The 56997-nt window shown below is 55.5% G+C and carries 54 protein-coding genes, 2 tRNA genes and 1 other RNA gene; 33 read left to right on the top strand and 24 right to left on the bottom strand.

Annotation, left to right across the window (positions count from 1 at the left end; translation table 11 throughout):
• Window positions 1-12 precede the first annotated feature (12 nt).
• Together FOY93_RS19850 and cgtA are read left to right on the top strand one after the other, a co-directional pair.
• A complete protein-coding gene (locus FOY93_RS19850) occupies window positions 13-978 on the top strand; it encodes a DMT family transporter (protein WP_111964967.1) in 966 nt (321 codons plus the stop codon).
• 15 nt (window positions 979-993) lie between these two features.
• Window positions 994-2169, top strand: a complete 1176-nt coding sequence (gene cgtA, locus FOY93_RS19845; protein ID WP_115876351.1) for an Obg family GTPase CgtA — start codon at window positions 994-996, stop codon at window positions 2167-2169.
• Window positions 2170-2202: 33 nt separating this feature from the next.
• Here cgtA and pmrB read toward each other — a convergent pair whose 3' ends face one another.
• From pmrB to dacB, 3 genes are read right to left on the bottom strand one after another with little or no spacing between them, the layout of a single operon-like run.
• Window positions 2203-3246, bottom strand: coding sequence for a two-component system sensor histidine kinase PmrB (gene pmrB / locus FOY93_RS19840; RefSeq protein WP_133295207.1), 1044 nt, complete (start codon window positions 3244-3246; stop codon window positions 2203-2205).
• Window positions 3243-3905 carry a two-component system response regulator PmrA gene (pmrA, locus tag FOY93_RS19835; protein ID WP_115876349.1) on the bottom strand — a complete coding sequence of 221 codons (663 nt, stop codon included), beginning with the start codon at window positions 3903-3905 and terminating at the stop codon, window positions 3243-3245. Before pmrA ends, pmrB begins: the two co-directional genes overlap by 4 nt.
• A 2-nt stretch (window positions 3906-3907) precedes the next feature.
• On the bottom strand, window positions 3908-5341 hold the full coding sequence (gene dacB, locus FOY93_RS19830; RefSeq protein ID WP_133295206.1) for a serine-type D-Ala-D-Ala carboxypeptidase: 1434 nt from the start codon (window positions 5339-5341) through the stop codon (window positions 3908-3910).
• 228 nt (window positions 5342-5569) lie between these two features.
• On the opposite strand from dacB, the gene greA reads away from it, so the two are divergent.
• Complete coding sequence (gene greA / locus FOY93_RS19825) at window positions 5570-6046, top strand: transcription elongation factor GreA (protein WP_014171793.1); 477 nt, start codon at window positions 5570-5572, stop codon at window positions 6044-6046.
• Window positions 6047-6197: 151 nt separating this feature from the next.
• On the opposite strand, the gene yhbY is transcribed toward greA, so the two are convergent.
• Window positions 6198-6491, bottom strand: a complete 294-nt coding sequence (gene yhbY / locus FOY93_RS19820; protein ID WP_003861814.1) for a ribosome assembly RNA-binding protein YhbY — start codon at window positions 6489-6491, stop codon at window positions 6198-6200.
• Between the two features lie 127 nt (window positions 6492-6618).
• Between yhbY and rlmE the strand changes: the two genes are divergently transcribed.
• From rlmE to FOY93_RS19790, 6 genes are all read left to right on the top strand, one after another.
• Complete coding sequence (rlmE, locus tag FOY93_RS19815; protein WP_003861812.1) at window positions 6619-7245, top strand: 23S rRNA (uridine(2552)-2'-O)-methyltransferase RlmE; 627 nt, start codon at window positions 6619-6621, stop codon at window positions 7243-7245.
• A 102-nt stretch (window positions 7246-7347) separates the two neighbouring features.
• Window positions 7348-9282, top strand: coding sequence for an ATP-dependent zinc metalloprotease FtsH (gene ftsH, locus FOY93_RS19810; RefSeq protein WP_029739626.1), 1935 nt, complete (start codon window positions 7348-7350; stop codon window positions 9280-9282).
• Window positions 9283-9380: 98 nt separating this feature from the next.
• Complete coding sequence (folP, locus tag FOY93_RS19805; protein ID WP_133295205.1) at window positions 9381-10229, top strand: dihydropteroate synthase; 849 nt, start codon at window positions 9381-9383, stop codon at window positions 10227-10229.
• A complete protein-coding gene (gene glmM, locus FOY93_RS19800; RefSeq protein WP_023309339.1) occupies window positions 10222-11559 on the top strand; it encodes a phosphoglucosamine mutase in 1338 nt (445 codons plus the stop codon). Before folP ends, glmM begins: the two co-directional genes overlap by 8 nt.
• Window positions 11560-11782: 223 nt before the next feature.
• Complete coding sequence (gene secG / locus FOY93_RS19795) at window positions 11783-12115, top strand: preprotein translocase subunit SecG (protein WP_023309338.1); 333 nt, start codon at window positions 11783-11785, stop codon at window positions 12113-12115.
• 9 nt (window positions 12116-12124) lie between these two features.
• A tRNA-Leu gene (locus FOY93_RS19790) sits at window positions 12125-12211 on the top strand.
• Between the two features lie 188 nt (window positions 12212-12399).
• Here the strand turns inward: FOY93_RS19790 and argG are convergent.
• Window positions 12400-13746 (bottom strand): argininosuccinate synthase, encoded by a 1347-nt coding sequence (gene argG / locus FOY93_RS19785; RefSeq protein WP_023294661.1) that lies wholly within the window; start codon window positions 13744-13746, stop codon window positions 12400-12402.
• Window positions 13747-14033: 287 nt separating this feature from the next.
• Between argG and FOY93_RS19780 the strand changes: the two genes are divergently transcribed.
• From FOY93_RS19780 to mtr, 12 genes are all read left to right on the top strand, one after another.
• Window positions 14034-14110 (top strand) — tRNA-Met (locus FOY93_RS19780).
• 207 nt (window positions 14111-14317) lie between these two features.
• Window positions 14318-14770: a ribosome maturation factor RimP gene (rimP, locus tag FOY93_RS19775; protein ID WP_014833432.1), complete on the top strand. Its 453-nt coding sequence runs from the start codon at window positions 14318-14320 to the stop codon at window positions 14768-14770.
• A 28-nt stretch (window positions 14771-14798) separates the two neighbouring features.
• Window positions 14799-16301: a transcription termination factor NusA gene (gene nusA / locus FOY93_RS19770; RefSeq protein WP_136195032.1), complete on the top strand. Its 1503-nt coding sequence runs from the start codon at window positions 14799-14801 to the stop codon at window positions 16299-16301.
• A gap of 24 nt (window positions 16302-16325) precedes the next feature.
• Window positions 16326-19013, top strand: coding sequence for a translation initiation factor IF-2 (gene infB / locus FOY93_RS19765; RefSeq protein ID WP_008501472.1), 2688 nt, complete (start codon window positions 16326-16328; stop codon window positions 19011-19013).
• A gap of 89 nt (window positions 19014-19102) precedes the next feature.
• Window positions 19103-19507 (top strand): 30S ribosome-binding factor RbfA, encoded by a 405-nt coding sequence (gene rbfA / locus FOY93_RS19760; RefSeq protein ID WP_136195033.1) that lies wholly within the window; start codon window positions 19103-19105, stop codon window positions 19505-19507.
• On the top strand, window positions 19507-20457 hold the full coding sequence (gene truB, locus FOY93_RS19755; RefSeq protein WP_133295202.1) for a tRNA pseudouridine(55) synthase TruB: 951 nt from the start codon (window positions 19507-19509) through the stop codon (window positions 20455-20457). The genes rbfA and truB overlap by 1 nt, the downstream gene beginning before the upstream one ends.
• 154 nt (window positions 20458-20611) lie before the next feature.
• Window positions 20612-20881, top strand: coding sequence for a 30S ribosomal protein S15 (gene rpsO, locus FOY93_RS19750; RefSeq protein WP_003861789.1), 270 nt, complete (start codon window positions 20612-20614; stop codon window positions 20879-20881).
• Between the two features lie 242 nt (window positions 20882-21123).
• On the top strand, window positions 21124-23262 hold the full coding sequence (gene pnp, locus FOY93_RS19745; protein WP_008501475.1) for a polyribonucleotide nucleotidyltransferase: 2139 nt from the start codon (window positions 21124-21126) through the stop codon (window positions 23260-23262).
• A gap of 108 nt (window positions 23263-23370) precedes the next feature.
• Window positions 23371-24255 (top strand): lipoprotein NlpI, encoded by an 885-nt coding sequence (gene nlpI / locus FOY93_RS19740; RefSeq protein ID WP_032642338.1) that lies wholly within the window; start codon window positions 23371-23373, stop codon window positions 24253-24255.
• A gap of 107 nt (window positions 24256-24362) precedes the next feature.
• On the top strand, window positions 24363-24443 hold the full coding sequence (gene yrbN / locus FOY93_RS24130; RefSeq protein ID WP_100122156.1) for a protein YrbN: 81 nt from the start codon (window positions 24363-24365) through the stop codon (window positions 24441-24443).
• Window positions 24436-26331, top strand: coding sequence for a DEAD/DEAH family ATP-dependent RNA helicase (locus tag FOY93_RS19730; protein WP_133295200.1), 1896 nt, complete (start codon window positions 24436-24438; stop codon window positions 26329-26331). The genes yrbN and FOY93_RS19730 overlap by 8 nt, the downstream gene beginning before the upstream one ends.
• Window positions 26332-26473: 142 nt before the next feature.
• Window positions 26474-27718: a tryptophan permease gene (gene mtr / locus FOY93_RS19725; RefSeq protein ID WP_115876390.1), complete on the top strand. Its 1245-nt coding sequence runs from the start codon at window positions 26474-26476 to the stop codon at window positions 27716-27718.
• Window positions 27719-27802: 84 nt separating this feature from the next.
• Here the strand turns inward: mtr and FOY93_RS19720 are convergent, their stop codons facing one another.
• The 3 genes from FOY93_RS19720 to ubiU form a co-directional block, all read right to left on the bottom strand.
• Complete coding sequence (locus tag FOY93_RS19720; RefSeq protein ID WP_143345582.1) at window positions 27803-28810, bottom strand: luciferase-like monooxygenase; 1008 nt, start codon at window positions 28808-28810, stop codon at window positions 27803-27805.
• A 78-nt stretch (window positions 28811-28888) separates the two neighbouring features.
• Window positions 28889-29767: a U32 family peptidase gene (locus FOY93_RS19715; RefSeq protein ID WP_111964957.1), complete on the bottom strand. Its 879-nt coding sequence runs from the start codon at window positions 29765-29767 to the stop codon at window positions 28889-28891.
• Window positions 29768-29774: 7 nt separating this feature from the next.
• Window positions 29775-30770: a ubiquinone anaerobic biosynthesis protein UbiU gene (ubiU, locus tag FOY93_RS19710; RefSeq protein ID WP_021242249.1), complete on the bottom strand. Its 996-nt coding sequence runs from the start codon at window positions 30768-30770 to the stop codon at window positions 29775-29777.
• Between the two features lie 211 nt (window positions 30771-30981).
• Here ubiU and ubiT point away from each other — a divergent pair, with 211 nt between their 5' ends.
• Together ubiT and FOY93_RS19700 are read left to right on the top strand one after the other, a co-directional pair.
• On the top strand, window positions 30982-31506 hold the full coding sequence (gene ubiT / locus FOY93_RS19705) for a ubiquinone anaerobic biosynthesis accessory factor UbiT (protein ID WP_024906374.1): 525 nt from the start codon (window positions 30982-30984) through the stop codon (window positions 31504-31506).
• Window positions 31500-32003 (top strand): GNAT family N-acetyltransferase, encoded by a 504-nt coding sequence (locus FOY93_RS19700; RefSeq protein WP_136195037.1) that lies wholly within the window; start codon window positions 31500-31502, stop codon window positions 32001-32003. The genes ubiT and FOY93_RS19700 overlap by 7 nt, the downstream gene beginning before the upstream one ends.
• Here FOY93_RS19700 and FOY93_RS19695 read toward each other — a convergent pair.
• On the bottom strand, window positions 31990-32319 hold the full coding sequence (locus FOY93_RS19695) for a GIY-YIG nuclease family protein (RefSeq protein ID WP_115876341.1): 330 nt from the start codon (window positions 32317-32319) through the stop codon (window positions 31990-31992). The two genes, FOY93_RS19700 and FOY93_RS19695, sit on opposite strands and share 14 nt — an antisense overlap.
• Window positions 32320-32333: 14 nt before the next feature.
• On the opposite strand from FOY93_RS19695, the gene FOY93_RS19690 reads away from it, so the two are divergent.
• Window positions 32334-32768: a YhbP family protein gene (locus tag FOY93_RS19690; protein WP_008501485.1), complete on the top strand. Its 435-nt coding sequence runs from the start codon at window positions 32334-32336 to the stop codon at window positions 32766-32768.
• On the opposite strand, the gene FOY93_RS19685 is transcribed toward FOY93_RS19690, so the two are convergent.
• Window positions 32748-33266: a type 1 glutamine amidotransferase domain-containing protein gene (locus tag FOY93_RS19685; protein WP_115876340.1), complete on the bottom strand. Its 519-nt coding sequence runs from the start codon at window positions 33264-33266 to the stop codon at window positions 32748-32750. The genes FOY93_RS19690 and FOY93_RS19685 overlap by 21 nt on opposite strands.
• 128 nt (window positions 33267-33394) lie before the next feature.
• On the opposite strand from FOY93_RS19685, the gene FOY93_RS19680 reads away from it, so the two are divergent.
• Together FOY93_RS19680 and FOY93_RS19675 are read left to right on the top strand one after the other, a co-directional pair.
• A complete protein-coding gene (locus tag FOY93_RS19680; protein ID WP_143345581.1) occupies window positions 33395-34039 on the top strand; it encodes an NAD(P)H-binding protein in 645 nt (214 codons plus the stop codon).
• A gap of 39 nt (window positions 34040-34078) precedes the next feature.
• The gene (locus FOY93_RS19675; protein ID WP_143345580.1) at window positions 34079-35116 is read left to right on the top strand and encodes a permease; all 1038 of its coding nucleotides are present in this window, start codon (window positions 34079-34081) and stop codon (window positions 35114-35116) included.
• A gap of 50 nt (window positions 35117-35166) precedes the next feature.
• Here FOY93_RS19675 and dolP read toward each other — a convergent pair whose 3' ends face one another.
• From dolP to FOY93_RS19655, 4 genes are read right to left on the bottom strand one after another with little or no spacing between them, the layout of a single operon-like run.
• The gene (gene dolP, locus FOY93_RS19670; RefSeq protein ID WP_111964950.1) at window positions 35167-35742 is read right to left on the bottom strand and encodes a division/outer membrane stress-associated lipid-binding lipoprotein; all 576 of its coding nucleotides are present in this window, start codon (window positions 35740-35742) and stop codon (window positions 35167-35169) included.
• 9 nt (window positions 35743-35751) lie between these two features.
• Window positions 35752-36342 (bottom strand): DnaA initiator-associating protein DiaA, encoded by a 591-nt coding sequence (diaA, locus tag FOY93_RS19665; protein ID WP_003861754.1) that lies wholly within the window; start codon window positions 36340-36342, stop codon window positions 35752-35754.
• 21 nt (window positions 36343-36363) lie between these two features.
• On the bottom strand, window positions 36364-36759 hold the full coding sequence (locus FOY93_RS19660; RefSeq protein WP_111964949.1) for a YraN family protein: 396 nt from the start codon (window positions 36757-36759) through the stop codon (window positions 36364-36366).
• Window positions 36717-38894: a penicillin-binding protein activator gene (locus FOY93_RS19655; RefSeq protein WP_136195039.1), complete on the bottom strand. Its 2178-nt coding sequence runs from the start codon at window positions 38892-38894 to the stop codon at window positions 36717-36719. Before FOY93_RS19655 ends, FOY93_RS19660 begins: the two co-directional genes overlap by 43 nt.
• Before the next feature lie 62 nt (window positions 38895-38956).
• Between FOY93_RS19655 and rsmI the strand changes: the two genes are divergently transcribed.
• A complete protein-coding gene (rsmI, locus tag FOY93_RS19645; protein ID WP_143345579.1) occupies window positions 38957-39820 on the top strand; it encodes a 16S rRNA (cytidine(1402)-2'-O)-methyltransferase in 864 nt (287 codons plus the stop codon).
• Between the two features lie 67 nt (window positions 39821-39887).
• Here the strand turns inward: rsmI and FOY93_RS19640 are convergent, their stop codons facing one another.
• The 9 genes from FOY93_RS19640 to kbaZ form a co-directional block, all read right to left on the bottom strand.
• On the bottom strand, window positions 39888-41777 hold the full coding sequence (locus tag FOY93_RS19640; RefSeq protein WP_143345578.1) for an alpha-galactosidase: 1890 nt from the start codon (window positions 41775-41777) through the stop codon (window positions 39888-39890).
• A 20-nt stretch (window positions 41778-41797) separates the two neighbouring features.
• Entirely contained in the window at window positions 41798-42670 is an 873-nt protein-coding gene (kbaY, locus tag FOY93_RS19635; protein ID WP_023309313.1) for a tagatose-bisphosphate aldolase subunit KbaY, read from the bottom strand.
• Window positions 42671-42682: 12 nt separating this feature from the next.
• Complete coding sequence (locus FOY93_RS19630; RefSeq protein WP_133295189.1) at window positions 42683-43831, bottom strand: SIS domain-containing protein; 1149 nt, start codon at window positions 43829-43831, stop codon at window positions 42683-42685.
• 246 nt (window positions 43832-44077) lie between these two features.
• Window positions 44078-45211, bottom strand: a complete 1134-nt coding sequence (gene nagA, locus FOY93_RS19625; RefSeq protein WP_133295188.1) for an N-acetylglucosamine-6-phosphate deacetylase — start codon at window positions 45209-45211, stop codon at window positions 44078-44080.
• A complete protein-coding gene (gene agaF / locus FOY93_RS19620; protein WP_045355421.1) occupies window positions 45208-45642 on the bottom strand; it encodes a PTS galactosamine/N-acetylgalactosamine transporter subunit IIA in 435 nt (144 codons plus the stop codon). The genes nagA and agaF overlap by 4 nt, the downstream gene beginning before the upstream one ends.
• Window positions 45643-45658: 16 nt before the next feature.
• Complete coding sequence (agaE, locus tag FOY93_RS19615) at window positions 45659-46537, bottom strand: PTS N-acetylgalactosamine transporter subunit IID (protein WP_045355422.1); 879 nt, start codon at window positions 46535-46537, stop codon at window positions 45659-45661.
• Window positions 46527-47306: a PTS N-acetylgalactosamine transporter subunit IIC gene (agaW, locus tag FOY93_RS19610; RefSeq protein ID WP_136195041.1), complete on the bottom strand. Its 780-nt coding sequence runs from the start codon at window positions 47304-47306 to the stop codon at window positions 46527-46529. The genes agaE and agaW overlap by 11 nt, the downstream gene beginning before the upstream one ends.
• Window positions 47307-47316: 10 nt before the next feature.
• Complete coding sequence (gene agaV, locus FOY93_RS19605) at window positions 47317-47790, bottom strand: PTS N-acetylgalactosamine transporter subunit IIB (protein ID WP_023309307.1); 474 nt, start codon at window positions 47788-47790, stop codon at window positions 47317-47319.
• Between the two features lie 20 nt (window positions 47791-47810).
• Window positions 47811-49106: a tagatose-bisphosphate aldolase subunit KbaZ gene (kbaZ, locus tag FOY93_RS19600; RefSeq protein WP_172621925.1), complete on the bottom strand. Its 1296-nt coding sequence runs from the start codon at window positions 49104-49106 to the stop codon at window positions 47811-47813.
• A 251-nt stretch (window positions 49107-49357) separates the two neighbouring features.
• Between kbaZ and FOY93_RS19595 the strand changes: the two genes are divergently transcribed.
• Window positions 49358-50161: a DeoR family transcriptional regulator gene (locus tag FOY93_RS19595; protein WP_133295187.1), complete on the top strand. Its 804-nt coding sequence runs from the start codon at window positions 49358-49360 to the stop codon at window positions 50159-50161.
• A gap of 72 nt (window positions 50162-50233) precedes the next feature.
• On the opposite strand, the gene garD is transcribed toward FOY93_RS19595, so the two are convergent.
• Window positions 50234-51805, bottom strand: a complete 1572-nt coding sequence (gene garD / locus FOY93_RS19590) for a galactarate dehydratase (RefSeq protein ID WP_143345577.1) — start codon at window positions 51803-51805, stop codon at window positions 50234-50236.
• 374 nt (window positions 51806-52179) lie between these two features.
• On the opposite strand from garD, the gene garL reads away from it, so the two are divergent.
• The 5 genes from garL (at window position 52180) to tdcB (ending at window position 56997) form a co-directional block, all read left to right on the top strand.
• Window positions 52180-52950, top strand: a complete 771-nt coding sequence (gene garL, locus FOY93_RS19585) for a 2-dehydro-3-deoxyglucarate aldolase (protein ID WP_136195043.1) — start codon at window positions 52180-52182, stop codon at window positions 52948-52950.
• Window positions 52951-52971: 21 nt separating this feature from the next.
• Window positions 52972-53862 carry a 2-hydroxy-3-oxopropionate reductase gene (gene garR, locus FOY93_RS19580; RefSeq protein ID WP_136195044.1) on the top strand — a complete coding sequence of 297 codons (891 nt, stop codon included), beginning with the start codon at window positions 52972-52974 and terminating at the stop codon, window positions 53860-53862.
• 59 nt (window positions 53863-53921) lie between these two features.
• Window positions 53922-54298, top strand: an RNA gene (gene rnpB, locus FOY93_RS19575) — RNase P RNA component class A.
• Between the two features lie 687 nt (window positions 54299-54985).
• Complete coding sequence (gene tdcA, locus FOY93_RS19570) at window positions 54986-55906, top strand: transcriptional regulator TdcA (RefSeq protein ID WP_008501504.1); 921 nt, start codon at window positions 54986-54988, stop codon at window positions 55904-55906.
• Between the two features lie 101 nt (window positions 55907-56007).
• Window positions 56008-56997 (top strand): bifunctional threonine ammonia-lyase/L-serine ammonia-lyase TdcB, encoded by a 990-nt coding sequence (tdcB, locus tag FOY93_RS19565; protein ID WP_133295183.1) that lies wholly within the window; start codon window positions 56008-56010, stop codon window positions 56995-56997.

The raw sequence follows: 56997 nt of genomic DNA, 5'->3' as shown, positions 1-56997 counted from the left end.
GGGAAAACGGGCATGAAGCAGCAGGCCGGCATTGGTATTCTTTTGGCGCTCACTACCGCAATGTGCTGGGGTGCGCTGCCAATTGCAATGAAGCAGGTACTGGAAGTGATGGAGCCGCCTACGGTGGTTTTTTATCGCTTTCTGATGGCAAGCATCGGCCTCGGGGCTATTCTGGCTATCAAAGGTAAGCTTCCACCCTTGCGGCTCTTCCGTAAACCGCGCTGGCTGGTATTGCTGGCTATCGCGACGGGCGGTCTGTTCGGTAACTTCATCCTGTTCAGCTCTTCCCTGCAATATCTCAGCCCCACGGCGTCGCAGGTGATAGGTCAGCTTTCACCGGTTGGCATGATGATCGCCAGCGTCTTTATCCTCAAGGAAAAGATGCGTGGTACGCAGATTATCGGGGCGAGCATGCTGCTATGCGGTCTGGTGATGTTCTTCAACACCAGTCTGATTGAGATTTTCACTCGCCTGACGGATTACACATGGGGTGTAATTTTCGGTGTGGGGGCAGCAACGGTCTGGGTGAGCTATGGCGTCGCACAAAAGGTGTTATTGCGTCGTCTTGCCTCACAGCAGATCCTCTTTTTGCTGTACACTTTGTGTACAATAGCGTTGCTGCCATTAGCAAAGCCGGGAGTGATTTCTCAGCTTAGCGACTGGCAACTGGCGTGCCTCATTTTTTGTGGGCTGAACACGCTGGTCGGCTATGGCGCGCTGGCCGAAGCGATGGCGCGCTGGCAGGCAGCACAGGTGAGCGCGTTAATTACGCTTACTCCGCTGTTTACGCTGTTATTTTCAGATTTGTTATCAATGGCCTGGCCCGATGTCTTCGTCAGACCGATGCTCAACCTGTTGGGTTATCTCGGTGCGTTTGTCGTGGTTGCGGGCGCGATGTATTCCGCCATTGGTCATCGTCTTTGGGGACGTTGGCGCAAAAATGAAGCGGTTGTAGTAGTCCCCCGCTCAGGCGAATGAGTTACGGAGAGTAAAATGAAGTTTGTTGATGAAGCGACGATCCTGGTCGTGGCTGGTGATGGCGGCAACGGTTGCGTGAGCTTCCGCCGTGAAAAGTATATCCCACGTGGCGGTCCTGACGGCGGCGACGGCGGGGATGGTGGTGACGTGTGGCTGGAGGCGGATGAGAACCTCAACACGCTGATCGACTACCGTTTCGAAAAATCCTTCCGCGCTGAACGTGGCCAAAACGGCCAGAGCCGTGACTGTACCGGGAAACGCGGTAAAGACGTCACCATTAAAGTTCCGGTCGGTACGCGCGTGATTGACCAGGGGACCGGTGAAACCATGGGTGACATGACCAAACACGGTCAGCGCCTGATGGTGGCGAAAGGCGGCTGGCACGGTCTGGGTAACAGCCGTTTCAAATCTTCCGTTAACCGTACGCCGCGTCAGAAAACGATGGGTACGCCGGGCGATAAGCGCGACCTGCAGCTGGAGCTGATGCTTCTGGCTGACGTGGGCATGCTGGGTATGCCAAACGCCGGTAAATCGACGTTCATTCGCGCCGTCTCTGCGGCCAAGCCAAAAGTGGCAGACTATCCGTTTACCACGCTGGTACCAAGCCTGGGTGTTGTCCGTATGGATAACGAGAAGAGCTTCGTGGTTGCCGATATCCCGGGTCTGATTGAAGGCGCCGCGGAAGGGGCCGGTCTGGGGATTCGCTTCCTGAAGCACCTTGAGCGCTGCCGCGTACTGCTGCACCTTATCGATATCGATCCTATCGACGGTTCCGATCCGGTTGAAAACGCCCGTATCATCGTGGGCGAGCTGGAAAAATACAGCGAAAAACTGGCGAATAAACCACGCTGGCTGGTCTTCAACAAGATCGACCTGATGGACAAAACCGAAGCGGAAGCAAAAGCGAAAGCCATTGCTGAAGCGATGGGTTGGGAAGATAAGTACTACCTGATCTCTGCGGCAAGCCAGGTTGGCGTGAAAGATCTATGCTGGGATGTGATGACATTCATCATTGAGAACCCAATTGTTCAGGCGGAAGAAGTCAAACAGCCTGAAAAAGTCGAATTCATGTGGGATGACTACCACCGTCAGCAGCTCGAAGAGCTGGAAGCGGAAGAAGACGATGAAGACTGGGACGATGACTGGGATGAAGACGACGAAGAAGGCGTCGAGTTCATCTACAAGCACTAATATCTGTTCAAAGCCCCCATTATGGGGGCTTTTTTATTGAAGCGTTGTGGGCAGCCAGCAGCTGGCGATTAAACCGCCTTCAGCGCCATTTTCAAGGGTCAGCCTGCCGTGGTGTAGCTGGACGATGCGCTGCACGATACTCAGGCCCAGACCGCTCCCTCCGTAGCGCTGGTCAAGACGGCGGAATGGCTCGGTGATTGACACTCGGTGCGCTTCATCAATCCCTGGACCCTGATCGATAACGCTGATCTGCGTCCCCCCGTCGACCTCGGTTAATGTCACTATAATCGTTGTCCCCGGCGGGCTGTAGCGCCCTGCATTCTCCAGCAGGTTGCGCAGCATCAGGCGCAGGAGCACGGCATCTCCCTGAACCGTGAGCGCGCTTTTAGCGGGCCAAATCACCGTATGCTCTTTGGCTTCATGCCCCAGGCCGAGAGGTTCAATGATATTTTCCGTCCAGTTCACGGTTTCGTAGTGCCCGCTCGCCATTGCCTGTCCGGCACGGGCCAGCATTAGCAGCTGTTCGACGGTATGCATGAGCTGATCGATACGGCTAATTAACGTCGCGGCCTGTGGCGCGCCTGACTGCGCCATGAGCTCAAGATGGAGCCGGATGCCGGCCAGAGGCGTTCTCAGCTCGTGTGCGGCGTCTGCGGTGAAGAGACGCTCCTGCTGAATGGTGCTATCCAGTCGTGCCAATAGCTGGTTCAGGGAGGTCGTCACCGCGCCAATTTCTTCCATGTCGGAATACATAGGAAGCGGGGTTAAGTTATCGGCCGAACGGTTAGCGAGACTGTCGCGGAGTTTATTCAGCGGTCGGGTTATCCAGGTGACAGCCCAGAAGGAGAAGAGCAGGGTAAAGCCGACCATCACCAGGGAAGGAACCAGCAGCGAGGCAATCGCTTCACGGATCTCTTTCTCAACGTGATTATTGCGCGCTTTTGCTGACAGCGTTTCGTTGACCAGAAAACCAATCTGTTCACGGCTTTCATGCCATAGCCAGATAACGCTTATCAGCTGGAAAAACAGGAGAATCACCGCCAGCAGCACCATCAAACGCCGACGCATGCTGTTCATTTCTGGCTCTCCAGACGATAGCCGACGCCGCGAACGGTTTTGATCCTGTCTTTGCCGAGTTTACGCCGCAGGTTATGGATGTGGACCTCAAGGGTATTTGAGCCGGGATCGTCCTGCCAGGAGTAAATATCCTGCTGGAGCGTTTCTCTGTGTACCGTTTGCCCGCTCCGCATGATCAGACGCGTAAGCAAGGCGAACTCTTTTGGCGTCACCTCTACGGCCTGATCCTGGCGTAGCACCTGCTGGGTTTGCAGATTCAGCGTAATATCGCCGTCGGTCAGTAAGTTATCACTATGGCCCTGATAGCGGCGAATCAACGCTCGCACCCGAGCCTGCAGCTCCGCGAGCGCAAAAGGCTTCACCAGGTAATCATCAGCGCCTGCATCGAGGCCAGCGATACGGTCTTCAAGGGCATCTCGTGCCGTCAGGATCAATACCGGGTTGGCGATGCCGCGACGTCGCCACTGGCCGAGCAGCGTGGCGCCGTCTTTATCAGGCAAGCCCAAATCGAGGATCACCAGACTGTATTCGCCGCTCTGAATCAGAGAGTCCGCCTCCGCTGCGGTGCCAGCACAGTCGAGGGCGTACCCTTCATTGGCCAGACCTAGCGCCAGCCCCTCCTGCAATAACAGATCGTCTTCAACTATGAGTAGTTTCATCGCTAGTTATTCTGATAGATGTCCTTATAAAGCCTGCTTTCGAAGCGAACAAGCGGAATACGACGATTGCGCTGGTCGGTCGGTTCGACGGCATAGCCGGAAAGATACTGCACGAATGCCATGCGTTGTCCGCTGGCGGTAGTGATGAAGCCTGCAAGGTTGTAAACCCCCTGCAGTGAGCCTGTTTTCGCGGAGACTTTACCATCCACACCGGCAGCGTGAAGCCCGGCACGGTACTGCAGAGAACCGTCATGCCCGGCCAGCGGCAGCATTGAAATAAAGTTTAGCTCAGTGTCGTGCTGTGCAATGTACTGAAGCACCTGCATCATCGTGGCCGGAGAGATCAAATTATGACGCGATAGTCCGGAGCCATCCACGGCGATGGTATTACCCAGATCGATCCCGGCCTGCTGGCGCAGGATCTGCCGAACCGCGTCTGAACCCGCGCGCCAGGTTCCCGGCACGCCGAAACGCGCGTGACCAATCATGCGAAACACCGTATCGGCAATCATGTTGTCCGACTTTTTCAGCATGATTCGCAGTAAATCGTGCAGCGGAGGAGACTGTTTGCTGGCGATGACCGTGCCGGGCTGGTTGACCTGTGTCTGACGAAGCAGCGTGCCGGTATAAGTTATGCCCGCTTGCTTCAGTTCATCTTTCAGAATGGCACCCGCATAGCTTGCCCCATCCTGTACCGCAAAGGCCAGGGGCAGTGGGTCGGCGCGCTGCGTCAGGCAGCCGGTAAGGGTGAAGCGGTTAAGATCGCCAGGCACGACGTCCAGCTCACAATATTGCGCATCCGGGGAACCTTTCGCCAGCGTGCGAACCTGGCTAAACATGGTGACCGGGTAGTAGGATGCTATGCGGATAAATGCTAAATCATCTGGCTTTGGCGCGCTGTAAAGTGAAACCGAGAAGCAGTTACGATCAACAATCGCGGCGGCGGGTGGGGCGCTAAAGCACTGGGTCATGTCGTTCCACGGCCAGCCAGGGGCTTTATCGTGGCTGGCAAAGATGGACGTGTCAATCAGCACATTGCCATCAATTTTCTGCACGCCAGATTTTTTCAGTACCGCAACCATATTGCGGATATCCTGGCGCTTAAAGGTCGGATCGCCGCCAAAACGGGCGATAAGATCGCCTTTCAGTTCGCCACCCTCGACGTTACCTTTGGTCTCGAGTGTGGTTGTAAAACGGAAGTCAGGACCGAGCTGGAGCAAGGCGGCGAGGGCAGTGATCACCTTTTGGGTACTGGCAGGCAGCGCCATCTGTTGACTGTGATAGTCAATCTCGGGAGCCTGTGCGCCAACCTTCTGCACCATCAGGGCAAGGTTCGCGCCTGCGGGGAGCTGATTAATGTACTCATCAACATTCGCGGCCTGGGCAGTGAACGTTAAACTGGTAGTCAATCCGATGATAAATCTGGAAAATCGCATAATCTCGCGCTAACAACCCGAAAACAAACCGTCATACTACGGTGCATAGCACTGCAAAGTAAACGATGACCCATAGTGAACTTCGCGGTAAAATGCATATCAAATTGAAAAATTGCTGCTGACCTGGGGCATTGCTCCCGGGTCGGTTTTCTTTTTGCTTCTTGCCCGCTTAGGTGGGCAGGAGCAGGGAACACTGCTCCCAACAGGAATGTTTAAGAGGTATAACAAATGCAAGCTATTCCGATGACCTTACGTGGTGCCGAAAAACTGCGCGAAGAGCTGGATTTCCTGAAATCCGTGCGTCGTCCTGAAATCATCGCCGCTATCGCGGATGCGCGCGAGCATGGCGACCTGAAAGAGAACGCTGAATACCACGCCGCGCGTGAGCAGCAGGGCTTCTGTGAAGGGCGTATTAAAGATATCGAAGCAAAACTGTCCAATGCACAGGTTATCGATATCACCAAAATGCCTAACAACGGGCGTGTGATCTTTGGTTCAACTGTGACCGTGCTGAACCTGGACAACGACGAAGAGCAGACCTATCGCATCGTGGGTGATGATGAAGCAGACTTCAAACAGAACCTGATTTCAGTGAACTCTCCGATTGCTCGCGGCCTGATTGGCAAAGAGCAGGACGATGTTGTCACCATCCGCACTCCTGGCGGTGAAGTGGAATACGAAATTATTAAGGTTGAATACCTGTAATTCGCTTCTCTACTAAGATGTTGATACATTGTAAAGAAAAGAAAAAGGCCGCGTAGCGGCCTTTTATCAACTCAAGGAGCATGGCATTTTGCTCGCCTGCTGACAGAAATCCCTCGTTTCACACAGAAAATGTGTTTAATTCAGGATATCCTTAGCGTGGCAGCGAGATTTTACGCTCTTTAGATGGGCGGTAGAGCACCAGCGTTTTACCGATGACCTGTACATTACAGGCGCCGGTTTCGCGCACGATGGCTTCCACGATCAGGTTTTTAGTGTCTCTGTCTTCAGAGGCGATTTTCACCTTGATCAGCTCGTGGTGTTCCAGCGCTTGTTCAATCTCGGCAAGCACCCCTTCGGTCAAACCATTGTTGCCAAGCATCACTACAGGCTTGAGCGGATGTGCCAGACCTTTAAGGTGCTGTTTTTGTTTAGTACTCAGATTCATCGTATATTTTTGCTTACGTTGGGATTGAAAACGGTTCATTCTACCGCCATCTCCCTTATATCGCCAAATAGCTGCGTAGAAATTTACGTCACAGGCAGGTAACGATGAACCAGGACGGAAATGTTAAATGACAGGTAAAAAGCGTTCTGCCAGCTCCAGCCGCTGGCTTCAGGAACACTTTAGCGATAAATATGTTCAACAGGCACAGAAAAAGGGGTTGCGTTCCCGTGCCTGGTTTAAACTTGATGAAATACAGCAAAGTGACAAACTTTTTAAGCCGGGGATGACGGTTGTAGACCTCGGTGCGGCACCTGGCGGATGGTCCCAGTATGCGGTAACGCAGATCGGCGGAACGGGCCGAATCATCGCGTGCGATCTTTTACCAATGGATCCCATCGTCGGTGTCGACTTCCTTCAGGGCGACTTTCGTGATGAATTAGTGCTGAAAGCGTTACTTGATCGTGTAGGTGACAGTAAGGTCCAGGTTGTCATGTCAGATATGGCACCAAATATGTGCGGAACACCGGCGGTGGATATCCCCCGCGCCATGTATCTGGTGGAGCTAGCGTTAGAAATGTGTCGTGATGTACTAGCGCCTGGTGGTAGTTTTGTTGTGAAGGTGTTTCAGGGCGAAGGTTTCGAGGAGTATCTTAAGGAAATTCGCTCCCTGTTTGCGAAGGTTAAAGTTCGTAAGCCGGACTCTTCCCGGGCCCGTTCCCGAGAAGTGTATATTGTAGCGACCGGGCGAAAATGATAACCGGTAGATTTCATGCGAAAGTTTGAATGAAACTGGATATAGAGTATCCTGACGCTGTTTTTAACACAGTTGTAATATGAGGTTAATCCCTTGAGTGACATGGCGAAAAACCTAATACTCTGGCTGGTCATTGCCGTTGTGCTGATGTCAGTATTCCAGAGCTTTGGGCCCAGCGAGTCGAATGGCCGCAAGGTGGATTATTCTACCTTCCTGCAGGAGGTCAATCAGGACCAGGTTCGCGAAGCGCGTATCAACGGACGTGAGATCAACGTTACCAAGAAAGATAGTAACCGTTACACGACTTACATCCCGGTGAACGATCCTAAGCTGCTTGATAACCTTCTGACCAAAAACGTCAAGGTGGTAGGTGAGCCGCCAGAAGAACCAAGCCTGCTGGCTTCTATCTTCATTTCCTGGTTCCCGATGCTGCTTCTTATCGGCGTCTGGATCTTCTTTATGCGCCAGATGCAGGGCGGCGGTGGCAAAGGTGCCATGTCGTTCGGTAAGAGCAAGGCACGTATGCTAACGGAAGACCAGATCAAGACCACGTTCGCTGACGTCGCCGGTTGTGACGAAGCGAAAGAAGAGGTCGGTGAACTGGTTGAATACCTGCGTGAACCGAGCCGTTTCCAGAAGCTGGGCGGTAAGATCCCGAAAGGGGTGCTGATGGTTGGCCCTCCGGGTACCGGTAAAACCCTGCTGGCGAAAGCCATCGCGGGTGAAGCGAAGGTGCCGTTCTTTACTATTTCAGGTTCTGACTTCGTAGAAATGTTCGTGGGTGTCGGTGCATCTCGTGTGCGTGACATGTTCGAGCAGGCCAAGAAGGCAGCACCGTGCATTATCTTCATCGATGAAATCGACGCCGTAGGCCGCCAGCGTGGCGCAGGTCTGGGCGGTGGTCACGATGAACGTGAACAGACGCTGAACCAGATGCTGGTTGAGATGGACGGCTTCGAAGGTAACGAAGGTATCATCGTTATCGCGGCGACTAACCGTCCGGACGTACTTGACCCTGCGCTGCTGCGTCCAGGCCGTTTCGACCGTCAGGTTGTTGTGGGTCTGCCGGACGTTCGCGGTCGTGAACAGATTCTGAAAGTTCACATGCGTCGCGTGCCGCTGGCGCCAGATATCGATGCGGCAATCATTGCGCGCGGTACCCCGGGCTTCTCCGGTGCGGATCTGGCTAACCTGGTCAACGAAGCTGCTCTGTTTGCCGCTCGCGGTAACAAGCGCGTCGTATCGATGGTTGAGTTCGAGAAAGCGAAAGACAAAATCATGATGGGTGCGGAACGTCGCTCCATGGTGATGACGGAAGCGCAGAAAGAGTCCACGGCATACCACGAAGCGGGTCATGCGATTATTGGTCGCCTCGTGCCGGAACACGATCCGGTGCATAAAGTGACGATTATTCCGCGCGGTCGTGCGCTGGGTGTGACCTTCTTCCTGCCTGAAGGCGATGCGATCAGCGCCAGCCGTCAGAAACTGGAAAGCCAGATTTCTACCCTCTACGGTGGTCGCCTGGCAGAAGAGATTATCTACGGTGTGGAACATGTTTCTACCGGTGCGTCCAACGACATTAAAGTGGCGACAAACCTGGCGCGTAACATGGTGACTCAGTGGGGCTTCTCCGACAAACTCGGTCCGCTGCTGTATGCAGAAGAAGAGGGCGAAGTATTCCTGGGCCGTTCTGTGGCTAAAGCGAAACATATGTCCGATGAGACGGCACGTATCATCGACCAGGAAGTAAAATCTCTGGTAGAGCGTAACTATGCGCGTGCACGCCAGATCCTGACCGACAATATGGACATCCTGCATTCGATGAAAGATGCGCTCATGAAATATGAGACCATCGATGCACCGCAGATTGACGACCTGATGGCGCGCCGTGAAGTGCGTCCGCCAGCAGGCTGGGAAGACCCAGGCGCTTCCAATAATTCTGACAACAATGGCACCCCGCGTGCGCCGCGTCCGGTTGATGAACCGCGTACGCCAAACCCGGGCAACACTATGTCAGAACAGTTGGGCGATAAGTAAGCCACTGCTGTTGAAGCGTTTGTCTGTACCTCAAACCCTGGAGCTTGCTCCGGGGTTTTTCATTTCTGTTTAACGATATAGATACCAGGGATTTCGCCATGAAATTATTCGCTCAGGACTCGCATCTCGATCTTTCACATCCCCACGTGATGGGGATCCTGAATGTTACCCCTGACTCCTTCTCTGACGGCGGTGCGCATAACACGCTTATCGAGGCGGTTAAGCACGCGAATTTAATGATTAATGCGGGTGCCACCATCATTGACGTTGGCGGCGAATCGACGCGTCCAGGCGCGGCGGACGTGTCTGTGGAAGAAGAGCTGGCGCGCGTGGTGCCGGTCGTTGAAGCAATCGCACAGCGGTTTGAAGTGTGGATCTCCGTTGACACCTCCAAACCGGAGGTGATCCGTGAAGTGGCGAGAGTAGGCGCTCACATTATCAATGATATCCGTTCACTTACCGAACCGGGGGCGATTGAGGCGGCTGCGGAAACGGGGCTGCCGGTTTGCCTGATGCATATGCAGGGCCAACCAAAAACTATGCAGGACGCGCCGAAGTATGACGATGTCTTTGCCGACGTAAATCGCTTCTTTATTGAGCATATCGAACGTTGTGAACGTGCCGGTATCCCAAAAGAGAAATTGCTGCTCGACCCGGGGTTCGGTTTCGGTAAAAATCTCTCACACAACTATGCGCTGCTTGCGCGCTTATCGGAATTCCATCATTTTGACCTGCCGTTACTGGTAGGGATGTCAAGAAAGTCGATGATTGGGCAGTTGCTGAACGTGGGGCCGGGCGAACGCCTGAGCGGCAGTCTGGCCTGCGCGGTGATTGCGGCGATGCAGGGCGCGCACATTATTCGTGTCCATGACGTCAAAGAAACAGTAGAAGCCATGCGTGTGGTGGAAGCCACACTGGCAGCGAAGGAAAACAAACGCTATGAGTAATCGTAAATATTTTGGTACCGACGGTATCCGTGGGCGCGTAGGCGATGCTCCCATCACCCCTGATTTTGTCCTGAAGCTCGGCTGGGCTGCTGGTAAAGTGCTTGCGCGTCATGGCTCACGTAAAATTATCATCGGTAAAGACACCCGTATTTCGGGCTATATGCTGGAGTCCGCCCTGGAAGCGGGTCTGGCGGCTGCGGGACTGTCCGCCTCCTTTACGGGCCCAATGCCAACGCCTGCAGTCGCGTATCTGACGCGCACCTTCCGTGCGGAAGCGGGGATTGTCATTTCAGCTTCTCACAACCCGTTCTACGACAACGGCATTAAATTCTTCTCCATTGATGGCACCAAGCTGCCTGATGACGTGGAAGAAGCTATTGAAGCTGAGATGGAAAAAGAGATCACCTGTGTTGATTCCGCAGAGCTGGGTAAAGCGAACCGTATCGTCGATGCGGCGGGTCGCTATATCGAATTCTGTAAAGGTACCTTCCCGAATGAGCTGAGCCTGGCTCATCTGAAAATTGTGGTGGACTGTGCGAATGGCGCGACCTATCACATCGCCCCAAATGTCTTCCGCGAACTGGGTGCGAAAGTAATCACCATTGGCTGCGAGCCGGATGGTCTGAACATTAATGAGCAGGTGGGGGCAACTGACGTTCGTGCCCTGCAGGCGCGCGTGCTGGCCGAAAAAGCCGATCTGGGTATTGCGCTGGACGGCGACGGTGACCGCGTGATCATGGTTGATCACGAAGGTAACAAGGTCGATGGCGACCAGATCCTCTACATTATTGCGCGTGAAGGTCTGCGTCAGGGTCAGCTGCGCGGCGGTGCGGTCGGGACGCTGATGAGTAACATGGGCCTGGAACTGGCGCTGAAACAGCTCGGTATTCCGTTCGTTCGCGCAAAAGTGGGTGACCGCTATGTGTTGGAAAAATTGCAGGAGAAGGGCTGGCGTATCGGCGCTGAGAATTCAGGTCACGTGATCCTGCTCGACAAAACCACCACCGGTGACGGTATTGTGGCCGCGCTGCAGGTGGTTGCTGCTATGGCGCGCAACCATATGAGCCTGCACGACCTTTGCAGCGGCATGAAAATGTTCCCACAGATCCTGGTAAACGTACGCTTTACTGCCGGTAAAGGCGATCCGCTGGAAAATGAGAACGTCAAAGCGGTGATGGCTGACGTTGAAGCGGCCCTTGGCAATCGTGGACGCGTGCTGCTGCGTAAATCCGGCACTGAACCGCTGATCCGCGTGATGGTGGAAGGTGAAGACGAAGCGCAGGTAACCGAATTCGCGCACCGTATTGCGGATGCTGTAAAAGCTGCATAATCTTGCACGCTAAATGTTTAAAAAGGCGGCGTTTGCCGCCTTTGTTTTAAGCAATTAATGGCTTTTTGCTGTTTTTTTCCGCAGTTGATACAATGCGTCGAAAATGCCCTTGCGAAGGTGATTCGCTTTGGTTAGTATTCACACCCGCTTCAGTGGGAAACAGAAATCCTGCTAATTGGTCGAAGCATTGGTATGCGGCAAATCCGCAAGGAACAGGTTGATTATGTACGAAGCTCTTTTAGTTGTTTTCCTTATTGTAGCCATCGCTCTCGTAGCGCTGATTATGCTGCAGCAAGGTAAAGGCGCTGATATGGGAGCCTCCTTCGGAGCAGGCGCTTCCGGTACGCTGTTCGGTTCAAGTGGTTCTGCGAACTTCATGACCCGCACTACGGCGATTCTGGCTACGCTGTTCTTCATCATCAGCCTGGTGCTTGGCAATATCAACAGCAACAAGACCAGCAAAGGAAGCGAGTGGGAAAATCTGAGCGCGCCAGCGAAAACTGAGCAGACTCAGCCAGCTGCACCGGCTAAGCCAACCAGCGATATCCCGCACTAAGTATTCTGTACCGAGGTGGTGGAATTGGTAGACACGCTACCTTGAGGTGGTAGTGCCCTAACGGGCTTGTGGGTTCGAGTCCCATCCTCGGTACCAATATTCCAGAAAAAAGACGTCGAAAGACGTCTTTTTTTTTCGTCTGCATATTCTGAGGTGTGGTTTTGTAGGCCCGGTAAGCGCAGCGCCACCGGGCAAAATGGCGGGTGGCGCTGCGCTTACCCGCCCTACGAAAGTCCAAATAAAAAAGGCGTCCCCAGGACGCCTTTTGCATGCTACATCAGCGATTACTTCTTATCGCTATGCTCCAGGTTTTCAACCTGAGGCAGGCCGTTACCGGAATTCGCGGAGAGCAGGCCATTCTCAACATAGTTGAACAGCTTCTCGCGGGTATCGGTAATGTCCAGATTACGCATGGTCAGCTGACCAATACGATCGTCCGGTGAGAACACGGATTCACCTTTCTCCATGGTCAGACGCTCTGCTTTATAGGTCAGGTTGTCAGACACCGTATTCAGAATGGAGTAGTCGTTACCGCGACGCAGTTCCAGGGTCACCTCACCGGTGATCGCGCTTGCCACCCAACGCTGCAGGGCATCACGCAGCATCAGTGCCTGAGGATCGAACCAGCGGCCCTGATACAGCAGTTTACCCAGCTGACGGCCATGAGAGTGATACTGCTCAATGGTGTCTTCGTTGTGAATACCAGTCAGCAGACGCTCGTAAGCAATATGCAGCAGCGCCATTCCCGGGGCTTCATAGATGCCACGGCTTTTCGCTTCGATGATACGGTTTTCAATCTGATCGCTCATGCCCAGGCCGTGACGACCACCAATACGGTTAGCTTCCAGCATCAGCTCAACGTCATCAGAGAAGGTTTTGCCGTTCAGCGCAACCGGATGACCACGTTCGAAACGCACGGTCACTTCTTCTGCCGGGATCTTCACGTTCTCATCCCAGAACTTCACGCCCATGATTGGGTTAACGATCTTCACGCTAGAGTTCAGGAATTCCAGGTCTTTCGCTTCGTGCGTCGCACCCAGCATGTTGGAGTCGGTGGAGTAGGCTTTCTCGACGGACATCTTATAGTCAAAGCCGCAGGCGATCATAAACTCGGACATCTCATGACGACCACCCAGCTCGTCGATGAAGTCGGTATCCAGCCACGGTTTGTAGATCTGCAGTTCGGCGTTGGTCAGCAGGCCATAACGATAGAAACGTTCGATATCGTTTCCTTTATAGGTGCTGCCATCACCCCAGATGTTGACGCCGTCTTCTTTCATCGCCGCAACCAGCATGGTACCGGTCACCGCACGGCCCAGCGGAGTGGTGTTGAAATAGGTCAGGCCGCCGGTGGTGTTATGGAATGCACCACACTGAATAGCCGCGATACCTTCCGCGACCAGTTGCTTACGGCAGTCAATCAGGCGCGCGTTCTCTGCACCATACTCTTTCGCGCGACGAGGAATAGCATCATAGTCGTCCTCATCCGGCTGACCCAGGTTCGCAGTATAAGCATACGGAACCGCTCCCTTCTGGCGCATCCACAGCAGTGCAGCGCTGGTATCCAGGCCACCTGAGAAAGCGATGCCAATACGTTGTCCTACCGGAAGATGCTTGAGAATCGTCGTCATAGAATAAAACCCTGCTTGATTGACTGATTAGAGACCGCTTTCGCTCTCTTGTGCATTTTTATGCAAAATAAGTGAGTATTCATTTAATCATCTTTTGGCGAAGACCGGAAGAGACTCGTGCGTTTTTTGTAAAAATTTTGGTCTGATCGATCTGGCGGAAGTCGCCTTGACAGGTGGGGTCAACTATCAATATACTAAACGCCGATTTTACGTCCCGTCTTCGGTACCAAATCCCAGCATTATTTGCAAATTCTGTCCAAAACGCGTAGAATTTGCCACGTTTCAGGCGCGGGGTGGAGCAGCCTGGTAGCTCGTCGGGCTCATAACCCGAAGGTCGTCGGTTCAAATCCGGCCCCCGCAACCACTTTCCCATAAAGTTCTTTTTCAAATATACTGTGAAGACTTAGAGCCTTCGTAGCTGGATTTGAAAAAATTCTTTCGGAGAGTGCTCCAGGCCACAGTTGTGGCTATAGGGTTCAGTTATCTAAAGCCCCGATTTATCGGGGTTTTTTGTTATCTGACTACAGAATAACTGGGCTTTACGCCCTTTTTTTATGTCTTGGGGGTGGGCTTGTCCACATTAGAGCAAAAATTAACAGAGATGATTACTGCACCGGTCGAAGCACTGGGCTACGAACTGGTCGGCATCGAATTCGTTCGCGGCCGTACATCGACGCTGCGCATCTATATTGATAGTGAAGATGGCATCAATGTTGATGATTGTGCTGATGTCAGCCACCAGGTGAGTGCGGTTCTTGATGTTGAAGACCCAATTACCGTTGCGTACAACCTGGAAGTTTCCTCACCTGGCCTCGATCGCCCGATGTTCACGGCCGAGCACTATGTGCGCTTTACCGGTGAAGAAGTGGCTCTCGTTCTGCGTATGGCCGTACAGAACCGCCGTAAATGGCAGGGAATTATCAAAGCCGTTGATGGTGAAATGATCACGGTGACAGTCGAAGGCAAAGATGAAGTGTTCGCGCTGAGTAATATCCAGAAGGCGAACCTGGTTCCCCACTTTTAACAGTCTGGATTGAGGTGAAAAGCCCGCGATGAACAAAGAAATTTTGGCTGTTGTTGAAGCCGTCTCCAACGAGAAATCACTGCCGCGTGAGAAGATTTTTGAAGCGCTGGAAAGTGCACTGGCTACAGCAACCAAGAAAAAATACGAACAAGAGATCGATGTTCGCGTAGAAATCGATCGTAAAAGCGGTGACTTCGATACATTCCGTCGTTGGGTAATCGTTGAAGAAGTGACCCAGCCGACTAAAGAGATCACGCTGGAAGCCGCCCGTTTTGAAGACGAAAGTCTGAACGTGGGTGACTACGTTGAAGATCAGATTGAATCTGTGACCTTCGACCGTATCACTACCCAGACCGCTAAACAGGTTATCGTGCAGAAAGTGCGCGAAGCCGAGCGCGCGCTGGTTGTCGATCAGTTCCGCGATCAGGAAGGCGAGATCATCACCGGTGTGGTGAAGAAAGTGAACCGCGACAACATCTCCCTGGAGATCAAATCCGAAGGGTTGCCGGGTAACGCTGAAGCCGTGATCCTGCGTGAAGATATGCTGCCGCGTGAAAACTTCCGTCCAGGCGACCGTATTCGCGGTGTTCTGTACGCCGTTCGCCCTGAAGCGCGTGGTGCACAGCTCTTCGTGACCCGTTCTAAACCAGAAATGCTGGTAGAACTGTTCCGTATTGAAGTACCGGAAATCGGTGAAGAAGTTATTGAGATTAAAGCGGCGGCTCGCGATCCGGGCTCCCGTGCGAAAATTGCGGTGAAAACCAACGACAAGCGTATCGACCCGGTCGGTGCTTGCGTCGGTATGCGCGGTGCGCGCGTCCAGGCTGTTTCTACTGAGCTGGGCGGTGAACGAATTGATATCGTTCTGTGGGATGACAACCCGGCGCAGTTCGTGATCAACGCAATGGCTCCAGCTGATGTGGCGTCTATCGTTGTTGACGAAGACAAACACACCATGGATATCGCTGTTGAAGCGGGCAACCTGGCGCAGGCAATCGGCCGTAACGGTCAGAACGTACGCCTGGCGTCACAGCTGAGCGGCTGGGAACTCAACGTCATGACCGTTGATGACCTGCAGGCTAAGCATCAGGCTGAAGCCCATGCGGCGATCGATACCTTCACCAAGTACCTGGATATTGACGAAGATTTCGCCACTGTTCTGGTAGAAGAAGGTTTCTCTACGCTGGAAGAACTGGCCTATGTGCCAATGAAAGAGCTGCTGGAAATTGACGGTCTGGATGAACCAACCGTTGAAGCCCTGCGTGAACGCGCTAAAAACGCACTGACCACCCTGGCACTGGCTCAGGAAGAAAGCCTTGGCGATAAGAAGCCGGCTGATGACCTGCTGAATCTGGAAGGTCTTGATCGTGCGATTGCGTTCAAGCTGGCTGCCCGTGGTGTTTGTACGCTGGAAGATCTCGCTGAGCAAGGCGTTGATGACCTGGCTGATATCGAAGGTTTAACCGACGATAAAGCCGGCGAGCTCATCATGGCCGCACGTAATATTTGCTGGTTCGGCGACGAAGCGTAATAAACTGTAGCAGGAAGGAACAGCATGACTGATGTAACTGTAAAATCGCTGGCTGCTGAGATTCAGACCTCCGTGGACCGCCTGGTACAGCAATTTGCTGATGCAGGGATCCCGAAGTCCGCTGATGACTCGGTAACCGCGCAAGAAAAACAAACCTTGTTAACGCACCTGAACCGTGAACACGGCTCTACGCCTGACAAGTTAACGCTGCAGCGCAAAACGCGTAGCACGTTAAACATCCCTGGTACCGGTGGCAAAAGCAAATCGGTACAAATTGAAGTCCGCAAGACGCGCACCTTTGTAAAACGTGATCCGCAAGAGGCAGAACGCCTTGCCGCGGAAGAGCAGGCACAGCGTGAAGCGGAAGAACAAGCTCAGCGTGAGGCGGAAGCAGCCGCCAAACGTGAAGCAGAATTAAAAGCTGAACGTGAGGCCGCAGAAAAAGCGAAACGCGACGCAAGTGATAAAGTGAAGCGTGACGCTGCGGAAAAAGACAAAGTGAGCAATCAACAGACAGACGAAATGACCAAAACCGCCCAGGCTGAAAAAGCCCGCCGTGAAAATGAAGCTGCCGAGCTGAAGCGTAAAGCGGAAGAAGAAGCCCGCCGTAAGCTGGAAGAAGAAGCTCGCCGCGTCGCCGAAGAAGCGCGTCGCATGGCAGAAGAAAATGAGAAGAACGGTGTTGATACCGCTGAGCAGTCTGAAGACACCAGCGACTATCACGTGACCACTTCTCAGCACGCACGTCAGGCTGAAGATGATAACGACCGTGAAGTAGAAGGCGGCCGTGGCCGTGGTCGTAATGCAAAAGCAGCGCGTCCGGCGAAAAAAGGTAACAAGCACGCGGAATCCAAAGCTGACCGTGAAGAAGCACGCGCGGCTGTTCGCGGTGGTAAAGGCGGCAAGCGTAAAGGTTCCGCTCTGCAGCAGGGCTTCCAGAAGCCGGCTCAGGCCGTTAACCGTGACGTTGTGATCGGCGAAACCATTACCGTTGGCGAACTGGCGAACAAGATGGCGGTTAAAGGCTCTCAGGTCATCAAAGCAATGATGAAGCTGGGCGCGATGGCAACCATCAACCAGGTGATCGATCAGGAAACCGCACAGCTGGTTGCGGAAGAGATGGGCCACAAAGTTATCCTGCGTCGTGAAAACGAGCTGGAAGAAGCAGTAATGAGCGACCGTGACACAGGTGCTGCGGCAGAACCGCGCGCACCGGTAGTGACCATCATGGGTCACGTTGACCACGGTAAAACCTCGCTGCTTGACTACATTCGCTCTACCAAGGTTGCCTCTGGCGAAGCGGGTGGTATTACTCAGCACATCGGTGCATACCACGTAGAAACTGACAACGGTATGATCACCTTCCTGGATACCCCAGGCCACGCCGCGTTTACCTCAATGCGTGCTCGTGGTGCTCAGGCGACGGATATCGTTGTTCTGGTTGTTGCTGCAGACGACGGCGTGATGCCACAGACCATCGAAGCTATCCAGCACGCGAAAGCAGCGGGTGTGCCGGTTGTGGTTGCAGTGAACAAGATCGATAAGCCAGAAGCGGATCCCGATCGTGTTAAAAACGAACTTTCCCAGTACGGTATCCTGCCGGAAGAGTGGGGCGGCGAAAGCCAGTTCGTACACGTGTCTGCGAAAGCGGGTACCGGTATCGACGAACTGCTGGACGCGATCCTGCTGCAGGCCGAAGTTCTGGAGCTGAAAGCCATCCGTAACGGTATGGCGAGCGGTGCGGTTATCGAATCCTTCCTGGATAAAGGACGTGGCCCGGTTGCTACCGTTCTGGTTCGCGAAGGTACGCTGCATAAAGGCGATATCGTTCTGTGCGGTTTCGAATACGGTCGCGTTCGTGCGATGCGTAACGAACTGGGTCAGGAAGTGCTGGAAGCAGGTCCGTCCATTCCAGTGGAAATCCTGGGTCTGTCCGGTGTTCCGGCTGCTGGTGACGAAGTGACCGTGGTGCGTGACGAGAAGAAAGCGCGTGAAGTGGCACTGTATCGTCAGGGCAAATTCCGTGAAGTTAAACTGGCTCGTCAGCAGAAATCTAAACTCGAGAACATGTTTGCCAACATGACCGATGGCGAAGTTCACGAAGTGAACATCGTTCTGAAAGCCGACGTTCAGGGTTCTGTGGAAGCGATCTCCGACTCCTTGCTGAAACTGTCTACCGACGAAGTGAAAGTGAAGATCATCGGTTCTGGCGTAGGTGGTATCACCGAAACCGACGCGACCCTGGCTGCTGCCTCCAACGCTATCCTGGTTGGCTTCAACGTTCGTGCGGATGCCTCTGCGCGTAAAGTGATTGAATCCGAAAGCCTGGATCTGCGTTACTACTCCGTCATCTATAACCTGATCGACGAAGTGAAAGCAGCGATGAGCGGCATGCTGTCTCCTGAGCTGAAACAGCAGATCATCGGTCTGGCTGAAGTACGTGACGTGTTCAAATCACCGAAATTCGGTGCGATCGCGGGCTGTATGGTTACCGAAGGTAACATCAAGCGTCACAACCCAATCCGTGTACTGCGTGACAACGTGGTTATCTACGAAGGCGAGCTGGAATCCCTGCGCCGCTTCAAAGATGACGTTAACGAAGTCCGTAACGGCATGGAATGTGGTATCGGCGTGAAGAACTACAACGACGTTCGCGTTGGCGATATGATCGAAGTGTTCGAGATCATCGAAATTCAGCGTACCATCGCTTAATTTCCGATTGTAAGCCGGGATCGCCTCGCGCCACCCGGCAATAATTTCAAAAAGGGGCTTTAGCCCCTTTTTTGTCTGGAGAATTTATTATGGCGAGAGAATTTGGTCGCCCTCAGCGCGTAGCGCAGGAAATGCAGAAAGAGATCGCACTCATTCTGCAACGTGAAATCAAAGACCCGCGCGTCGGCATGATGACCACCGTTTCCGGTGTAGAAATGTCCCGCGATTTGGCCTATGCAAAAGTGTTCGTCACCTTCCTGAACGATCAGGACGAAGCCGCAGTGAAGAACGGCATTAAAGCGCTGCAGGAAGCTTCTGGTTTCATCCGCTCTCTGCTCGGCAAGGCGATGCGCCTGCGTATCGTGCCTGAATTGACTTTCTTCTACGACAACTCGCTGGTCGAAGGTATGCGTATGTCCAACCTGGTGACCAGCGTGGTTAAACATGACGATGAGCGTCGTGTTAACCCGGCGGACGACAGCAAGGAGGACTGATGAGTCGTCCTCGTCGTCGTGGTCGCGACGTGCATGGTGTGCTGCTGCTGGATAAACCCCAGGGCGCTTCCAGCAACGACGTGCTGCAAAAAGTGAAGCGTATTTTTAACGCCAACCGTGCGGGCCACACCGGCGCGCTCGATCCGCTGGCAACTGGCATGCTGCCGATCTGCCTGGGAGAGGCGACAAAGTTTTCCCAGTACCTGCTCGACTCCGATAAGCGTTACCGCGTTATCGCTAAGCTGGGCCAGCGCACGGATACCTCCGACGCGGATGGCCAGGTCGTGGAAGAGCGTCCGGTGACCTTCAGTGCGAAGCAGCTTGATGCGGCGCTGGAGAGCTTCCGTGGGGATACGATGCAGGTGCCGTCGATGTATTCGGCGCTGAAGTATCAGGGCAAAAAACTCTACGAATATGCGCGCCAGGGTATTGACGTCCCGCGTGAAGCCCGTCCGATTACCGTGTATGAGCTGCTCTTTATTCGCCACGAAGGTGATGAGCTGGAGCTGGAAGTGCACTGTTCGAAAGGGACCTATATTCGCACCATCATTGATGACCTCGGTGAAAAGCTGGGCTGCGGCGCGCATGTGATTTACCTGCGTCGCCTTGCGGTGAGCAAGTACCCGGTGGAGCGAATGGTGACCCTGGAACATCTGCGCGAGCTGGTTGAACAGGCGGAATCTCAGGGGATCGCGCCGGCAGAGCTGCTCGACCCACTGCTGATGCCGATGGACAGTCCGGCTGCGGACTTCCCGGTTGTTAATCTTCCTTTAACATCGTCCGTTTACTTTAAGAACGGCAACCCGGTTCGTACGTCAGATGCGCCGCTGGAAGGCCTGGTACGCGTGACTGAAGGTGACGAAGGGAAATTCATCGGCATGGGCGAAATGGATGGCGAAGGGCGCGTTGCGCCGCGTCGTCTGGTCGTCGAATATCCGGTCGACGCGTGACGGTGATAACGGCTCACCTTGCGATAAGCAGGGGAGACGAGTAGAATATCGCCGCTTAACGCCTGGTAAATTGTTTAACAATCTGCGGGGCGTACATGGGATCGCTGAATTAGAGATCGGCATCCTTACATTCTTTATACTTTGGAGTTTGAAAATGTCTCTAAGCGTTGAAGCTAAAGCTAAAATCGTTTCTGAGTTTGGTCGTGGTACTAACGACAGCGGTTCTACCGAAGTTCAGGTTGCACTGCTGACTGCACAGATTAACCACCTGCAGGGTCACTTTGCAGAGCACAAAAAAGATCACCACAGCCGTCGTGGTCTGCTGCGTATGGTTTCTCAGCGTCGTAAACTGCTCGACTACCTGAAACGTAAAGATGTTGCACGCTACACCGCGCTGATCGAGCGTCTGGGTCTGCGTCGCTAATTCTTGCGAGTTTCAGAAAAGGGGGCCTGATGGCCCCTTTTTTCAAGCAGACGGCAGCAATTCACTGGAAACTATTGTATTGTTGCTATAAATGATCTTCATTGCAGAGGTTCGCGCGGCTAATGAGAGGCTTCACCCATGGGGGTGTTGGTTGTCATTAGTCGCGAGGATGCGAAGAAGGTCGGGTTAAATCGACAGCACACCGGCGGTGTGCTGTCAAACATTTAAGAAAGGACAGAACTTTGCTGAATCCGATCGTTCGTAAATTCCAGTATGGTCAACATACTGTCACGCTGGAAACCGGCATGATGGCACGTCAGGCGACTGCTGCCGTTATGGTAAGCATGGATGACACTGCGGTATTCGTTACCGTTGTGGGCCAGAAAAAAGCTAAACCAGGTCAGGACTTCTTCCCGCTGACCGTTAACTACCAGGAGCGTACCTACGCTGCCGGTAAAATCCCGGGTGGTTTCTTCCGTCGTGAAGGCCGTCCAAGCGAAGGCGAAACCCTGATCGCGCGTCTGATTGACCGCCCGGTTCGCCCGCTGTTCCCTGAAGGCTTCGTCAACGAAGTGCAGGTTATCGCGACCGTTGTTTCCGTTAACCCACAGGTTAACCCGGACATCGTGGCGATGATCGGTGCGTCCGCAGCCCTGTCACTTTCTGGTATTCCATTCAATGGTCCAATCGGTGCCGCGCGCGTGGGTTACATCAACGACCAGTACGTGCTGAACCCAACTCAGGAAGAGCTGAAAGAAAGTAAGCTGGACCTGGTGGTTGCGGGTACCGAAGCCGCTGTGCTGATGGTTGAATCCGAAGCTGAACTGCTGAGCGAAGACCAGATGCTGGGCGCTGTGGTCTTCGGCCATGACCAGCAGCAGGTTGTTATCCAGAACATCAACGACCTGGTGAAAGAAGCCGGTAAACCACGTTGGGACTGGCAGCCAGAAGCGGCCAACGACGCGCTGAACGCACGTGTTGCTGCACTGGCAGAATCTCGTCTGAGCGATGCATACCGCATCACCGACAAACAGGAGCGTTACGCTCAGGTTGACGTGATCAAATCTGAAGTAACCGCGACCCTGGTTGCCGAAGACGAAACGCTGGACGCTAACGAAATTGGCGAAATCCTGCACGCTATTGAGAAAAACGTTGTTCGTAGCCGCGTGCTGGCTGGCGAGCCGCGTATCGATGGCCGTGAAAAAGACATGATCCGTGGTCTGGACGTGCGTACTGGCGTGCTGCCACGTACTCACGGTTCTGCGCTGTTCACCCGTGGTGAAACGCAGGCGCTGGTTACCGCGACCCTGGGTACAGCCCGTGACGCGCAGATCATCGACGAACTGATGGGCGAGCGCACTGACAGCTTCCTGTTCCACTACAACTTCCCTCCGTACTCCGTAGGTGAAACCGGCATGGTTGGCTCACCGAAGCGTCGTGAAATTGGTCACGGTCGTCTGGCGAAGCGCGGCGTGCTGGCAGTGATGCCAGAAGCAGACAAATTCCCATACACCGTACGTGTGGTGTCTGAAATCACAGAATCTAACGGTTCTTCTTCCATGGCTTCCGTGTGTGGTGCCTCTCTGGCGCTGATGGATGCAGGCGTGCCAATCAAAGCCGCCGTTGCGGGTATCGCAATGGGCCTGGTGAAAGAAGGCGACAACTATGTTGTTCTGTCTGACATTCTGGGCGACGAAGACCACTTGGGCGATATGGACTTCAAAGTAGCGGGTTCCCGCGACGGTATCTCTGCGCTGCAGATGGATATCAAAATTGAAGGTATCACCAAAGAGATCATGCAGGTTGCGCTGAACCAGGCTAAGGGTGCACGTCTGCACATCCTGGGCGTGATGGAACAGGCTATCAACGCGCCACGCGGTGATATCTCTGAATTCGCACCGCGTATTCACACCATCAAGATCAATCCAGACAAGATCAAAGATGTTATCGGTAAGGGCGGTTCCGTAATCCGTGCGCTGACCGAAGAGACCGGCACCACCATCGAAATCGAAGATGACGGTACTGTGAAGATCGCAGCAACCGACGGCGAGAAAGCGAAATTCGCGATCCGTCGCATCGAAGAAATCACTGCAGAAATCGAAGTGGGCCGTGTGTATGCAGGTAAAGTGACCCGTATCGTTGACTTTGGCGCGTTCGTTGCCATCGGTGGCGGTAAAGAAGGTCTGGTTCACATCTCTCAGATCGCTGACAAGCGCGTTGAGAAAGTGACCGATTACCTGCAGATGGGTCAGGAAGTGCCGGTTAAAGTTCTGGAAGTCGATCGCCAGGGCCGTATCCGTCTGAGCATTAAAGAAGCAACCGAGCAGTCTCAGCCAGCTGCTGCGCCAGAAGCACAGGCAGCAGAACAGCAAGGCGAGTAAGTTGCCATTTGCCCTCTGCTTTGCGGAGGGCCTATTATCAGGCAGGACGCCTTGTTAAGCCGCCGGGGGACAGGACGTTCATCCAATAGTTGTCTTCGGGAGTGGGAAATGAAGCCTTTTTTGCGCTGGTGTTTCGTTGCGACAGCTTTAACGCTGGCAGGATGCAGCAACTCTGCCTGGCGTAAGAGCGAAGTCCTCGCAGTGCCATTGCAACCGACTTTGCAGCAGGAAGTGATCCTGGCACGCATGGAACAAATACTTGCCAGTCGGGCTTTAACCGATGACGAACGCGCACAGCTTTTATATGAGCGCGGAGTGTTGTATGATAGTCTCGGTCTGAGGGCATTGGCGCGAAATGATTTTTCACAAGCGCTGGCTATCCGACCTGATATGCCTGAAGTATTCAATTACTTAGGCATTTATTTAACGCAGGCAGGCAATTTTGATGCTGCCTATGAAGCGTTTGATTCTGTACTTGAGCTTGATCCAACTTACAACTACGCGCACTTGAATCGCGGTATCGCATTGTATTACGGCGGTCGTGACAAGTTAGCGCAAGATGATCTGCTGGCGTTTTATCAAGACGATCCTAATGATCCTTTCCGTAGCCTGTGGCTTTACATCGTTGAGCGGAAGCTCGATGAGAAGCAGGCAAAAGAGGCACTGAAACAGCGCTTCGATAAATCGGACAAGGAACAGTGGGGATGGAACATTGTCGAGTTCTACCTGGGCAACATTAGCGAAGCAACGCTGATGGAACGCCTCAAGGCGGACGCAACGGATAACACCTCGCTCGCTGAGCATCTCAGTGAAACCAACTTCTATTTAGGTAAGTACTACCTAAGTCTGGGGGATATGGACAGCGCTACGGCACTGTTCAAATTAGCGGTTGCTAACAACGTACACAACTTCGTTGAGCACCGTTATGCATTGTTGGAATTATCGCTCTTGGGCCAGGAGCATGACGACCTGGCAGAATCGGACCAGCAATAGCTGACGACATAAACATCAGCCCGTAATCTTTTGATTGCCATCACCTTAACTGGTGAGGGCGTTGTTGTTCGTCAATACACCTACTTTGAGCCGGTTCACACTTTTCAATGAAAATTGCTAATCATTTTCACGATGAGCTAAGTAGACTGGCCGCCATTGACATTGAGGCACTCGTACTACATGGCTGAATTCGAAACCACTTTTGCAGATCTGGGCCTGAAGGCTCCTATCCTTGAAGCCCTTAACGATCTGGGTTACGAAAAACCATCTCCGATCCAGGCTGAGTGTATCCCACACCTGCTTTCTGGTCGTGACGTGCTGGGCATGGCCCAGACTGGTAGCGGTAAAACTGCAGCATTCTCGCTGCCGCTGCTGAACAACATTGATCCGGACCTGCGTGCACCGCAGATCCTCGTCCTGGCTCCAACCCGTGAACTGGCTGTTCAGGTTGCAGAAGCAATGACGGAATTCTCTAAACATATGCGCGGCGTAAACGTGGTAGCCCTGTACGGCGGCCAGCGTTATGACGTGCAGTTACGCGCCCTGCGCCAGGGTCCACAGATTGTTGTCGGTACGCCGGGCCGTCTGCTGGATCACCTGAAGCGCGGTACTCTGGACCTCTCTAAACTGAGCGGCCTGGTGCTGGATGAAGCAGATGAAATGCTGCGTATGGGCTTCATCGAAGACGTCGAAACCATCATGGCGCAGATCCCGGACGGTCATCAGACCGCGCTGTTCTCTGCCACCATGCCAGAAGCGATTCGTCGTATCACCAAACGCTTCATGAAAGATCCGCAGGAAGTGCGTATTCAGTCCAGCGTAACCACTCGCCCGGACATCAGCCAGAGCTACTGGTCTGTGTACGGCATGCGTAAAAACGAAGCGCTGGTACGTTTCCTGGAAGCGGAAGATTTTGATGCGGCGATTATTTTCGTTCGCACCAAAAACGCGACCCTGGAAGTGGCTGAAGCCCTGGAGCGTAGCGGCTATAACAGCGCAGCGCTGAACGGCGACATGAACCAGGCTCTGCGTGAGCAGACTCTGGAGCGTCTGAAAGACGGTCGTCTGGATATCCTGATTGCAACCGACGTGGCAGCACGTGGTCTGGACGTTGAGCGTATCAGCCTGGTTGTTAACTATGACATCCCGATGGATTCCGAGTCTTACGTTCACCGTATCGGCCGTACCGGTCGTGCGGGTCGTGCTGGCCGTGCGCTGTTGTTCGTTGAGAACCGCGAGCGTCGTCTGCTGCGTAACATCGAACGCACCATGAAGCTGACCATTCCAGAAGCGGACCTGCCAAACGCAGAGCTGCTGGGCAAACGCCGTCTGGAAAAATTCGCCGCTAAAGTACAGCAGCAGCTGGAAAGCAGCGATCTGGATCAGTACCGTGCGCTGCTGTCGCAGATTCAGCCTGTTGCTGAAGGCGAAGAGCTGGACATGGAAACCCTGGCCGCAGCACTGCTGAAAATGGCTCAGGGCGAACGTAGCCTGATCGTGCCACCAGATGCGCCGATGCGTCCTAAGCGTGAATTCCGTGACCGTGACGATCGCTTCGAACGTCGTGGCGACCGTAACGATCGTGGCCCACGTGGTGACCGTCCAGAGCGTGGTGGTGAAGACCGTCCACGTCGTGAACGTCGCGACGCAGGTGACATGGAACTGTACCGCATTGAAGTGGGCCGTGATGATGGCGTTGAAGTTCGTCACATCGTTGGCGCGATCGCTAACGAAGGCGACATCAGCAGCCGTTACATCGGTAACATCAAGCTGTTCGCATCCCACTCTACCATCGAGCTGCCAAAAGGCATGCCGGGTGAAGTACTGCAGCACTTTACGCGTACCCGCATCCTGAACAAGCCGATGAACATGCAGCTGCTGGGCGATGCACAGCCACGTCCTGACCGTGGCGGCGAACGTCGTGGCGGTGGTCGCGGTTTCGGCGGCGAGCGTCGTGAAGGCGGTCGCAGCGAAGGTCGCGGTGGTGAAGGTCGTCGTTTCTCCGGCGAGCGCCGCGAAAGCCGTGGCCCGCGTCGTGAAGAAGGCTCCAGCCGTCGTCGTTTCGGTGACGCGTAAGCCTTACGCTTCTGACGTAAAGTAAAATATACAGCCCCGATTCATGCGATCGGGGCTTTTTTTATTCCTTTTGTACTCCTGTACTGGTACAGTGCGTCACATTAAAATGCAGAACCGTATGATTGACTGGAGAAAAGGCTGTATGGCGACACTAACCACCACCCAAACGTCACCTTCGCTGCTTGGCGGCGTGGTGATCATCGGCGGAACCATTATAGGTGCCGGGATGTTTTCCCTGCCCGTGGTCATGTCCGGTGCGTGGTTCTTCTGGTCGCTGGCCGCGCTGGTCTTTACCTGGTTCTGTATGCTCCATTCCGGGCTGATGATCCTCGAGGCGAACCTGAACTACAGGATTGGCTCCAGTTTCGACACCATCACCAAAGATCTGCTGGGCAAAGGCTGGAATCTGGTGAACGGGCTGTCCATCGCGTTTGTGCTGTATATCCTCACCTACGCGTATATTTCAGCGAGCGGCTCGATTCTGCATCACACCTTCTCGGAGATGTCGCTGAACGTTCCGGCGCGTCTGGCGGGGCTATGTTTTGCGCTGGCTGTGGCGTTTATCGTCTGGATGAGTACCAAAGCGGTGAGTCGTATGACGGCAATCGTACTGGGCGCGAAGGTCATCACCTTCTTCCTGACCTTCGGCAGTCTGTTGGGGCACGTGACGCCCGCCACGCTGTTTAACGTCGCCGAAGTGAACACCTCCTACACGCCTTACCTGCTGATGACCCTGCCGTTCTGTCTGGCGTCGTTCGGCTACCACGGTAACGTGCCGAGCCTGATGAAGTACTACGGCAAAGATCCGCGTACCATTGTGAAGTGTCTGGTCTATGGAACGCTGCTGGCGCTGGGGCTGTATGTGATTTGGCTGCTGGGGACGATGGGCAACATCCCGCGTCCGGAATTTATCGGCATTGCCCAGAAGGGCGGTAACATTGACGTGCTGGTGCAGGCGCTGAGCGGCGTGCTGAACAGCCGCAGCCTGGATCTGCTGCTGGTTATCTTCTCTAACTTTGCGGTGGCGAGCTCTTTCCTCGGCGTGACGCTGGGCCTGTTTGACTACCTGGCGGATCTGTTTGGCTTTGATGATTCTGCGATGGGGCGCTTCAAAACCGCGCTGCTGACCTTCCTGCCGCCGATTGTGGGCGGCCTGCTGTGGCCGAACGGTTTCCTTTACGCCATCGGCTATGCAGGGCTGGCGGCAACCATCTGGGCGGCAATTGTGCCCGCGCTGCTGGCACGTAAATCACGTAAACGCTTCGGCAGCCCGAAATTCCGCGTCTGGGGCGGCAAGCCGATGATTGCACTGATCCTGGTGTTTGGGGTAGGTAACGCACTGGTCCACGTGCTGTCGACTTTTAACCTGCTGCCTGTGTATCAGTAAACGCAAAGCCCGGTGGCGCTACGCTTACCGGGCCTACAGGGATCGCGTAGGCCGGATAAGGCGAAGCCACCATCCGGCAAAAACCTACCCCACCAACTCCTCTTTCACCTGCATCGCCAGCTCAAACGAGTGCAAACGCGCCTGGTGATCGAAAATCTGGCCGTTAACCATAATTTCATCCGCCTGCGTTTCGCGCAGTACCGCCTCCAGCCCGTGACGCACTTTCGCTCTATCGCCTACCAGCGACATGCTCAGCGCCTGCTGCACGCCATACTGTTCGGAGGCTGACCACAGCTGATGCATATTCTCCACCGGTGGCGGAAGCTGGCCCGTTTCACCGCGACGCAGCTTCACAAACGCCTGCTGCATGGAGGTAAACAGGAATTCCGCGTCGCGATTGCTGTCGGCGGCAACGATGTTGATACACACCATCGCGTACGGCTTCTCCAGACGCTCGGACGGTTTGAAGTTCGTGCGGTAGAGATGCAGCGCCTGATGCAGCATATCCGGCGCGAAGTGCGAGGCAAATGCAAACGGTAGCCCCAGTTGGGCGGCAAGCTGCGCGCTGTAGAGGCTCGAGCCCAGCAGCCACACCGGGATCTTCTCGCCGTAGCCCGGTACCGGACGCACGTGCGGGTTCGGATCGCGCGCGTCGAACCAGTCCACCAGTTCGGCCACGTCGCGCGGGAAGTTGTCGATATCGCCGCTCATATGGCGACGCAGGGCACGCATGGTCGGCTGGTCGCTGCCCGGCGCACGGCCAAGCCCTAAATCGATACGGCCCGGATAGAGGGTATTCAGGGTCCCAAACTGCTCGGCGATCACCAACGGAGCGTGGTTTGGCAGCATCACGCCGCCGGATCCCAGGTGCAGTGTGGTGGTGTTTGCCGCCAGATAACCAATCAGTACCGAGGTGGCTGCGCTGGCGATGCCCACCATGTTGTGGTGTTCGGCCAGCCAGTAGCGGTGATAGCCACGCTTTTCGGCCAGCTGAGCCAGATCCAGAGAGTGCGAAAAGGCTTCTCTTGCCGAGGAGCCTTGTGGGATCGGCGCCAGATCCAGCACCGAAAACGGAATGGTTTTGTCAGTCATAACAGCTCACTTTGTCGACGGTGAATCTTTAATACTGCATTAAAAAATGATAACCGTTGTTAACAAAGTGAGCCTTTTTTAGGCCTGAAGTTCCAGTCCTGCGAGCCGTCGCCAGTAGCCGTTACAGTCGCTGTTTGCCGTAAGCGGCAGCGGAGCAGCACCGTTTTCGTTGGCGCGGAAGGCATCCAGCATCGCAAACACGCCGTTATCAAGCGGTGACAGGCGCACCATATCCACCAGCCCGTCCATAGACGCCAGCTCGTTGCCGAGGTTATAGACATAGCCGCTCATGGTCTGAATGCCGTTGAGAACAAACACCTGCTGGTTCTCCTGGGACAGCATGCTGCGTCCGTTTGGGTACTTAATACAGCAGGTTTCGCACTCGTCTTTTGGACGGTCTTCCGAGCGTGCGGTAAAGCAGCGGGCGGAATAGGCCAGCGGCAGATGCCCGTAGCTCAGCACTTCCACTTCAAACTTGTTACGAATGCCCAACTCTTCGCACTGGGTCAGCAGGTTTGCCAGCCAGTCGCGGGAGAGCTCAACAGGCATACACCAGCGCGTCATCCCCTGTTTGAGCAGCAGGCGCAGGGTCACGGCGTTATAACAGTTAAGGGCATGGCCCGCGACAAACGGCAGCCTGCGTTCGGCGCACATGTTCACCACGCCGAGATCGCTCGCCTCCAGCAGGAACTCGCCGTTCTCTACGTAGCGTTTCAGCTCGCCCAGTTCAGAAGAGGCCTGCACCAGCGCGAGCGTGGAGAGCACGACCTGTTTGCCGCTGCCGGCCAGGTTTTTCGCCATATCAAGCCAGTCGCCCACTTTGGTGGCGCGGCGTTTGCTACACACCGCTTCGCCGAGGTAAATCACATCGGCGCTGCTGGAGGCAGCCTGTTGGTAAAAATCTTCCAGCGTCTCTTTTGGCCAGTAGTAAAGCACCGGCCCTAATGAATATTTCATGATTTTCTCACTGCCATTTACGGTGATACGCGCCCAGCGTGGTTTGCGTGCCTTCGGACATCGATCCGAGCGTTTCCATCCAGGCCTGCTGCGGGGCGTAGTTCTGCGGGTCCGCCATGCAGCGGTCGATGGCCTGACGCCACACTTTCGCCACCTGGCTCACGTAGGCCGGGCTGCGCTGACGACCTTCGATTTTCACCGAGGCAATATTGGCCGCCAGCAGTTCAGGCAGCAGCTCGAGCGTATTAAGGCTGGTAGGCTCTTCGAGCGCGTGGTAGCGCTCGCCGTCGACCAGATAGCGGCCTTTACACAGCGTCGGATAACCGGCGTTTTCACCATCCTGATAGCGGTCAATCAGCACCTCATTCAGACGAGATTCCAGCCCCTGCGGCGTTTGTTGCCAGCGAACGAAGCGGGCAGGGGAGCAGGCCCCGACGGTATTCGGCGACTCGCCGGTCAAATACGAGGAAAGATAGCAACGGCCTTCGGCCATAATGCACAGGCTGCCAAAGGCAAAAACTTCCAGCGGCACTGGCGTGACGCGCGCGAGTTGCTTAACCTGATGAATAGAGAGCACGCGCGGCAGCACCACGCGGGCCACGTCAAAGTTTCGGTGATAAAAACGCACGGCCTCTTCGTTGGTGGCAGATGCCTGAACAGAGACGTGGCGCTCAATATGGGGATAGCGTTCTGCCGCATACTCAAGCATAGCTAGGTCGGCCAGAATCAGCGCATCGGCACCCAGCTGTGCCGCCATATCCACCGCGCGCTGCCAGCGGGCGTAGCCGTCAGGATGAGCAAAGGTATTGATGGCGATATGCAGCTTGCGGCGGTGCTGGTGAACGAAGTTAACGGCTTCCTGAAGCTTTTTCTCCGTAAAGTTGAGGCCGGCAAAATGGCGGGCGTTGGTGTCATCTTTCAGCCCGATATAGACCGCATCGGCCCCATTTTCGATGGCCGCCTTAAGCGCCGGAAGATTTCCGGCTGGGCAGAGCAGCTCCATAATTTATCCTGATGTTGTCGATCGCAAAAATGTTAACGAGCTGGGATTTTAATTAACCCATACGCGACAATTTTTGATTTAAGGCAGCTAATGGCGTATTGATGGCACCAATAATGAGGTACGACGGACGATGGTTTGTTGATTTACGCCGCTATGTTGCGCTTCGGATATGGCAAAATAGCAGGACTATAGATATCAGGGAGTAAAGCTCGTGCTGGATAAACTGCGTTCACGTCTCGTACAATTTGGTCCATCAATGCTGAGCGTGCCGGTCAAGCTGGCGCCGTTCGCGCTTAAACGCCAGGTGCTGGAGCAGGTCCTGAGCTGGCAGTTCCGCCAGGCGCTGCAGGATGGCGAGCTGGAGTTCCTGGAAGGCCGCTGGTTAAGCATTGAGGTGCGTGACATCGGGCTGCGCTGGTTTACCTCCGTTGAGAATGACCAGCTCATCGTACGCGAAACCGCCGAGGCGGATGTGAGCTTTAGCGCCAACGCCAGCGATCTGCTGATGATCGCCGCGCGCAAGCAGGATCCGGACACGCTCTTCTTCCAGCGCCGTCTGGTGATTGAAGGCGACACGGAGCTGGGCCTGTACGTGAAGAATTTAATGGATGCCATTGAGCTGGAGCAGATGCCGAAAGCGCTGCGCGTGATGCTAATGCAAATGGCAGATTTCGTTGAGGCCGGGCTGAAAACCCCGCCGGACGGTAAACACACTTCAGTAGGTGAGCCATGCTGATTCGAGTCGAAATTGGGATTGATGCGCCGGGGATCGATGCGTTGTTGCGCCGAGCCTTTACGAGCGATGCCGAAGCCCAACTGGTCCACGATCTTCGCGAAGACGGCCTGATTACGCTGGGGCTGGTTGCCACCGATGACGAAGGTCAGGTGGTGGGCTATGTTGCCTTCAGTCCGGTCACCGTTCAGGGCGAAGAGCTGCAGTGGGTCGGTATGGCACCTCTGGCGGTAGATGAAAGCTATCGCGGGCAAGGGCTGGCGCGTCAGCTGGTCTATGAAGGATTGGATTCGCTCAATGAGTTCGGCTATGCGGCCGTTGTTGCGCTGGGCGATCCGGCGTTCTATGGCCGTTTAGGCTTCGAGCAGGCCGCGCATTACGATCTGCGCTGCCGCTGGCCGGGTACGGAATCCGCTTTCCAGGTACACCGTCTGGCGGACGACGCGCTTAACGGCGTCAATGGGCTTGTCGAGTACCACGACCATTTCAACCGCTTTTAATCAGGCTCTCGCGTAGCGCCTCAAAGGAGCCGTCTCCGGTCACGAGGCGCTCTTTCTGGCGCTTCGTCAGCTGTTTGATGCGGTATTCCAGCCTGAGTGCCAGCGATCGGTCACCGACGGGCGCCGAAAAGGCGAGCTGTAATTCCCCTTTCCCTCGCAGCGCTTTTGCCCCTTTCCCCGTTTGATGTTGTAAAAAACGCCGCGCCACATCGGTGGTTATCCCGGTGTAGAGTGCGTTATCAGCGGTTCGGACAAGATAGAGAAACCAGCACACGGTAAACAGATTCAGTATGTTAAGGTGAACGCACCATAGCATGAGAGAGAACGAAAATGGAAACACTGGCAGCCATCAACCGCTGGCTGGCGAAGCAGCACGTCGTCACCTGGTGCGTCTACAGCGAGGGTGAGATGTGGTGCGCAAACGCGTTTTACTACTACGATCCGGAGCGCGTCGCGTTTTATGTTATGAGTGAAGACAAAACGCGTCATGCGCAGATGACCGGCCAGCAGGCTAAGGTCGCGGGCACGGTGAACGGCCAGCCGAAAACGGTCGCGCTGATCCGCGGCGTGCAGTTTAAAGGGGAGATCCGTCGTCTGGACGGAGAAGAGAGCGACGCGCGTCGTAAGCACTACACGCGCCGCTTTCCGGTTGCCGCTGCGCTAAAAGCCCCGGTGTGGGAAATCCGCCTCGATGAGCTGAAATTTACCGACAACACCCTGGGCTTTGGCAAGAAGCTGCACTGGCTACGCGCCGAGCAGGCGTAGCGCTTCGCGGTTAAACGCCGGGAGATCGTCCGGGGTCCGGCTGGTGATCAGCTGGTCTTTGTCGTTGACCACCTCCTGATCGTAAAACTCAGCACCCGCGTTTTTGAGATCGATAACGATCGGTTTCACCGCAGTGAGCTTACGCCCGCGGACCACTTCTGCGCTGATGAGCAACTGCGGGCCGTGGCAGATGGCAAAGACCGGTTTGCCGGTAGAAACAAAGTCCCGGGTAAAGGTCACGAAACGCTCGTCCCCGCGCAGGGAATCCGGTGAATGGCCGCCGGGTAACAGCAGGGCGTCGAAATCTGAGGGGCTAACGTTATCGATGGTCTCGTCGATGGTCACGCTGGCCTCGCCCTTATGGCCTGTCACCGTTTTGCCCGCCTCTTTTTCAATGGTGATGACCTCATGTCCCGCCTTGCGGAACGCCTCTGCAGGAGAGGTGAATTCTGAATCTTCAAACTCGTCGGTAATCAAGACTGCGATTTTCTTGCCCATGCTTCCTCCGTTGTTTTGGCTTCAGACTGATTTTTCTCCGCTTGTGGTAAATACTTACCTGTAACAGACTTCTAAGTGTGGTCGACGACGCTGAGTTCGCAAACGGACAATTCTGTAAAGGGGATAAGATGAGTCAGGTATTGATTACGGGTGCTACCGGGCTAGTGGGCGATCACCTGCTGCGGCTGCTGATTCAGGATCGCCGCGTGAACTACATCGCCGCCCCGACGCGTCGACCGATGGCGGACATCTCCGGCGTCTTTAACCCGCACGATCCTCAGCTGACGGATGCGCTGGCGCAGGTGCAGGACCCGATTGATATCGCCTTTTGCTGTCTGGGCACCACGCGGCGGGAGGCGGGGAGCAAAGAGGCATTTATCCACGCCGACTACACGCTGGTGGTGGACACCGCGCTCACGGCGAAAAAGCTGGGGGCCAGACATTTTCTGGTGGTCAGCGCGCTGGGCGCCAGTGCCGGATCGCCTTTCTTCTACAACAAGGTGAAGGGCAAGATGGAGGATGCGCTGATTGCGCAGAAATGGGAGCAACTGACGATTGTGCGCCCCTCAATGCTGATCGGCCACCGGGACGAGCGCCGCTTTAACGAGTCGATCATGGCCCCGCTGTTTCGCATCCTTCCCGGCAACTGGAAAGCCATCGAGGCGCGGGACGTCGCGCGTGTCCTGTTAAAAGAGGGACTGGCCCCGTCGAAAGCGGGCGTAAACATTATCCCTTCGGCAAAACTGCGTGAAATCGCGCAGGGCGAGGCGTAAACTCCCCCGGCTAATTACTCATACTCTCCGGGGAATGCTATGACTGGTCAGTCTTCATCTCAGGCGGCAACACCTGTTCAATGGTGGAAGCCCGCACTCTTCTTTCTCGTGGTCATTGTTGGCCTCTGGTACGTGAAATGGCAGCCGTACTACGGTAAAGCCTTCACCGCCGCCGAAACGCACAGCATCGGTAAATCTATTCTCGCTCAGGCTGATGCCAGCCCGCTTCAGGCGGCGTGGGACTATGCCATGGTCTACTTTCTTGCCGTCTGGAAGGCCGCGGTCTTAGGCGTGATCCTGGGCTCACTGATTCAGGTGCTGATCCCGCGCAACTGGCTGGTGAAAACCCTTGGACAGCCGCGCTTTCAGGGTACGCTGCTGGGAACGATCTTCTCCCTGCCGGGGATGATGTGCTCCTGTTGCGCCGCGCCTGTGGCTGCTGGAATGCGTCGCCAGCGCGTGTCGATGGGCGGCGCGCTGGCGTTCTGGATGGGCAACCCGCTGCTCAACCCGGCAACGCTGATGTTTATGGGCTTTGTACTGGGCTGGCATTTTGCGTTCATTCGTCTGGTGGCCGGACTGCTGACCGTGCTGGTGGTGGCGACGCTGGTGCAGAATCTGGTGAAGGATAAGGCGCCAGAGTCCGCGTCTGTTGAGCTGGACGTTAGCGAGCCGCAGGGCGGTTTCTTCGCACGCTGGGGCAAGGCGCTATGGCAGCTTTTCTGGAGCACCATCCCGGTCTATATCCTGGCGGTACTGGTTCTCGGGGCGGCGCGCGTCTGGCTCTTCCCGCATGCGGATGGCGCTATCGATAACACGCTGTTGTGGGTCATTGCGATGGCCGTTGCAGGCTGCCTGTTTGTGATCCCTACAGCCGCAGAAATTCCCATTGTTCAGACCATGATGCTGGCCGGTATGGGCACCGCGCCGGCGCTGGCATTGCTCATCACGCTGCCTGCCATCAGCCTGCCGTCGCTGATTATGCTGCGTAAGTCATTCCCGGCGAAAGCGCTGTGGCTGACCGCAGGGCTGGTGGCGTTGAGCGGGGTGATAGTGGGGAGTATTGCGTTGATGTGAAAAAAAGCCCGGTGGCGCGAGCGCTCACCGGGCTTACAGTCGGGTGTAGCTTACTTGATGTAAGTAAACGCAGTAGTGACGTGCTTCACGCCGCTCACCCGGCTGGCGATATCGGCCGCCGCTTTCCCTTCACGTTCGGTCACCAGACCTAGCAGGAACACTTCACCGTTTTCTGTCGTCACCTTCACGTTGGAGGATTTCACCTGGTCCGAGCCCAGCAGCTGGGAGCGTACTTTGGTGGTGATCCAGGTATCGGAAGAGGCATCACCCAGGCCAATTGGCTTGCCCTGACGCACTTCGTTAAACACCTCAGTGGTCCCTTCTACGCCCATCGCAATCTGTTTCGCACGAGAGGCGAGCTCCAGATTCGGTGCCTGACCTGCCAGCAGCACTTTGCCCTGATAAGCCGTCACGTTGATACGCGCTTCTTTCTTGATTTGTTCGTCTTTCGACAGCGCACTGTTGACGCGCAGCTCCAGCGTACCGTCATCCACCTGCGTTCCCACGGTGCGCGGATCGGTTGCCGCTTTGGTGCCTACCGCGGCGGTACCCACAACGGCTGCAGCGATACATCCCTGAAGCAGTAATGCAGACATAAGGACTGCGAGGGTCGATAAAGCCTTCATAAGAACTCCTTAATCATCCTGGTGAGGGAAAAGCGTGTTATCGATCAAGTCACATAAGCAGTTCACCGTGAGCATATGCATCTCCTGAATACGTGCGCTCCGGTGAGAAGGAATGCGGATTTCCACATCCTGCGGCCCAAGCAGACCCGCCAGCTCACCCCCGTCATAGCCGGTTAAGGCCACGATGGTCATGTCGCGGGTGACGGCGGCTTCAACGGCTTTGACAATATCCCGGCTATTGCCGCGCGTGGAGATGGCCAGCAGCACATCTCCGGCATGACCCAGAGCTCGCACCTGCTTTGCGTAAATTTCGTCATGCAGACGATCGTTAGCAATCGCCGTTAAGACCACATTATCGGTATTAAGTGCAATGGCAGGTAAACTTGGGCGTTCTGTTTCAAAGCGATTGATCATGCTGGCAGCAAAATGCTGTGCGTTGGCGGCTGACGTGCCGTTGCCACAACAGAGGATTTTGTTGCCGTTTAGCAGGGATTGCACCAGCGTCATTGCGGCACGCGAGATAGCATCCGGAAGGGCTTCCGCCGCGGCAATCTGAGTCTGGATGCTTTCTGTGAAGCACACTTTAATTCTTTCGAGCACGTTATCCCTTTTAAATCTTAATTATGCGTCTTCGCCAAAAGCGTTTTTAAGCCATTCGATCTCATTTCCGGTGAAGGCTATCACATCGAACCGGCAATCCACAGTATCAAAACTCCCATTATGGCGGGCAAGCCACAAGTGGGCAGTCTGTAATAATTTATGTTGTTTGGCGAGCGTCACGCTGGCGGCAGCACCGCCAAAACGAGAGGACTGTCGAAAGCGGACTTCTACAAACACGGTGACCTGACCGTCTTTCATGATCAGGTCGATTTCGCCGCCGCGCCCGCGGACGTTGGCGGCGATAAAACGAAGTCCTTTGCCTTCAAGCCAGCGACGCGCCTTTAATTCCCACGCATCGCCGGTCTCTTTTCGGCTTAACTGGCCGGGACGATCTGCCCCTGCTGGTATTTGAGCCATGATAACTTCCTGTTGATCACGCAGTCCTGGGTGGCGGTCAGATCGCCGGTATTGCCGTTAAGCTCAAAGCCCGGCACCTGGCGCATCTGGGTAAAGTGGTTCGCCAGCGCCCATGCATCGACACCCATCGCATACAGACGCGCCAGAGAATAATCGTTACGTACGGCACTCAGCGCCTGCTGCATCAGCGCCGGATTGCTGCCAGCCAGCATCGGGATTTCGCTGTACTGCAGACCGTCCATTTCCAGACGGAAATCCGGGCCGGCGGTGCCCTGCGCGCTGCGTGAGCTGGCGTAGAGCGTTGCGCCGCTCTGGCTGCCGTTACGCATCGCGATCATCGGTTTGATAAAGGCGATCTCCTGCGGCGTGGCAACGATATAGGCCGCATCCACTTTACCGCCACCGCTAATCTGCGCGTCGGTAGGCGGGGCCGGGATCGTCAGGCCGCCAATCGTCACGCCCTGTTGCTGCGGCAGGCTCGCGGTGACAGGACTGCCGTTAAGCGCGATACCCGCTCCACCGTTTACGCCCGCACGCAGTTCAGAGACGGAGCCGAATTTCTGCTGCAGCACGACGCCGCCGCCCAGCTTCTGCCACTCATCGGCAAAGGCATTGGCCACGCGATCGCCCAGCGCGCTGCGTGGGATGAGCAGCAGCGGAGCCTGCTTACCCTGCTCGTGAATATGACGCGCCGCATCGCGGGCTTCATCTTCAGGGGAAAGCGCGAAGTAGCAGATATTGGCCCGGTTCTGAACCTGCTCAGGCTGGTTGAGCGCCAGCACGTTCAGCGTGGTATTGCTCTTCATCAGCTCTTCCACGTTGTTTTTCAGCAGCGGACCGACAACGATGCTCGCCCCATCCTGTTGAACCTGAGCCAGAACCTGGTCAAGCGGCTGCGAGCTGGTGTCGTAAATTTTCACCTCAGCGCCCGGGTTGGCGCTGGTGGTTGCTACGGCCTGCGGCTGATCGGCAGGCTGGGCCGCGGGTTGTGCAGTCTGCTGCTGAGGCTGTTCTGCCGTTGCGTCAGGTGCTGGTGCCGCTTGGGTCTCGGCCGGAGCCTGGGTCGCAGGTGCTGCCGTAGCTGGTGTTGTTGTAGCCGGTGCAGCTGTAGCCTGAGGCGTCGTCGGGGCCGTCACCGGGTTTTGCATCGTGCCCTGCGCCGGAGCTTGCGCTGTGGTCAGGTCGCTGGTCTCGGCGGCGGATGGGCTGACAACATCACTCACGTTAGCCGCCTGGGCTGCCTGAGCGGGAACTGCGCTGCCGGTTACCGACGTAGTACCGTTTTTCGCTGCTTCAAAGCCCTGCTGAATGGTACGGCCAAACACCGCCGCCTGGCCGTTGAGCGGCAGAAGCAGGGCGATTTTGCTGGTGGACGCTGGCTTAAAGTTCTGTACGTTCACCAGCTGGGTTGGCAGCATTTTCGCACCCGGGTTTTGCGGGTAGCGTGTCTGCCAGTCCGTAATACCGGCTTTCAGCATCTTTGGATCGCTGCGGTTGTTAAACCACATCTGCTGCAGATCCAGCCAGCCCTGAAGAACGTTTTCATCGGCGTTGATGACCAGAGCCTGCGCCTGTTCCTGCGTCATCGAAGCCAGCGCTTGCCAGGTGGCATCAATATTTTTCTGCTTTTCGGCACCGCCGAGCAGCGGCTCTTGCGCGATGAGGGCGCGGAGCAGCGTCAGGGAAGGGCGCCCCTGCTCAGCGGTAATGCCCGCCTGCCAGAAGCGAGCCTGCTGGTTTTTATCCAGCGCGCTCACGTCAATGTCCCCGAGGATCTTCTTCGCGGCGGCGTAATCTTTCAGCGCGACCTTCAGCTCGGCAGAGAGCAGGCTCTGCTCGCGACGCTGGGCGTCGTTAAGATCTTTCGGCAACTGGTTAAACAGTTCGGCAGCCCGCTGGGTTTTACCCTCTTTCAGCAGTGCACGAATGGCGAGTAATTGCCAGTTGGTCTTGGTATCATTTGAACTCTGCGACATTTGCTGCAGATAAAAGCCAGAATCAGCCTGAGCAGAACCCTGAAGATGGGCGGTGCTCTGGTCAGGTGCCTGGATGCCACAGCCTGCAAAGATCAGGGCTGCCAGCAGAAGCGGCACGCTGCGCGTGGCTTTTTTTCGAAGAAACGTTAACGGTACCATACTGTATCCAGTGATTTTTTTTACGCAATGCTCAATATTAAATCGGCAATACGGACGAAACAATGAAACAACACGAAACGGCAGATAATTCTCAAGGCCAGCTTTATATTGTACCTACTCCTATCGGGAATTTGTCTGATATTACCCAACGTGCGCTCACCGTACTGCAAGCTGTTGATTTAATTGCTGCTGAAGATACCCGCCACACCGGCCTGCTGCTGCAACATTTCGCGATTAACGCCCGTTTGTTTGCTTTGCACGATCACAATGAGCAACAAAAAGCCGAAACGCTGGTGGCGAAGCTGAAAGAGGGGCAGAACATTGCTCTGGTCTCCGACGCCGGTACGCCGCTGATCAACGATCCCGGCTATCACCTGGTGCGTACCTGTCGCGAAGCCGGTATTCGCGTTGTGCCGCTGCCCGGCCCGTGCGCCGCGATTGCTGCATTAAGCGCTGCAGGTCTGCCGTCTGACCGTTTCTGCTATGAAGGCTTCCTGCCTGCCAAATCCAAAGGCCGCCGCGACGTCTTAAAAGACCTGGAAGCGGAACCGCGCACCCTGATTTTCTACGAATCCACGCACCGCCTGCTGGAGAGCCTGGAAGATATGGTGACCGTCTGGGGAGAAGGCCGTTATGTGGTGCTGGCGCGCGAGCTGACTAAAACCTGGGAAACCATCCACGGCGCACCGGTGGGCGAGCTGATGGCGTGGGTGAAGGAAGACGAAAACCGCCGCAAGGGTGAAATGGTGCTGATTGTCGAAGGGCACAAGGCGGAAGAAGACGCGCTACCAGCCGACGCGCTGCGCACGCTGGCGCTGCTGCAGGCGGAACTGCCGCTGAAGAAGGCCGCTGCGCTGGCGGCGGAAATTCACGGCGTGAAGAAAAATGCGCTGTATAAGCATGCGCTGGAGCAGCAGGGGGAGTAAGCCCCTGCCGCCTGTTTTGCCGGGTGGCGGCTGCGCCTAACCCGGCCTGCAGATCGTTATGCGTCTTTTAGCTAACTGGTACCGCCTCAAACACCAGCGTTTCCAGCGGCTGCAGCGTAATCACCACCGCGTTTTTATACTCCTCCGGTACGGTTGAATTACTGCCGTACACCGCTTTCAGACGAAACTGCGCCGCGTTTCCTGTCGGGATTTCAAAATCTTTTGTTAAATCCAGGTAGTAGCTTTGCGGCTTATCCGACGGGTTACGCAAGCCGAGAATCGCTTTGTCCTTGCTCCAGGATGCCCAGCCGTAAACCTGCAGCGCGGTCGGATCGCCACCAATCCAGTGCGTATCTACCAGCACGTTGGCGTTATCCCGGGACCACTTCGCGGCCCGCGCCAGGGTGTCCCACTTCGCCTTATTCAGCATTGAAGGGGTGATATACAGCTCCTGCAGCTGGGTTCCGGTGGCGAAGTAGCTCCAGACCTGGTCGGCAAAGTCGCTGTCCGTTTGCACCTTCTCCAGCCCGTAATAGGCGTTTTCCGCGCTAACGATCCCGTGGTACATCAGCGAGTTCAACGGGAACAGCGGCCCTTTGCGAACAATGGAGCGGTACGTTTCCGCATCGCGGTAGGTCATCCACTGCTGCACCGGCGTGCCGGGACCGTACAGGTTGATGTCATCGCCCTGGCGCCAGATGGAATCAGCGTAGAACAGCCAGGACGGGCTGGCGTTGGTACCTGTCGTCAGGTTAATAAACAGATTCGGGTTGGCGCTGCGCATGTTGTGCAGCAGAGCGATAGAGGCGTCAAAATCCGAGGCGAACGGGCTGCCCTTAATATGCGAATTGGCATTACCCATCCCGTCCAGCTTGAACGAGGTAATGTGCTCGTTTTTAATTAGCTTAACGATCTGCTCATTGAAGTTTTTAAAATAGTTTGGGCCTGACAGCGCCAGCTTCCCGTCTACCGTTTCGAAACCGTACTCTTTTGCATGCGAGACGCGAGTGTCGCGCGGTTTGTTATATCCACCCCACGGCGAGAGCCACAGTCCAACGGAGCTGTGCATGCTGTCGGCTTTTTCCCGAACTTTGCTAAAACCGTTGCTGAATGCCGGGCCAAACAGCCAGCGTCCGGTCAGGTCATCCCAGCCATCGTCAAGCAGGAACGCATCCAGCGCCACGCCGCGCCCGGTGATAAATTCCTTATTCCATTCATCCATCCGCCCCAGCACGTCCTGCTCGGAGTACGGGGTAAAGAAGCCGATATCCATCCAGCTGTTGTAGTGTAAATAAGGCTTATACGGACGCGGGCGGACGGCATCAATAAACTGGTTTACGCTGCGGCGCAGCTGGCTGGTCTCCGGGAAGGTGCCGAACCAGGTGGTAAAGCTGACCGGCGACTCTGGCTGAATCGGCGTTTTCAGCTCTACGTTGAGATTGGTTGTCGCTTCATAGGCGTAGGTGTTAACGATGGGCTTGTCCGGCAGAATGAAGAACGAGTCTGCGACGATCGGCGAGCTGTTAATCGCCCCGTCTACGTAAGGTGCCTGAGCCTGCTTTTTGGTCGGGAAGAAGGTAATTTTTGCCACGTCTCGCGGCTGACCAACGGCGGCAACGGTGTAGTCGATGCTGGCGTATTTCCCCTTCACCAGGTTCAGCTTCACCGTTACGTTAAAGTCCGGATGGGTGAAATCGATGACCAAGCCGCTGTCCTGCTTTTCGACATGCTTGATTTTAAAATCAGCGGTGTGGATTTTCGTCTCGTCCGGCAGCGTCAGAAAGAACAGCTCCTGCGGCGTGAGCGGATGGTTAGCCCTGGTGTCCTTAACCACTACCGTTGAGTTTGCATCATCAAATGACAGAGCAATATTGTCGTTACCGAGCGCGTAGTTCGCGGCCACCGCGCTATGGGAAACGCACATGGCCAGCACTGAGAGTGCGAGGATTTTTTTCATCAGCGTAAGCTCCTTTTTAATCAGGCTTCTGCCGGAAGCAGCAATCGGTTTGCCGATCCGCAAACGGCGATCTTGCTTCTGACCACCTCTTTCATGGCGTCCATGCCGACCCGCATATAGAAGCGCGGATCGTTGCCCTGCGGGTTTTCGGCAAACCAGGCCTTAACCGCGTCAGAGAAAGCAATTTTCAGCTCGGTCGCCACGTTGACTTTGCACACGCCCAGCTCGATGGTGCGGCGAACAAACTCATCCGGCACATCGCTCGCGCCGTGCAGCACCAGCGGCACGGTGACCACTTCGCGGATTTCTGCCAGCCGCTGGAAGTCGATTTTCGGGCGCTTGGTATACAGGCCGTGGGCGGTGCCGATGGCGACGGCGAGGCTGTCTACGCCGGTCAGTTCGACGAAGCGTTTCGCCTCCTGCGGATCGGTGAGGAATGCGCTTTCCGCGTCCACGCTCATGTCATCTTCCATGCCGCCCAGACGGCCCAGCTCGGCCTCGACGCTGCAGTCGTTGAGGTGGCAGAAATCGACCACCGACTTCACCAGCTTCACGTTTTGTTCAAACGGGTAGTGGCTGCCGTCGATCATCGCGCTGCGCACGCCCGCGTTGACCTTGCGGCGAATATCGTCCAGTGATTCGTGGTGATCGAGGTGCAGCGCCAGCGGCATGTCGTAGGTGTGGGAGTAGGCGCTGCACAGGGCGTAGATCTCTTCCAGCGCAATATGCTTAAAGGTGCCCGGCGTGCCCGCTAGGATCACCGGCGATCGCATTTCGCTGCACGCTTCGAGGATCGCCTGGATCGTCTCCGCGTTGTGGATGTTGAACGCCGGAACGGCGTAGCCTTTTGCCTGCGCGTCCTGCAGAAGATATTTCGTCGAGATAATACTCATAATCAGATCCTCTTAAGCCTGCCACGGATGAATAACGACGCCCTGCACCACGCGGTTGACCGTCCCGCTGGCCGATGGCGTATCGGGCGTAATGCCTGCGCTAAGCGACTGGGTGAGCGCAAAGACCTGGGCATACATCAGGAAGCAGAACGCCTGTTCCATATCGATAAACGGACGTGAAGGCGGCAGCAGAATGTGCGGACCCGCTTCAATGACCGGATCGTTTTCAGCGGCGATGGCGACGACGCGCAGGGCCTGGCGATCGCGGCGCAGCTCGGCCAGCAGATCCAGATCGTACTGACGCGTATATGGATGGCTGGAGATGAACACCACCACCAGCGTTTCATTGTCTACCAGCGACTTCGGCCCGTGACGGAAGCCCGTAGGGGAGTCGTAAAATGCCGCCAGCTTGCCCGCCGTCAGCTCCAGCACCTTCAGCGCCGATTCGCGCGCCGCGCCCTGCAGGCCGCCGCTTCCCAGATACACTATCCGTTTCCACGGTTCGCTGCCAAAGACGCCGTGGCTGAAATCCCCGAGCGAGGCGAGGATCGCCTGACAGCGATCGGCGACGTCGCCGAAGGTGTGGGTATTGATCGTTTCCGGGGCGAACACGGCCAGACAGCTCGCCATCATGGTGGTGATGCTGCTGGTCATCGCGAACCCGCGATCGTGCGTTTCGGCAGGCATCAGCAGGGCAAAGGCGTTATCGCTGTCGACGGCGTTCTGGTACAGGCTCCCCGCCTCGTTGCAGGTAATGGACAGGTGATAGCACTCCGGCACGAACTGGTTTGCCAGCTCAACGGCCGCGACGCTTTCCGGACTGTTGCCGGAGCGGGCAAACGAAACCAGCAGCAGCGGGTGCCCAGGGCTGAAGTAGTCCATCGGGTTCGTGACCAGATCGGTTGTCGGGACGGCGGTGAAGTTTTTCCCGGTGTGGCTTGAAAGCCATGGCGCAATGATATCGCCGATAAAGGCGGACGTGCCCGCGCCGGTCAGGACGATCCGCAGATCGCGCTTGCGCAGCAGCGGCGTCAGGAAACTGTCGATCGAAGCACGCAGGTTATCGATGTTGTTGAGCGAGCGGATCCAGCTGGCAGGCTGCTGGCGGATCTCTTCCTCGGTCCAGGTGCCGGTTGTGGTGGCGGTAGTGGTTTGTTGCATAACTCAGTCCTTAGTCGTGTGAATTCCACATCAGACGCTGGCAATCGTGTCGCTATCTTTCGTTTCGTTTCACTTGTTCACTTAAGCAGTTAAATAAAATCTATAGAAAAGAAATCGAAACTTCAATGAAAGAAAAGAAATAAAACGAAAAGTGTGATCGTGAAAGGAAAGGGAAAATTTAAGGAAAGGAAAAGAAAGGCCTTACGGTTTCAGGCCGTAAAGCCAAAAGGAGACACAATGAAAGGGCTAAAGGGGGAGAGCCTGGCCCTGAATCCAGATCCGCTGGAGGTGTAAACCTCCGTCCAACGCAATAATATTGGCGCGTTTGCCCGGGGCTAAGGATCCAAGCTGATCGTCAACGCCCAGCAGCCGGGCAGGGTGCAGCGAGGCCATATGGATAGCGTCTTCGGCGGTGACGCCCGCGTACTCCACCATATTCCTGACCGCGGCATCCAGCGACAGCGTGCTGCCCGCCAGCCCGCCGGAGCCGGTTCGAACCACGCCGTTTTGCATCGTGACCTCTTCACCGCACAGGGTATACCGACCGTCCGGCATACCTGCCGCCTGCATGGCATCGGTAATCAGCACCACGCGATCCTGAGCGCAGCAGCAGCATAAACGCATCGCTCCCGGATGGACGTGGTGGCCGTCGGCAATCAGCTCCAGCCACGCCCGTTTGTCCGTCAGCCCTGCGCCGACCATGCCGGGCTCTCTGTGGTGCAAACCCGTCATACCGTTGTAGCAGTGCACCAGCCCGTCGGCACCCGCATCAAACGCGGCGAGAGTTTGCCGGTACGTAGCAGCGCTGTGGCCCAGCATGACGCGGATACCGCGCTGTTTAAGATGATGAATCGCCTGCAGCGCGCCGGGTTTTTCCGGCGCGAGCGCCACCACGCGTAGCGTGCTCTGTGAAACGTCAATCAATCTGTCCAGCTCGGCGATATCCAGTTCCCGGAATAGCTCGGGCGGATGCGCCCCTTTGTTCTGGGGCGTAAAGTACGGTCCTTCCAGATAACTGCCCAGGATCTGCGCGCCGGGTCCGCCGGACTGACTGCGCCGGGCGATACGCATCAGTGCGCTGTGGATGGCTTCCATCGGCGCGGTCACGGTGGTGGGCAGAAATGCGCCCACGCCTTCACGCGCTTTATGCATCGCCAGAGTGTCCAGCACGTCAGGCGCATCATCCATGACGTCCACGCCCGCGCCGCCGTGGACGTGCGTATCGATATACGCCGGGCAAAGCAGCTCCGCATCGCGCGCCGTAACGCCCGCCGGGATGGGTTCAATCGCCGCAACCGCGCCGCTTTCTATACGTAGCTGGTGGTCGTCCAGCCAGCCCTGTTCGGTCAGGATCCGTCGCGCGCGCAGCAGCTGGCTCATATCCCTTCCTCAGCCGGAGCTTCCTCACGGCAGCGCCCCAGCTCGTCGACCAGGCTCGTCAGGCCGCGGTGCCCGCACTCCAGCGCCTGCAGACGAAACGCCTCGCTGCTTAATCCGTCGCGCTCCAGCACCATCTCCAGCAGCAGCTGCAGGTTGGTGCCGGTGATGACTTCACTGCCCGGCCGTTGCATGGCGAGCGTCGATGCCACGCGAAAAGGCGTGCCGCCGAGCAGGTCGGTGAGAAACACAATATCGTGCTCTGCATCGAGTTCACTCACTGCCTGCTCAAGCTGAGCGGTCAGCCGCGCGGTGGTGGAGGTTTCCGGAAAATCGATGGCAATAAACTGCGGCTGTTCGCCCAGGATCTGCTTCATCGCCTGCTCAAGTCCGCTGGCAAAACCGCCGTGACCCGTCAAAATAATGCCTAACATCGCAACCTCTTTGCTTTTACAGGAAGTGACAGAATTTACCGACAACGCCCAGCAGCACGGTGATACCGATCAGCCGCAGCGGGCTCCAGCCGCGGCGTACCAGCCAGAACATGGTCAGGGTGTAGACCAGCGGCAGGAACGCGGGCATCAGCTTGTCGATGACGTCGGCCTGCAGTTTAACGACCGCATCACCCGCCTTGATTTCGAGCGTGGTATTGAGGCGGACGTAGGTTGCCACCAGCGCGCCGATCACCGTCATCCCGACGATAGACGCCGCGTGGCCGACCTTTTTAGTGTTGGCTTTAATCAGCGGAATGGCCGCGACGCCCATCCGGTAAGCGTAGTGCGCCAGGCCAAAGCGCAGGCCGAGGTGTACCACGTTAAACAGCACGATAAAGACCACCGCGCCCAGAATCGACCCTTGCAGCGCCAGGCTGGCACCAATACCGCCGCAGATGGGCAGCAGGGTCAGCCAGAACATGGCGTCGCCAATACCGCCAAGCGGCGCGCCGACGGCAATTTTGGTGCTCTGGATGCTGTTCACATCCTGCTTGGATCGCTCCATCGCCAGAATGATGCCGATAACAAAGGTCACCAGGAACGGGTGGGTGTTAAAGAAGCCCATATGGCCTTTCATCGCCCGCGCCAGGTCCCGCTTGTTGGTGTGGATCTTTTTCAACGCGGGCAGCAGCCCGTACAGCCAGCCGGAGGCCTGCATACGTTCGTAGTTAAACGAGGCCTGCAGCAGCATAGAACGCCAGGCCACGCGGTTGATATCCTTTTTCGTCAGCTCGGCACCGATGTTCTGGTCTTCGTAGACGTTTTCATTCACGCCGGTCAGCAGCGTCTCTTCGCTTTCAGACACGCCCGGCAGGGTGGTGTGGTTAGATGCCATCTTCGAATTCCTCTTTCTGAGCGGCGGGAGCCGTCGGTTCAGGTGATTTACGCATCAGGTCGATCAGCGCCATGGCCAGCGCGGCCGCCGCAATCGCCAGCACCGGAAGCTTGAGCCAGGCGGCGGCGACAAAACCAATAATGAAGTAAGGGATGTACACGTTTTTCATCATGATCTTCAGCAGCACGGCGAAGCCGATGGCTGGCATGATGCCGCCCGCGACGCCGAGGCCGTCAATCAGACGCGCTGGCAGAACGTCAATGGCGGTTTTCGCATGTTCCGCACCGAAGTAGATTGGCAGGAACGCGCACAGAAAATAGAAGATGCCGAGCGCCAGCAGCGCAAGATAGTTAACCCGTTCAATGCCGTTGGTGTCTGCATTGGCCGCCATGCGATCGCAGCGCGACATGACGCCGGACATCACCGAGAAGAGGAACGTAATCCCCATCTGTACCGCAACGGCAAACGGCACGGCGACGCCAACCGCGACTTCTGGCTTCACGCCGGTGCTGATGGCAAACGCGGTCCCCACGATGGTGCCGATAATGACGTTAGGCGGCTGGGCACCGGCGAGCGGGGCCAGCCCCATCCAGACCAGCTCTAACGTACCGCCGGTCAAAATGCCGGTGTGCAGATCGCCCAGAATCAGGCCGACCAGCGGCCCGAGCACCACCGGGCGGTGCATGTGCGTTAACCCGTTAAACATATCCAGACCGGCGATAAAGGCGAGTATGCCCAACCCAATCGCCTGCAACAGACTGATTTCCATTGTGAATCCCTCAGAGCAGTTTAAAGAGATCCAAAGCAGTTTCTGTTGGAACGCCCTGAACGAAGCATTCCACACCGGCCGCTTTCAGGCCGTTGAACGCGTCAATATCGTTCGCGTCGACAGAGACCGTTTTGGCAATTTGTTGTTTGCCACTGGCGTAGTGCATGTTTCCGACGTTGATACGGGTGATGGGCACGCCGCCCTCGACCAGCTTCAGAAAATCGGCGGGTGATTTGCAGACCAGCAGGATTTTCTGGCGGTCAGCGGCGCGGTGAATGTTGTCGATCACCTTTTGCAGCGACCAGAAGCGCACGGCGATCCCTTCTGCGAGCACCATTTCCATCAGGTTCTGTTGAACCGGATCCTCAGCGACCTCATCGTTAGCGACCAGCACCAGGTTTGCCCCCGCAAACCCCACCCACTGCACGCCCACCTGACCGTGGATCAGGCGTTCGTCGATGCGGCATAAAACAATGTTTGGCATAGCGTTTTCCTCTTTTTTAATTATGCGTTTTGAGTCGTTACGCCTTCGCAGGCGGCGTGGTACTGCTGGAGTATGTCCTGAATGTGGTCGATGATGAGTTCCCGTGGCGTTGACTTGAGAGCGCCCTCGCGAACTTTGCTGTACTGCAGCGGCAGGTACTGGCTGATCAGCGGCAGAGGAACAGGCTCGTCTGCCAGGTTACGCACCAGCCGTGCAAAGGCGTCGTCAATTTGGCTGTCCGGCCAGTAGTAGCGCACGCGGTCTGAGTAGCTGTAGCCGCGCGCCAGGCGACGCGCGTTGCCGTCACCGTGGTAATGGCTTTGCCAGTATTCCGGACGGTCGAGCATGACGTTTTCCAGCACGTGACGCAGGCCGGAGCTGGCTTTTGCCGGCAGCAGCTCCTCTTCAATGGCGGCCAGCGAAAACAGCGCCTCGCGCAGGGCGAAGGTCAGGGCGGGGCCAACTTTCAGAATGGCAAAGTGATCGTTAACCAGCTGGCGCAGCGCCTGCGGCGTCTGGTAGTCGGTGGAGTGCGCTTCAAACACCAGCGTGTCGTAGGCTTCAACCATTTTGCTCAGGGCAACGGCCTTCTGCGGCTGATAGTCGCAGACGTGCGCGTGGTCGAACTCCACGCCAGGCTGGACCACCAGGCCAATAATGCGCGGCCAGATGTCGCTTAAGCCTTCCTTTTCGAACGCGTGGCGGTGCGCTTCAAGCGTGGCGCGGGCCGCGTCCGGCGTGGTGACGGCAAGTTCGGTGAGCGTCTCGTGCGCGCCACCGGGAACCGGCACTTCCGTGCCGATAACGTAGACCAGATCGGATTCACCAAACTGCTCGCGACAGGTCGCTTCGGCAATATTCGCCAGGCGTGCGGCGCGTCCGGCGACGATCGCGTCGGTCAGGGGAACCGGGTCGTCCTCGCAGGACATGCTGCAGTCCAGGTGGATCTTTTTGAATCCGGCGGAAACATAGCTTTTGATCAGATCGTCGGCATTTGCCATCGCCTGTTCCGCAGGGAGATTTTGCCAGCGGTTAGGGCCCAGATGATCGCCGCCGAGTATCAGCTGTGATGTCGGAAAACCGAGCGACTCGGCCAGCCGGCAGACAAACGCGTGAAAATCCGCAGGCGTCATGCCGGTATAGCCGCCAAATTGATCCACCTGGTTGGAGGTCGCCTCGATCAGCAGCGGCGTCTGATGCGAATGCGCGTAACGAATTGCAGCTTCAAGTACCAGCGGATGTGCGGAGCAGACGGCATAGATCCCGTTCGAATTCCCTCGTTTATGTTGTTCCACCATTTCTGTCAGATGTTTCACTTTCCTCTCCATTTCGGATGGCAATGATACTTGTCTTTCGTTTTGTTTCATTTAATCCTGCATCATGGTGATATAAAAATAAAACGAAAGATAATAGTTTTCCGATCTGTTTCACAAAAGAAACATAATGAAAGGTTTCAGCGCAGTGTTGGCTTGCGTCTGTACGTAAGGCGGGACTTGCATTCCCGAAAAAGAAAGGCCTTAATAGGCAAAACGAAATGAAACGAAAGGCTATTTATTAAGGAGCTCGTATGAGCAGCACCGATTCATCCGCGGAAAAGCGCATCACCGGCACCAGTGAAAGGCGAGAGCAGATCATTCAGCGGTTGCGGGCGCAGGGAAGCGTGCAGGTTAACGATCTGTCTCATCTGTACGGCGTATCGACGGTGACGATCCGCAACGACCTGGCGTTTCTGGAGAAGCAGGGTATTGCCGTTCGCGCTTACGGCGGGGCTTTGATTTGCGAAGGCAATGTACCGGGCGCTGAGCCTTCCGTGGAGGATAAAAGCTCGCTGAATACGGCGGTGAAGCGCAGTATCGCGCAGGCCGCTGCCGCGCTGGTCAAACCCGGGCACCGTATTATTCTGGACTCCGGCACCACGACGTATGAAATCGCCCGCATGCTGCGCCAGCACACGGACGTGATTGCGATGACCAACGGGATGAACGTGGCGAATGCGTTGCTGGAAGCGGAAGGGGTGGAATTGCTGATGACCGGCGGGCACCTGCGCCGTCAGTCGCAATCCTTCTACGGTGACCAGGCAGAACAGTCGCTACAGAATTACCATTTTGACCTGCTGTTCCTCGGCGTTGACGCCATCGATCTCGACCGCGGCGTAAGTACGCATAACGAAGACGAAGCCCGCCTTAACCGCAAAATGTGCGAGGTGGCGGAGCGTATTATCGTTGTCACGGACTCCAGCAAATTTAACCGCTCAAGTCTGCATAAAATCATTGATACGCAAAGGATTGATATGATTATTGTCGATGAAGGCATTCCGGCGGAGAGTCTGGAAGGGCTCCGAAAAAGCGGGATTGAGGTGGTGCTGGTTTAAGGGGCCTTCCCCTCTTCCTAACCCTCTCCCCATAGGGGAGAGGGGACCGTTCGGTGCGGTTGGGAATATGAATCACGTCACCGGTGCCGGGTTGAACACCGCCAGCTGATTATGTAATCCCCATTGATCCGAGAAGGTTTTCTTCCGCCCGCTGGCGACATCCAGAATGAAGTGGAACAGTTTCCAGCCCACGTCCTCAATGCTCTCTTCCCCGGTGGCGATAGTGCCCGCGTTGATATCCATTAAGTCATACCAGCGGTTTGCCAGCTCGGTGCGTGTCGCCATCTTGATCACCGGTACCGCCATCAGGCCGTACGGCGTGCCGCGCCCGGTGGTAAAGACCTGCACCGTAATGCCGGACGCGACCTGCTGCGTGCCGCAAACGAAATCGCTGGCCGGCGTTGCCGCGTAAATCAGGCCGCGTTTCGTCGGGCGCTGGCCCGGAGAGAGCACTTCCACAATCGCGCTCTGCCCGGATTTGGCAATCGAACCAAGGGCTTTTTCCACCACGTTTGCCAGGCCGCCTTTCTTGTTGCCTGGAGACGGGTTGGCGCTGCGGTCGGTTTTGCCCATATCGAGATAGTTATCGTACCAGGCCATCTCCTCAAGCAGTCGCTTGCCGACCTCTTTATTAACGGCGCGCGGCGTCAGCAGATGGATGGCGTCACGCACTTCGGTCACCTCGGAGAACATCACCGTGGCGCCGCAGCGAACAAGCAGATCGGATGCAAAGCCCACCGCCGGATTGGCCGTCACGCCGGAGAAGGCATCGCTGCCGCCGCACTGGGTGCCCACAACCAGCTCCGACGCCGGGCACGTTTCGCGCTGGCGGCGGTTGAGCTTGTCCAGATGGCGTTCTGCTACCTGCAAAATATCGTCGACCATTGAGCGGAAACCCACGTGGCGTTCGTCCTGCAGGCGCACGATGCTGGCCTCGTCTGCCGGGATGGCTTTGACATCCTCGGTCCCCTGCAGCAGGCGTTCTGGCTGCAATTTTTCACAGCCGAGGCCAATGACCATCACCTCGCCGCCAAAGTTGGGGTTCAGGGCGATATTGTGGATGGTACGGATAGGCACTACGGCAGCGGGGGCGTTAATCGCCACGCCGCAGCCGTAGAGGTGGTTCAGGCCAACCACGCCGTCGACGTTCGGGTATTTCGGCAGCAGATCGCGTTCGATGATTTTCACCACGTAATCCACTACGCCCGCCACGCAGTGCACGCTGGTGGTAATGCCGAGCAGATTCTTGGTGCCGACGCTGCCGTCCGCGTTGCGGTAGCCTTCAAAGGTATAGCCTTCCAGCGGAGGAAGCGGTTCCGGCACGCGGGTTGCCAGGGGCAGCGTATTCAGCGGCGGCGCTTCCGGAAGCGCCACCAGCGACTCCTCAACCCAGCTACCCTGAGGTATAGATCGAACGGCATAGCCGATGACTTCACCGTAACGTACGATTTCGCTGTTAGCAGGAATATCCGCCAGGGCGACTTTATGTCCCTGCGGAACATGCTCAATCAGTTCCAGCCCGTCCGGAAAGCGGGTTCCCGCTTTTAAGCCATTGTCGTTGACGATAATCGCCACGTTATCGGCGTCGTGCACTTTTATATAAAACGCCGTCGGCGGTGCCTGTCGAATTTCAATGTCGGCCATTGTTCAGTATTCTCCAGCAAAAAGTCTGATAATAAATTCAGCCATTTTTCTAATGGTAGAAATAAATACGCGGCTTTCAGAAATAAAGCATGTCAGTAGAATGAATAGCAAAATGTGATCCCGATCGCTTCAGAACCCGTAATCCTTGATTCTGTGCATTAGCGCCCAGTGCTTTGTGCATATGCAAAAATTTTTATCAAAATATACCGTAATACCTGAGCATTAAAACAATGTGCGGTCGCGGATTGCGCCTTATACTGAATGACGTTTTTATCACGCCAGAATACGGCAGAATAATAAATATCATGCTGGCGCGGTGTCTGAATAAATAAAATGATGCTGAAAAAGGCTGCGGAATTAAAAAGGTAAATACGATGAGTAACGATATCTTCCCGAATAAATTTAAAGCGGCCCTCGCGGCACACCAGATTCAGATTGGCTGCTGGTCCGCGCTGGCAAATCCTATCAGCACCGAAGTGCTGGGCCTGGCTGGTTTCGACTGGCTGGTGCTGGACGGCGAACATGCGCCGAACGATATCAGCACCTTTATTCCGCAACTGATGGCGCTTAAAGGCAGCCACAGCGCCCCTGTAGTGCGTGTCCCCACCAACGAGCCGGTGATTATCAAGCGCCTGCTGGATATCGGCTTCTATAACTTCCTGATTCCGTTTGTGGAGACGGAAGAACAAGCGGCACTGGCCGTAGCCTCTACGCGCTATCCGCCAGAAGGGATCCGCGGCGTTTCCATTTCGCATCGCGCCAATATGTTTGGCACCGTGCCGGACTACTTCGCGCAGTCCAACAGCAACATCACCATTCTGGTTCAGATTGAGAGCCAGCAGGGCGTTGATAACGTCGATGCGATTGCAGGCACCAATGGCGTGGACGGTATCTTCGTTGGCCCAAGCGATCTGGCTGCCGCCTTTGGCCATCTGGGTAATGCCAGCCACCCTGACGTGCAGCGCGCGATCCAGCACATTTTTGCCCGCGCTAAAGCACACGGCAAACCGTGCGGCATTCTGGCACCGGTTGAGGCTGACGCCCGTCGCTATCTGGAGTGGGGAGCCACGTTTGTTGCCGTCGGCAGCGACCTCGGCGTATTCCGCTCGGCCACGCAGAAATTAGCGGACGCTTTTAAAAAATAACCATCATTGAGGAAACAGATTATGACGCTGAAAGTGGGTTTTATTGGCCTGGGGATCATGGGTAAACCAATGAGTAAGAACCTCATCAAAGCAGGTTACTCGCTGGTGGTCTCCGATCATAATCCACAGGCCGTGGCTGAGGTGATAGCGGCTGGCGCAGAAACAGCCACCACCGCGAAAGCCATTGCCGAGCAGTGCGATGTCATCATCACCATGCTGCCTAACTCCCCGCATGTAAAAGAGGTCGCGCTGGGTGAAAACGGCATTATCGAGGGCGCGAAGCCTGGCCTGGTGCTGATCGATATGAGCTCTATCGCACCGCTTGCAAGCCGTGAAATCAGCGAGGCGCTAAAGGCAAAGGGTGTCGATATGCTGGATGCGCCGGTCAGCGGCGGTGAGCCGAAAGCGATCGACGGCACGTTGTCGGTGATGGTCGGCGGTGATAAAGCCGTTTTCGATAGATACTACGACCTGATGAAAGCGATGGCGGGCTCCGTGGTACACACCGGAGAGATTGGGGCGGGTAACGTGACCAAGCTGGCAAACCAGGTGATTGTGGCACTCAACATTGCCGCCATGTCTGAAGCGCTGACGCTGGCAACCAAAGCGGGCGTCAATCCGGACCTGGTCTACCAGGCTATTCGCGGCGGTCTGGCGGGTAGCACCGTGCTGGATGCCAAAGCGCCGATGGTCATGGAGCGTAATTTCAAACCCGGTTTCCGCATCGACCTGCATATCAAAGATCTGGCGAACGCGCTGGATACGTCACACGGCGTGGGCGCACAGCTGCCGCTGACCGCAGCGGTCATGGAGATGATGCAGGCGCTGCGTGCCGATGGCCTGGGCACGGCAGATCACAGCGCGATTGCATGCTATTACGAAAAACTGGCGAAGGTGGAAGTGGCGCGTTAATCACGGCTTTCCCATACCTGAGGGTGACAGCGGCGTGCAAACCCTCTATACTGCGCGCCGAAGCTGACCAGACAGTCGCCGCTTCGTCGTCGTCCCTTTCGGGGGAGACGGGCGGAGGGGAGGAAAGTCCGGGCTCCATAGGGCAGGGTGCCAGGTAACGCCTGGGGGGGAAACCCACGACCAGTGCAACAGAGAGCAAACCGCCGATGGCCCGCGCAAGCGGGATCAGGTAAGGGTGAAAGGGTGCGGTAAGAGCGCACCGCGCGGCTGGTAACAGTCCGTGGCACGGTAAACTCCACCCGGAGCAAGGCCAAATAGGGGTTCACATGGTACGGCCCGTACTGAACCCGGGTAGGCTGCTTGAGCCAGTGAGCGATTGCTGGCCTAGATGAATGACTGTCCACGACAGAACCCGGCTTATCGGTCAGTTTCACTTCTTAAAAAACCCCGCTTCGGCGGGGTTTTTGCTTTCTGAATGTTGCTGGTCGGGTAAGCGCTGCGCCGCCCGGCAACCGAACAAACGACATCAATTCTCATATTTGCGACATTAAGCACATTTCACTGTTTTTGCTCCTTCAGTATCGTTCCTGCATCTGTTGACGATCGTCATCACAAAATTTCACGCTAAAAAACAGAAGATTTACAGTATTGGTAATTTGTTAATATTGTTATCTTAATGATCGCAAAATTTTTCTTGTTTGATATGCATATATTGAAATTAAATACATTTATCCCGTGAATATGTGACGTATTCCACTCTTTTCCGCAAGCCTGAAAATTCGCGTTAGAAAAAATTGATAAATTGAAAGAATGTTTCAAACAAATAGCGGTTATTTATTGTCCTTTAATTGCCTGAAATATCGTCTTTATTGATTTTTTCCGGACGGTAAAATTTATCCGGGTTATCGCCATAAAATTAATTTATTACCGCTATTTTTATTGATCAATGTCAGCGTAGTGGCATATTTATATCGTTATATGTTAATGAAGTATAACGATTTTATTTTGTTTTTGGTGTGTGGGATAAAGGGCCGGGAAAGCAAATTGTGAGTAACAGCACATACCCCTTTAAACATTATTGAGTAGAATTCACCCCGTCATAGGGAAATAAGCGCAGAATATTATGAACACTATTATTCTACCGAAAACACAGCACCTCGTGGTATTTCAGGAAGTCATTAAAAGTGGCTCCATAGGTTCTGCAGCAAGGCAGCTGGGCCTGACGCAACCTGCAGTCAGCAAAATCATCAGCGATATTGAGTCCTACTTCGGCGTGGAAGTGATGGTGCGTAAAAACACAGGCGTAAAACTCACTGCCGCGGGCCAGGTTCTGCTCTCGTACTCAGAGTCGATCACCCGCGAAATGAAAAACATGGTGAGTGAAATTAACAGCCTGAGCTTCAGCACCGTTATGGACGTCTCCTTTGGCTACCCGTCGCTGATCGGCTTTACCTTCCTGTCTGAGATGATCAAAAAATTCAAGGAAGTGTTCCCGAAAGCACGCGTCTCGATGTATGAAGCCCAGCTCTCCTCTTTCCTCCCGGCCATTCGCGACGGTCGTCTGGATTTCGCTATCGGCACCCTGAGCGATGAAATGTTGCTACAGGATCTGCATGTCGAACCGCTGTTTGAGTCCGAATTTGTGCTGGTCGCCAGTAAAACGCGAACGTGCACCGGCCCGACGACACTGGCATCGCTCACGCACGAGCAGTGGGTGATGCCGCAAACCGATATGGGCTACTACAAAGAACTTCTGACCACCCTGCAAGACAACCACATCAGCATCGAAAACATCGTCCAGACCGATTCGGTCGTCACCATTTATAACCTTGTCCTGAATGCCGATTATCTGACGGTGATTCCCCGCGACATGATTGCGCCATTCGGTTCCGACCAGTTTATTGTGCTGCCCGTGGAAGATGAATTACCCGTGGCGCGTTATGCCGCCGTGTGGTCTAAAAATTACAGGATTAAGAAATCGGCGTCAGTATTAGTTGAGCTGGCAAAACAGTATTCGTCGATGAATATCGAAAGACGACGATGAATAATTAGTATCTATTTTAAAACACCCAGCGCGTTAACGTGTTAACGCGCTGACACCCTGACTTTGCCTGAAAAAGAATGAATTATTATAACGAGGATATTATGCATATTACCTACGATCTCCCTGTAACTATTGAAGATATTCAGGACGCCAGAAAACGACTGGCAGGAAAAATATATAAAACCGGTATGCCGCGCTCGAATTATCTCAGCGAACGCTGTAAGGGCGAAATATTCCTGAAGTTCGAGAACATGCAGCGTACCGGCTCGTTTAAGATCCGCGGCGCGTTTAACAAATTAAGCTCACTGACCGACGCTGAAAAACGTAAAGGCGTTGTCGCCTGCTCCGCGGGGAACCACGCGCAGGGGGTGTCTCTCTCCTGCGCCATGCTTGGCATCGACGGCAAAGTGGTGATGCCGATGGGGGCGCCGAAGTCTAAAGTGGCCGCGACGCGCGACTACTCGGCGGAAGTCGTGCTGCACGGCGAGAACTTCAACGACACCATCGCCAAAGTCAGCGAAATCGTCGAGATGGAAGGGCGTATTTTTATTCCCCCTTACGACGATGCAAAAGTCATCGCCGGGCAGGGCACCATCGGTCTGGAAATTCTTGAAGATTTATATGACGTGGATAACGTCATTGTGCCTATCGGCGGCGGTGGACTCATTGCCGGGATTGCAACGGCAATTAAATCCATCAATCCCACCATTAATATCATCGGCGTACAGTCTGAAAACGTGCACGGAATGGCGGCCTCCTGGCATGCCGGAGAAATAACCAACCATCGCGTTACCGGCACGTTAGCCGACGGCTGCGATGTCTCTCGCCCGGGGAAATTAACCTTTGAGATCGTTCGTGAACTGGTCGATGACATTGTGCTGGTGAGCGAAGACAACATTCGCGACAGCATGATCGCGCTTATTCAGCGAAATAAAGTGGTGACGGAAGGTGCCGGCGCGCTGGCCTGTGCCGCGTTATTAAGCGGCAAGCTTGATCACTATATTCAGGGTCGTAAAACCGTCTGCATTATTTCCGGCGGCAATATCGATCTCTCCCGTGTTTCCCAAATTACCGGCTTCGTTGACGCATAA

The sequence above is a fragment of the Enterobacter sp. 18A13 genome, assembly GCF_007035975.1.
Classification (GTDB): Bacteria; Pseudomonadota; Gammaproteobacteria; order Enterobacterales; family Enterobacteriaceae; genus Enterobacter; species Enterobacter vonholyi.
The sequence above is the reverse complement of the archived record's forward strand: the minus strand, read 5'-3'. Positions and strand labels throughout refer to the sequence as shown.

Bases quoted from the DNA above. Each gene is read 5' to 3' on its own strand.
- FOY93_RS19850 (WP_111964967.1), top strand. From the start codon at position 13: ATGAAGCAGCAGGCCGGCATTGGTATTCTTTTGGCGCTCACTACCGCA.
- cgtA (WP_115876351.1), top strand. From the start codon at position 994: ATGAAGTTTGTTGATGAAGCGACGATCCTGGTCGTGGCTGGTGATGGC.
- pmrB (WP_133295207.1), bottom strand. From the start codon at position 3,246: ATGAACAGCATGCGTCGGCGTTTGATGGTGCTGCTGGCGGTGATTCTC.
- pmrA (WP_115876349.1), bottom strand. From the start codon at position 3,905: ATGAAACTACTCATAGTTGAAGACGATCTGTTATTGCAGGAGGGGCTG.
- dacB (WP_133295206.1), bottom strand. From the start codon at position 5,341: ATGCGATTTTCCAGATTTATCATCGGATTGACTACCAGTTTAACGTTC.
- greA (WP_014171793.1), top strand. From the start codon at position 5,570: ATGCAAGCTATTCCGATGACCTTACGTGGTGCCGAAAAACTGCGCGAA.
- yhbY (WP_003861814.1), bottom strand. From the start codon at position 6,491: ATGAATCTGAGTACTAAACAAAAACAGCACCTTAAAGGTCTGGCACAT.
- rlmE (WP_003861812.1), top strand. From the start codon at position 6,619: ATGACAGGTAAAAAGCGTTCTGCCAGCTCCAGCCGCTGGCTTCAGGAA.
- ftsH (WP_029739626.1), top strand. From the start codon at position 7,348: ATGGCGAAAAACCTAATACTCTGGCTGGTCATTGCCGTTGTGCTGATG.
- folP (WP_133295205.1), top strand. From the start codon at position 9,381: ATGAAATTATTCGCTCAGGACTCGCATCTCGATCTTTCACATCCCCAC.
- glmM (WP_023309339.1), top strand. From the start codon at position 10,222: ATGAGTAATCGTAAATATTTTGGTACCGACGGTATCCGTGGGCGCGTA.
- secG (WP_023309338.1), top strand. From the start codon at position 11,783: ATGTACGAAGCTCTTTTAGTTGTTTTCCTTATTGTAGCCATCGCTCTC.
- argG (WP_023294661.1), bottom strand. From the start codon at position 13,746: ATGACGACGATTCTCAAGCATCTTCCGGTAGGACAACGTATTGGCATC.
- nusA (WP_136195032.1), top strand. From the start codon at position 14,799: ATGAACAAAGAAATTTTGGCTGTTGTTGAAGCCGTCTCCAACGAGAAA.
- infB (WP_008501472.1), top strand. From the start codon at position 16,326: ATGACTGATGTAACTGTAAAATCGCTGGCTGCTGAGATTCAGACCTCC.
- rbfA (WP_136195033.1), top strand. From the start codon at position 19,103: ATGGCGAGAGAATTTGGTCGCCCTCAGCGCGTAGCGCAGGAAATGCAG.
- truB (WP_133295202.1), top strand. From the start codon at position 19,507: ATGAGTCGTCCTCGTCGTCGTGGTCGCGACGTGCATGGTGTGCTGCTG.
- rpsO (WP_003861789.1), top strand. From the start codon at position 20,612: ATGTCTCTAAGCGTTGAAGCTAAAGCTAAAATCGTTTCTGAGTTTGGT.
- nlpI (WP_032642338.1), top strand. From the start codon at position 23,371: ATGAAGCCTTTTTTGCGCTGGTGTTTCGTTGCGACAGCTTTAACGCTG.
- yrbN (WP_100122156.1), top strand. From the start codon at position 24,363: ATGAAAATTGCTAATCATTTTCACGATGAGCTAAGTAGACTGGCCGCC.
- FOY93_RS19730 (WP_133295200.1), top strand. From the start codon at position 24,436: ATGGCTGAATTCGAAACCACTTTTGCAGATCTGGGCCTGAAGGCTCCT.
- mtr (WP_115876390.1), top strand. From the start codon at position 26,474: ATGGCGACACTAACCACCACCCAAACGTCACCTTCGCTGCTTGGCGGC.
- FOY93_RS19720 (WP_143345582.1), bottom strand. From the start codon at position 28,810: ATGACTGACAAAACCATTCCGTTTTCGGTGCTGGATCTGGCGCCGATC.
- FOY93_RS19715 (WP_111964957.1), bottom strand. From the start codon at position 29,767: ATGAAATATTCATTAGGGCCGGTGCTTTACTACTGGCCAAAAGAGACG.
- ubiU (WP_021242249.1), bottom strand. From the start codon at position 30,770: ATGGAGCTGCTCTGCCCAGCCGGAAATCTTCCGGCGCTTAAGGCGGCC.
- FOY93_RS19700 (WP_136195037.1), top strand. From the start codon at position 31,500: ATGCTGATTCGAGTCGAAATTGGGATTGATGCGCCGGGGATCGATGCG.
- FOY93_RS19695 (WP_115876341.1), bottom strand. From the start codon at position 32,319: ATGCTATGGTGCGTTCACCTTAACATACTGAATCTGTTTACCGTGTGC.
- FOY93_RS19690 (WP_008501485.1), top strand. From the start codon at position 32,334: ATGGAAACACTGGCAGCCATCAACCGCTGGCTGGCGAAGCAGCACGTC.
- FOY93_RS19685 (WP_115876340.1), bottom strand. From the start codon at position 33,266: ATGGGCAAGAAAATCGCAGTCTTGATTACCGACGAGTTTGAAGATTCA.
- FOY93_RS19680 (WP_143345581.1), top strand. From the start codon at position 33,395: ATGAGTCAGGTATTGATTACGGGTGCTACCGGGCTAGTGGGCGATCAC.
- FOY93_RS19675 (WP_143345580.1), top strand. From the start codon at position 34,079: ATGACTGGTCAGTCTTCATCTCAGGCGGCAACACCTGTTCAATGGTGG.
- dolP (WP_111964950.1), bottom strand. From the start codon at position 35,742: ATGAAGGCTTTATCGACCCTCGCAGTCCTTATGTCTGCATTACTGCTT.
- FOY93_RS19660 (WP_111964949.1), bottom strand. From the start codon at position 36,759: ATGGCTCAAATACCAGCAGGGGCAGATCGTCCCGGCCAGTTAAGCCGA.
- FOY93_RS19655 (WP_136195039.1), bottom strand. From the start codon at position 38,894: ATGGTACCGTTAACGTTTCTTCGAAAAAAAGCCACGCGCAGCGTGCCG.
- rsmI (WP_143345579.1), top strand. From the start codon at position 38,957: ATGAAACAACACGAAACGGCAGATAATTCTCAAGGCCAGCTTTATATT.
- FOY93_RS19640 (WP_143345578.1), bottom strand. From the start codon at position 41,777: ATGAAAAAAATCCTCGCACTCTCAGTGCTGGCCATGTGCGTTTCCCAT.
- kbaY (WP_023309313.1), bottom strand. From the start codon at position 42,670: ATGAGTATTATCTCGACGAAATATCTTCTGCAGGACGCGCAGGCAAAA.
- FOY93_RS19630 (WP_133295189.1), bottom strand. From the start codon at position 43,831: ATGCAACAAACCACTACCGCCACCACAACCGGCACCTGGACCGAGGAA.
- nagA (WP_133295188.1), bottom strand. From the start codon at position 45,211: ATGAGCCAGCTGCTGCGCGCGCGACGGATCCTGACCGAACAGGGCTGG.
- agaF (WP_045355421.1), bottom strand. From the start codon at position 45,642: ATGTTAGGCATTATTTTGACGGGTCACGGCGGTTTTGCCAGCGGACTT.
- agaE (WP_045355422.1), bottom strand. From the start codon at position 46,537: ATGGCATCTAACCACACCACCCTGCCGGGCGTGTCTGAAAGCGAAGAG.
- agaW (WP_136195041.1), bottom strand. From the start codon at position 47,306: ATGGAAATCAGTCTGTTGCAGGCGATTGGGTTGGGCATACTCGCCTTT.
- agaV (WP_023309307.1), bottom strand. From the start codon at position 47,790: ATGCCAAACATTGTTTTATGCCGCATCGACGAACGCCTGATCCACGGT.
- FOY93_RS19595 (WP_133295187.1), top strand. From the start codon at position 49,358: ATGAGCAGCACCGATTCATCCGCGGAAAAGCGCATCACCGGCACCAGT.
- garD (WP_143345577.1), bottom strand. From the start codon at position 51,805: ATGGCCGACATTGAAATTCGACAGGCACCGCCGACGGCGTTTTATATA.
- garL (WP_136195043.1), top strand. From the start codon at position 52,180: ATGAGTAACGATATCTTCCCGAATAAATTTAAAGCGGCCCTCGCGGCA.
- garR (WP_136195044.1), top strand. From the start codon at position 52,972: ATGACGCTGAAAGTGGGTTTTATTGGCCTGGGGATCATGGGTAAACCA.
- tdcA (WP_008501504.1), top strand. From the start codon at position 54,986: ATGAACACTATTATTCTACCGAAAACACAGCACCTCGTGGTATTTCAG.
- tdcB (WP_133295183.1), top strand. From the start codon at position 56,008: ATGCATATTACCTACGATCTCCCTGTAACTATTGAAGATATTCAGGAC.